Origin of the sequence: Janthinobacterium sp. SUN033, from assembly GCF_030397595.1 — a bacterium.
Classification (GTDB): domain Bacteria; phylum Pseudomonadota; class Gammaproteobacteria; order Burkholderiales; family Burkholderiaceae_D; genus Janthinobacterium; species Janthinobacterium kumbetense.
In genome coordinates, this window is sequence record NZ_JAPQNV010000004.1 from 227,574 (window position 1) to 284,120 (window position 56,547).

At 61.0% G+C, this 56,547-nt stretch carries 58 protein-coding genes and 1 pseudogene (2 of these 59 running past the window's edge); 9 read left to right on the plus strand and 50 right to left on the minus strand.

Features of this window, described 5'->3' with window-relative positions:
* The 3 genes from ispE to OX460_RS18145 all read right to left on the minus strand — a co-directional run.
* Positions 1 to 345, minus strand: partial view of a 4-(cytidine 5'-diphospho)-2-C-methyl-D-erythritol kinase gene (gene ispE, locus OX460_RS18135; RefSeq protein WP_289899510.1) — the 5' portion only. 540 nt of this gene lie to the left of the window's left edge; 345 of the gene's 885 nt are visible here — the first part of the coding sequence; the start codon lies at positions 343 to 345; the stop codon falls past the left edge of the window.
* The gene (locus tag OX460_RS18140; RefSeq protein WP_289899511.1) at positions 342 to 980 is read right to left on the minus strand and encodes an outer membrane lipoprotein LolB; all 639 of its coding nucleotides are present in this window, start codon (positions 978 to 980) and stop codon (positions 342 to 344) included. The genes ispE and OX460_RS18140 overlap by 4 nt, the downstream gene beginning before the upstream one ends.
* A gap of 73 nt (positions 981 to 1,053) precedes the next feature.
* Complete coding sequence (locus OX460_RS18145; RefSeq protein WP_289899512.1) at positions 1,054 to 2,838, minus strand: tetratricopeptide repeat protein; 1,785 nt, start codon at positions 2,836 to 2,838, stop codon at positions 1,054 to 1,056.
* A gap of 167 nt (positions 2,839 to 3,005) precedes the next feature.
* Here OX460_RS18145 and mutM point away from each other — a divergent pair, with 167 nt between their 5' ends.
* From mutM to OX460_RS18170, 5 genes are read left to right on the plus strand one after another with little or no spacing between them, the layout of a single operon-like run.
* The gene (gene mutM, locus OX460_RS18150; RefSeq protein WP_099665715.1) at positions 3,006 to 3,842 is read left to right on the plus strand and encodes a bifunctional DNA-formamidopyrimidine glycosylase/DNA-(apurinic or apyrimidinic site) lyase; all 837 of its coding nucleotides are present in this window, start codon (positions 3,006 to 3,008) and stop codon (positions 3,840 to 3,842) included.
* A 22-nt stretch (positions 3,843 to 3,864) separates the two neighbouring features.
* On the plus strand, positions 3,865 to 5,766 hold the full coding sequence (locus tag OX460_RS18155) for a dynamin family protein (RefSeq protein WP_289899513.1): 1,902 nt from the start codon (positions 3,865 to 3,867) through the stop codon (positions 5,764 to 5,766).
* A 38-nt stretch (positions 5,767 to 5,804) separates the two neighbouring features.
* Positions 5,805 to 6,968, plus strand: a complete 1,164-nt coding sequence (gene mutY / locus OX460_RS18160; protein WP_289899514.1) for an A/G-specific adenine glycosylase — start codon at positions 5,805 to 5,807, stop codon at positions 6,966 to 6,968.
* Positions 6,968 to 8,761 (plus strand): sensor histidine kinase, encoded by a 1,794-nt coding sequence (locus OX460_RS18165; protein ID WP_289899515.1) that lies wholly within the window; start codon positions 6,968 to 6,970, stop codon positions 8,759 to 8,761. The genes mutY and OX460_RS18165 overlap by 1 nt, the downstream gene beginning before the upstream one ends.
* Positions 8,758 to 9,381 (plus strand): response regulator, encoded by a 624-nt coding sequence (locus OX460_RS18170; RefSeq protein WP_099665719.1) that lies wholly within the window; start codon positions 8,758 to 8,760, stop codon positions 9,379 to 9,381. Before OX460_RS18165 ends, OX460_RS18170 begins: the two co-directional genes overlap by 4 nt.
* A gap of 122 nt (positions 9,382 to 9,503) precedes the next feature.
* On the opposite strand, the gene OX460_RS18175 is transcribed toward OX460_RS18170, so the two are convergent.
* From OX460_RS18175 to pilM, 10 genes and pseudogenes are all read right to left on the minus strand, one after another.
* Positions 9,504 to 12,725: a molybdopterin dinucleotide binding domain-containing protein gene (locus OX460_RS18175; protein ID WP_289899516.1), complete on the minus strand. Its 3,222-nt coding sequence runs from the start codon at positions 12,723 to 12,725 to the stop codon at positions 9,504 to 9,506.
* Between the two features lie 10 nt (positions 12,726 to 12,735).
* A complete protein-coding gene (gene nrfD / locus OX460_RS18180; protein ID WP_289899517.1) occupies positions 12,736 to 13,848 on the minus strand; it encodes an NrfD/PsrC family molybdoenzyme membrane anchor subunit in 1,113 nt (370 codons plus the stop codon).
* 3 nt (positions 13,849 to 13,851) lie between these two features.
* A complete protein-coding gene (dsrO, locus tag OX460_RS18185; RefSeq protein WP_077398882.1) occupies positions 13,852 to 14,562 on the minus strand; it encodes a sulfate reduction electron transfer complex DsrMKJOP subunit DsrO in 711 nt (236 codons plus the stop codon).
* Positions 14,563 to 14,707: 145 nt separating this feature from the next.
* Entirely contained in the window at positions 14,708 to 15,844 is a 1,137-nt protein-coding gene (locus tag OX460_RS18190) for a deoxyguanosinetriphosphate triphosphohydrolase (RefSeq protein ID WP_251349381.1), read from the minus strand.
* Position 15,845: 1 nt separating this feature from the next.
* On the minus strand, positions 15,846 to 17,507 hold the full coding sequence (gene aroKB, locus OX460_RS18195) for a bifunctional shikimate kinase/3-dehydroquinate synthase AroKB (protein ID WP_289899518.1): 1,662 nt from the start codon (positions 17,505 to 17,507) through the stop codon (positions 15,846 to 15,848).
* A 60-nt stretch (positions 17,508 to 17,567) separates the two neighbouring features.
* Positions 17,568 to 19,778: a hypothetical protein gene (locus tag OX460_RS18200; RefSeq protein WP_289899519.1), complete on the minus strand. Its 2,211-nt coding sequence runs from the start codon at positions 19,776 to 19,778 to the stop codon at positions 17,568 to 17,570.
* A gap of 112 nt (positions 19,779 to 19,890) precedes the next feature.
* Positions 19,891 to 21,222: pseudogene (locus OX460_RS18205) on the minus strand (type IV pilus secretin PilQ family protein); the annotation flags it as partial.
* An 86-nt stretch (positions 21,223 to 21,308) separates the two neighbouring features.
* Positions 21,309 to 22,340, minus strand: a complete 1,032-nt coding sequence (locus OX460_RS18210) for a pilus assembly protein PilP (protein ID WP_289899520.1) — start codon at positions 22,338 to 22,340, stop codon at positions 21,309 to 21,311.
* Between the two features lie 15 nt (positions 22,341 to 22,355).
* A complete protein-coding gene (locus tag OX460_RS18215) occupies positions 22,356 to 22,904 on the minus strand; it encodes a PilN domain-containing protein (RefSeq protein WP_289899521.1) in 549 nt (182 codons plus the stop codon).
* Positions 22,901 to 23,533, minus strand: coding sequence for a pilus assembly protein PilM (gene pilM, locus OX460_RS18220; protein ID WP_180278642.1), 633 nt, complete (start codon positions 23,531 to 23,533; stop codon positions 22,901 to 22,903). Before pilM ends, OX460_RS18215 begins: the two co-directional genes overlap by 4 nt.
* 302 nt (positions 23,534 to 23,835) lie before the next feature.
* On the opposite strand from pilM, the gene OX460_RS18225 reads away from it, so the two are divergent.
* Positions 23,836 to 26,181, plus strand: coding sequence for a penicillin-binding protein 1A (locus OX460_RS18225; protein ID WP_077398866.1), 2,346 nt, complete (start codon positions 23,836 to 23,838; stop codon positions 26,179 to 26,181).
* Between the two features lie 66 nt (positions 26,182 to 26,247).
* On the opposite strand, the gene cyaY is transcribed toward OX460_RS18225, so the two are convergent.
* Positions 26,248 to 26,577 (minus strand): iron donor protein CyaY, encoded by a 330-nt coding sequence (gene cyaY / locus OX460_RS18230; RefSeq protein ID WP_099665730.1) that lies wholly within the window; start codon positions 26,575 to 26,577, stop codon positions 26,248 to 26,250.
* Positions 26,578 to 26,617: 40 nt separating this feature from the next.
* Between cyaY and OX460_RS18235 the strand changes: the two genes are divergently transcribed.
* Positions 26,618 to 26,800, plus strand: coding sequence for a lipoprotein (locus OX460_RS18235; protein WP_143451401.1), 183 nt, complete (start codon positions 26,618 to 26,620; stop codon positions 26,798 to 26,800).
* Here OX460_RS18235 and OX460_RS18240 read toward each other — a convergent pair.
* From OX460_RS18240 to OX460_RS18260, 5 genes are all read right to left on the minus strand, one after another.
* Positions 26,797 to 27,450, minus strand: coding sequence for a protein-methionine-sulfoxide reductase heme-binding subunit MsrQ (locus tag OX460_RS18240; protein ID WP_099665731.1), 654 nt, complete (start codon positions 27,448 to 27,450; stop codon positions 26,797 to 26,799). The two genes, OX460_RS18235 and OX460_RS18240, sit on opposite strands and share 4 nt — an antisense overlap.
* A 9-nt stretch (positions 27,451 to 27,459) precedes the next feature.
* The gene (gene msrP / locus OX460_RS18245) at positions 27,460 to 28,437 is read right to left on the minus strand and encodes a protein-methionine-sulfoxide reductase catalytic subunit MsrP (RefSeq protein ID WP_289899522.1); all 978 of its coding nucleotides are present in this window, start codon (positions 28,435 to 28,437) and stop codon (positions 27,460 to 27,462) included.
* 190 nt (positions 28,438 to 28,627) lie between these two features.
* Positions 28,628 to 29,779 carry a c-type cytochrome biogenesis protein CcsB gene (gene ccsB, locus OX460_RS18250; RefSeq protein WP_034753239.1) on the minus strand — a complete coding sequence of 384 codons (1,152 nt, stop codon included), beginning with the start codon at positions 29,777 to 29,779 and terminating at the stop codon, positions 28,628 to 28,630.
* A gap of 49 nt (positions 29,780 to 29,828) precedes the next feature.
* Entirely contained in the window at positions 29,829 to 31,925 is a 2,097-nt protein-coding gene (locus OX460_RS18255; RefSeq protein ID WP_289899523.1) for a cytochrome c biogenesis protein ResB, read from the minus strand.
* Between the two features lie 184 nt (positions 31,926 to 32,109).
* Positions 32,110 to 32,781 carry a c-type cytochrome gene (locus tag OX460_RS18260; protein WP_077398855.1) on the minus strand — a complete coding sequence of 224 codons (672 nt, stop codon included), beginning with the start codon at positions 32,779 to 32,781 and terminating at the stop codon, positions 32,110 to 32,112.
* Positions 32,782 to 32,967: 186 nt separating this feature from the next.
* Between OX460_RS18260 and yihA the strand changes: the two genes are divergently transcribed.
* Positions 32,968 to 33,705, plus strand: coding sequence for a ribosome biogenesis GTP-binding protein YihA/YsxC (gene yihA / locus OX460_RS18265; protein ID WP_077398853.1), 738 nt, complete (start codon positions 32,968 to 32,970; stop codon positions 33,703 to 33,705).
* Positions 33,706 to 33,783: 78 nt separating this feature from the next.
* Here the strand turns inward: yihA and OX460_RS18270 are convergent, their stop codons facing one another.
* The 5 genes from OX460_RS18270 to OX460_RS18290 all read right to left on the minus strand — a co-directional run bounded on the left by OX460_RS18270 (position 33,784) and on the right by OX460_RS18290 (position 41,394).
* Complete coding sequence (locus OX460_RS18270; protein WP_253192768.1) at positions 33,784 to 34,671, minus strand: hypothetical protein; 888 nt, start codon at positions 34,669 to 34,671, stop codon at positions 33,784 to 33,786.
* A 271-nt stretch (positions 34,672 to 34,942) separates the two neighbouring features.
* Positions 34,943 to 38,053, minus strand: coding sequence for an efflux RND transporter permease subunit (locus OX460_RS18275; RefSeq protein ID WP_099665734.1), 3,111 nt, complete (start codon positions 38,051 to 38,053; stop codon positions 34,943 to 34,945).
* Positions 38,050 to 39,222, minus strand: coding sequence for an efflux RND transporter periplasmic adaptor subunit (locus OX460_RS18280; protein WP_289899524.1), 1,173 nt, complete (start codon positions 39,220 to 39,222; stop codon positions 38,050 to 38,052). The genes OX460_RS18275 and OX460_RS18280 overlap by 4 nt, the downstream gene beginning before the upstream one ends.
* Before the next feature lie 88 nt (positions 39,223 to 39,310).
* Complete coding sequence (locus tag OX460_RS18285) at positions 39,311 to 40,669, minus strand: ATP-binding protein (RefSeq protein WP_099665736.1); 1,359 nt, start codon at positions 40,667 to 40,669, stop codon at positions 39,311 to 39,313.
* Complete coding sequence (locus OX460_RS18290; protein WP_034753223.1) at positions 40,666 to 41,394, minus strand: response regulator; 729 nt, start codon at positions 41,392 to 41,394, stop codon at positions 40,666 to 40,668. The genes OX460_RS18285 and OX460_RS18290 overlap by 4 nt, the downstream gene beginning before the upstream one ends.
* A gap of 186 nt (positions 41,395 to 41,580) precedes the next feature.
* On the opposite strand from OX460_RS18290, the gene OX460_RS18295 reads away from it, so the two are divergent.
* On the plus strand, positions 41,581 to 42,114 hold the full coding sequence (locus OX460_RS18295) for a Spy/CpxP family protein refolding chaperone (RefSeq protein ID WP_289899525.1): 534 nt from the start codon (positions 41,581 to 41,583) through the stop codon (positions 42,112 to 42,114).
* A 71-nt stretch (positions 42,115 to 42,185) separates the two neighbouring features.
* On the opposite strand, the gene dsbD is transcribed toward OX460_RS18295, so the two are convergent.
* The 26 genes from dsbD to rplB all read right to left on the minus strand — a co-directional run.
* Positions 42,186 to 44,060, minus strand: a complete 1,875-nt coding sequence (gene dsbD / locus OX460_RS18300) for a protein-disulfide reductase DsbD (RefSeq protein ID WP_289899770.1) — start codon at positions 44,058 to 44,060, stop codon at positions 42,186 to 42,188.
* Positions 44,061 to 44,308: 248 nt separating this feature from the next.
* Complete coding sequence (rplQ, locus tag OX460_RS18305) at positions 44,309 to 44,701, minus strand: 50S ribosomal protein L17 (RefSeq protein WP_034753219.1); 393 nt, start codon at positions 44,699 to 44,701, stop codon at positions 44,309 to 44,311.
* A gap of 133 nt (positions 44,702 to 44,834) precedes the next feature.
* A complete protein-coding gene (gene rpoA / locus OX460_RS18310) occupies positions 44,835 to 45,812 on the minus strand; it encodes a DNA-directed RNA polymerase subunit alpha (RefSeq protein ID WP_008444343.1) in 978 nt (325 codons plus the stop codon).
* Between the two features lie 106 nt (positions 45,813 to 45,918).
* The gene (rpsD, locus tag OX460_RS18315) at positions 45,919 to 46,542 is read right to left on the minus strand and encodes a 30S ribosomal protein S4 (RefSeq protein WP_010394478.1); all 624 of its coding nucleotides are present in this window, start codon (positions 46,540 to 46,542) and stop codon (positions 45,919 to 45,921) included.
* 258 nt (positions 46,543 to 46,800) lie between these two features.
* Positions 46,801 to 47,205: a 30S ribosomal protein S11 gene (gene rpsK, locus OX460_RS18320; protein WP_010394475.1), complete on the minus strand. Its 405-nt coding sequence runs from the start codon at positions 47,203 to 47,205 to the stop codon at positions 46,801 to 46,803.
* Between the two features lie 17 nt (positions 47,206 to 47,222).
* Positions 47,223 to 47,588, minus strand: a complete 366-nt coding sequence (rpsM, locus tag OX460_RS18325; protein WP_046681666.1) for a 30S ribosomal protein S13 — start codon at positions 47,586 to 47,588, stop codon at positions 47,223 to 47,225.
* A gap of 14 nt (positions 47,589 to 47,602) precedes the next feature.
* Positions 47,603 to 47,716 carry a 50S ribosomal protein L36 gene (gene rpmJ, locus OX460_RS18330; protein ID WP_010394471.1) on the minus strand — a complete coding sequence of 38 codons (114 nt, stop codon included), beginning with the start codon at positions 47,714 to 47,716 and terminating at the stop codon, positions 47,603 to 47,605.
* Positions 47,717 to 47,758: 42 nt separating this feature from the next.
* The gene (infA, locus tag OX460_RS18335; protein ID WP_005663428.1) at positions 47,759 to 47,977 is read right to left on the minus strand and encodes a translation initiation factor IF-1; all 219 of its coding nucleotides are present in this window, start codon (positions 47,975 to 47,977) and stop codon (positions 47,759 to 47,761) included.
* An 18-nt stretch (positions 47,978 to 47,995) separates the two neighbouring features.
* On the minus strand, positions 47,996 to 49,330 hold the full coding sequence (gene secY, locus OX460_RS18340; protein WP_010394438.1) for a preprotein translocase subunit SecY: 1,335 nt from the start codon (positions 49,328 to 49,330) through the stop codon (positions 47,996 to 47,998).
* Between the two features lie 32 nt (positions 49,331 to 49,362).
* Positions 49,363 to 49,794, minus strand: a complete 432-nt coding sequence (rplO, locus tag OX460_RS18345) for a 50S ribosomal protein L15 (RefSeq protein WP_034753211.1) — start codon at positions 49,792 to 49,794, stop codon at positions 49,363 to 49,365.
* A 30-nt stretch (positions 49,795 to 49,824) separates the two neighbouring features.
* A complete protein-coding gene (gene rpmD / locus OX460_RS18350; RefSeq protein ID WP_010394435.1) occupies positions 49,825 to 50,004 on the minus strand; it encodes a 50S ribosomal protein L30 in 180 nt (59 codons plus the stop codon).
* A gap of 10 nt (positions 50,005 to 50,014) precedes the next feature.
* A complete protein-coding gene (gene rpsE, locus OX460_RS18355; RefSeq protein WP_010394433.1) occupies positions 50,015 to 50,533 on the minus strand; it encodes a 30S ribosomal protein S5 in 519 nt (172 codons plus the stop codon).
* 9 nt (positions 50,534 to 50,542) lie between these two features.
* Entirely contained in the window at positions 50,543 to 50,905 is a 363-nt protein-coding gene (rplR, locus tag OX460_RS18360; protein WP_010394431.1) for a 50S ribosomal protein L18, read from the minus strand.
* A 13-nt stretch (positions 50,906 to 50,918) separates the two neighbouring features.
* Positions 50,919 to 51,452, minus strand: coding sequence for a 50S ribosomal protein L6 (gene rplF / locus OX460_RS18365; protein ID WP_034778281.1), 534 nt, complete (start codon positions 51,450 to 51,452; stop codon positions 50,919 to 50,921).
* Between the two features lie 10 nt (positions 51,453 to 51,462).
* Positions 51,463 to 51,858: a 30S ribosomal protein S8 gene (rpsH, locus tag OX460_RS18370; RefSeq protein WP_034753208.1), complete on the minus strand. Its 396-nt coding sequence runs from the start codon at positions 51,856 to 51,858 to the stop codon at positions 51,463 to 51,465.
* Positions 51,859 to 51,872: 14 nt separating this feature from the next.
* Positions 51,873 to 52,178, minus strand: coding sequence for a 30S ribosomal protein S14 (gene rpsN, locus OX460_RS18375; RefSeq protein WP_010394423.1), 306 nt, complete (start codon positions 52,176 to 52,178; stop codon positions 51,873 to 51,875).
* Between the two features lie 2 nt (positions 52,179 to 52,180).
* Positions 52,181 to 52,720, minus strand: coding sequence for a 50S ribosomal protein L5 (rplE, locus tag OX460_RS18380; RefSeq protein ID WP_010394421.1), 540 nt, complete (start codon positions 52,718 to 52,720; stop codon positions 52,181 to 52,183).
* A 6-nt stretch (positions 52,721 to 52,726) separates the two neighbouring features.
* Positions 52,727 to 53,041: a 50S ribosomal protein L24 gene (rplX, locus tag OX460_RS18385; protein WP_034753204.1), complete on the minus strand. Its 315-nt coding sequence runs from the start codon at positions 53,039 to 53,041 to the stop codon at positions 52,727 to 52,729.
* A gap of 9 nt (positions 53,042 to 53,050) precedes the next feature.
* Positions 53,051 to 53,419 carry a 50S ribosomal protein L14 gene (rplN, locus tag OX460_RS18390; protein ID WP_008444317.1) on the minus strand — a complete coding sequence of 123 codons (369 nt, stop codon included), beginning with the start codon at positions 53,417 to 53,419 and terminating at the stop codon, positions 53,051 to 53,053.
* A 253-nt stretch (positions 53,420 to 53,672) separates the two neighbouring features.
* Complete coding sequence (gene rpsQ / locus OX460_RS18395) at positions 53,673 to 53,945, minus strand: 30S ribosomal protein S17 (RefSeq protein WP_010394415.1); 273 nt, start codon at positions 53,943 to 53,945, stop codon at positions 53,673 to 53,675.
* Complete coding sequence (gene rpmC, locus OX460_RS18400; protein WP_010394412.1) at positions 53,942 to 54,133, minus strand: 50S ribosomal protein L29; 192 nt, start codon at positions 54,131 to 54,133, stop codon at positions 53,942 to 53,944. The genes rpsQ and rpmC overlap by 4 nt, the downstream gene beginning before the upstream one ends.
* 12 nt (positions 54,134 to 54,145) lie before the next feature.
* A complete protein-coding gene (gene rplP, locus OX460_RS18405; RefSeq protein ID WP_034753201.1) occupies positions 54,146 to 54,565 on the minus strand; it encodes a 50S ribosomal protein L16 in 420 nt (139 codons plus the stop codon).
* Positions 54,566 to 54,567: 2 nt separating this feature from the next.
* Positions 54,568 to 55,392 carry a 30S ribosomal protein S3 gene (rpsC, locus tag OX460_RS18410; protein ID WP_034753199.1) on the minus strand — a complete coding sequence of 275 codons (825 nt, stop codon included), beginning with the start codon at positions 55,390 to 55,392 and terminating at the stop codon, positions 54,568 to 54,570.
* 9 nt (positions 55,393 to 55,401) lie between these two features.
* Positions 55,402 to 55,734, minus strand: a complete 333-nt coding sequence (rplV, locus tag OX460_RS18415; RefSeq protein WP_170840583.1) for a 50S ribosomal protein L22 — start codon at positions 55,732 to 55,734, stop codon at positions 55,402 to 55,404.
* Entirely contained in the window at positions 55,731 to 56,006 is a 276-nt protein-coding gene (gene rpsS / locus OX460_RS18420) for a 30S ribosomal protein S19 (protein WP_008444295.1), read from the minus strand. The genes rplV and rpsS overlap by 4 nt, the downstream gene beginning before the upstream one ends.
* 10 nt (positions 56,007 to 56,016) lie before the next feature.
* A protein-coding gene (rplB, locus tag OX460_RS18425) for a 50S ribosomal protein L2 (RefSeq protein ID WP_034753198.1) crosses the window boundary here: on the minus strand, positions 56,017 to 56,547 show its 3' portion. Its footprint extends 297 nt past the window's final position; only the last 531 of its 828 coding nucleotides appear in the window; the start codon falls outside the window, past its right edge; its stop codon occupies positions 56,017 to 56,019.

Below are 56,547 nucleotides of genomic sequence, written 5' to 3' on the forward strand. Positions count from 1 at the left end.
GGCCGCGTCGGACGAACCGCCCCCCAGGCCGCCGCCCATGGGCAGCACCTTGTCGATGGCGATATCGACGCCGCGCGGCAAGGCGCCCGTGCGGCGCAGCACTTCCGCCTGCAGCAGTTTCGCGGCGCGGATGATCAGGTCCTGCTCTTCCGGCACGCCGGCCAGCGCCGTCACGCGGCGGATCAGCGTGTCGTCGCGCAGCGCGAAGTGCAAGGTGTCGCCATGGTCGAGCAACTGGAACACCGTCTGCAGCAGATGGTAGCCATCGGCGCGGCGGCCGTTAACGTGCAGAAATAAGTTCAGTTTGGCGGGAGCCGGGCAATGATTCAGGGTCGTCAATGTCATGGTGCAGGTGTGGATGGGGCGGCATCGAGCACGATGCGCAGCGAGACGGCATCGGCCTGCGCGCTGGTGGTGCGTTCGGCATCGATACGCCGCGGTTGGGGCAAGGCGCCCGGTGTATTCTCAGCAGCATCTTGCCACGACACGTAGCGCAAGCGCCAGCCGTCTTTGGTTGTCACGCTGTCATTGGCCGGTGACGCGACGAAGCGCTTGCCATCGGCGCCCACGGCATAACCTTGCAGCCAGTCGCGCAAGCCCGACACGGGCAGGGACCAGCCCAGCATCTGCGCGCTCAGGGTATCGACATCGGGCGCGCTGCGCGGCGCCTTGCCGCTTTGCGTCAACACGGCCTGCTGCGGCGTGACGGCGATCGTCGCCAGGGTGCTGCCGACGGGCGTATACAGGGTCACATCCGTGCGCGCGGCCGTCTGCAGCCAGTTGAAATTGACGGTGGCCGATTCGGGCTTGTCATCTTTCTGGTACACGACGTTCAGACGGCCCGTCAGCTCCACCTGTTCGCGGTAGGGCGCGACGGCTTCGCCCGATGGCGCGGCGCCGGATGAAAAGGGAGAAGTCAGGGTCGAGCAGGCCGAGAGGGCCAGGCACAGGACCGTCAGGGGCAGGAAATGTTTGGACATGGGTTTGGACATGGGCACAAGGAAAAACCAGCGCCATGGCGCTGGTTTCTCATAGTTGAGTTAATCGATTCAATCACAAACTGACATTCAAGCGCGCCAGGGTGCTTTTCAGCGCGTCGTTTTTCGGATCCTTGCCTTGCGCCTCGCGCCACAGCTTTTGCGCTTCGGCCTTGTCGCCCTTCTGCCACAGCACTTCGCCCAGGTGGACGGCGATTTCCGGGTCGCTGCGCACGGCATAGGCGCGGCGCAGCGCGCTTTCCGCGGCCGCCAGGTTGCCCATGCGGAACTGCACCCAGCCCATGCTGTCCATGATGAACGGGTCGCCCGGCGCCATCTGCAAGGCTTTTTCGATCAATGCATGGGCTTCCGGCAGGCGGATGCCCCGTTCGGCCAGCGAGTAACCGAGGGCGTTATACGCGTGCTGGTTGTCGGGCGCCAGCGCCATCACACGGCGCAGGCTCGCTTCCATCAGCTCGAGTTTATCCAGGCGCTCGGCCAGCAAGGCATAGTCGTACAGCAGTTCCGGATTATCGGGGAAGCGCAGCAAGGCATTTTCCAGCACCGTATAGGCGCTTTGCACGTAGCCGGCATCGCGCAGGAATTGCGCATCGACCAGCAGCACCTGCGCCTGGCTTGCCGGATCGTCCGTTTCGATTTCCGTCAGCGCCTTGCGCGCCGCATCGAGATTGCCGCCACGGGCGATCAGCTGGGCGCGGCGCAAACGCGCCTCGACATAACCGGCGGACGCGCTATTGTCGATCTTGTCCAGCCAGGCGATGGCGCCGGCCGTGTCGCCGCGCGTTTCGGCGATCTGCGACAGTATCATCAGGGCCTTGAACGGATCGCGCGCGTCGCCAGGGGATTTGTCGAGCACGGCCAGGAAGCGCTTGAAGTACTGCTCCGCGCCCTTGGTATCTTCCAGCTGCAACGCCACGATGCCGAGCGCATACAGGCCGCCCAGGTTGTCGGGCTGACTTTTCAGCAGCAGCAGGAATTGGTCGCGCGCCGGCTCCAGCTGTTTTTGCTCGACCAGCAGGCGCGCATACGCGCCGCGCACCTCGACAGCGTCCGGATTCTTTTGCAGGAAGGCGGCCAGCACCTTGCCTGCCGCCTCGGGCTCGCCCGTCACCTGCGCCAGGGTCAGCGCGGCCAGCTCGGAGTTCGGCTTGATCGCCAACGCCTTGTTCGCTTCGCCGATGGCGCGTTCACGCTCGCCGATCGACAAGGCGCCCTGCGCCAGCACCAAGTGGGCTTCGAACATGTCCAGGTAGGGCTGCACCAGGCGCGTCACCATCGAATAGGCATACAGCTTGTCATTCGAACGCGACAGGATCTGCTGCATCTGAAACAGGGCCACGCCGCGCGCGCCCGGCGGTGCATTGGCCAGGCGCTCGGCAAAAATCGGTTCCGCTTCTTCGATCTTGTCCGTCAAGACGACGAAGCCGAGGAAGAACTGGGTCGCCTCATCCGATTCGGGCGCCAGCTCGCGCCACAGGCGGATGGCCGCCAGCGCTTCGCCGCCCTGCTTGGCGGCCAGTGCCATTTCGGAGGCGCGGCGCGCCAGGCGCGGATCACGCGTCTGCTGCGCCGCCACCATCATCGTCACGTACGGCCCTTGCCACTGGCCGCTCTTGAATTCCATTTCAGCCTTGGTCAGCTTGTACAGCAAATCGCTGCTCAACTCGACCTTGGGCAGCTTCTCGCCCTTGGCGTCATCGTCGGACTCGGTACCGGCCGCTTGCGGCGCGGCGGCCGCAGCGGGGCTGGCCGCCCCATCGGCAGGGGCAACAGGCGTCTGTGCCATGGCATGCGTGGCCATCAGGGCGGACAAGGTTACAATGGCGAAAGCGTTTTTCAAAGGCTGATCCTGGCTAAACGGCAAAGTTTGATTCTACGCCCAACGCGGCTATCGCGTACTTCACGTATGTAACGAAATATATACGTCGTGGCGGCGTAGCGTGCCCGGGCCAGCCATCGGCCGGCGACCCGCCTGTTTTTTACCCGGTTTTCCACCATTCGAGTCCTATGCCAGAATTGCCAGAAGTCGAAGTCACACGGCGCGGTGTCGCGCCCCACATCGAAGGGCGCGCCGTGCGTGCCGTCGTGCTGCGCCGCGACGGCCTGCGCTGGCCCTTCCCCCCGGCCCTGGGCGAACAATTGTCGGGGCAAACCATCGGCCTGACGGGGCGGCGCGGCAAATACCTGCTGATCCACTTCCGCCACGGCACCCTGATCATCCACCTGGGCATGTCGGGCCATTTGCGCGTGCTGCCCACTGGGACGGAGGCGCAAAAGCACGATCATTTCGACCTCGTCGTGGAAGACGCGGACGGCAGCAGCCAGGTGCTGCGCATGACGGATCCGCGCCGCTTCGGCGCCGTGTTGTGGCACGACGAGGCCGACGGCCCGCTGGATGGCCACGCGCTGCTGCGCGGCCTGGGCACGGAACCGCTGGAAGGCGGCTTCACGGGCCAGCTGCTGTTCGAGAAAACGCGCAACAAGGGCACCAACATCAAGCAGGTGCTGATGGCGGGCGACATCGTCGTCGGCGTGGGCAATATCTATTGTTCCGAAAGCCTGTTCCGCGCGGGGATCAACCCGAAGACGCCAGCCCGGCGCATCGGCCTGGCCCGCTATGAGAAACTGGCGCAATCGATCCGCGACGTGCTGGCCGAAGCCATCGTGCAGGGCGGCAGCACCCTGCGCGACTTCATCGGCGTCAACGGCCAGTCCGGCTACTTCCAGCAGACGTATTTCACGTACAACCGCGCGGGCAAGCCATGCCGCGTGTGCGGCGCGCCGATACGGCAAATCGTGCAGGGACAGCGTTCCACGTTTTACTGCGTGAATTGCCAGAAATAGCCACACTCACAGAGGGAGCCAGATGGTCAGAGACTTGGAACAATACAGCGCATGGCGGCAGGACGTGCAGGCCGCCTTGCAGGCATACCGGCAAGCCGCCAGCGCGGCGGGCCTGGTCGACGGCGCCTCCGCGCTGCGCCTGGCGCGCTGTGGCTCCCGTCTGACTGACGACCGCCTGTCCGTCGCCTTCGTGGCGGAATTCTCGCGCGGAAAATCCGAGCTGATCAACGCCATCTTCTTTGCCGGCTATGGCCAGCGCATCCTGCCCTCGGGCGCGGGCCGCACCACCATGTGCCCCACCGAGCTGCTGTACGACGCGGCCTGGCCGCCATCGATCCGGCTGCTGCCCATCGAGACGCGCGCCCAGAACCTGTCGACCAGCGACTACCGCGACCTGCCCGCCGCCTGGACCGTCTTGCCCCTGAATATCGAGGCGGGCGGCGACATGCAGGAAGCCATCCGCCAGGTCAGCCTGACGAAAAAAGTCAGCGTGGAAGAAGCGGCGCGCTACGGCCTGTACGACGCCGACGATGCGGACGCGCCCTCGATGCTGGACGAGGACGGCCAGGTGGAAATCTCCATGTGGCGCCACGCCATCATCAACTTCCCCCATCCGCTGCTGAAACAGGGTCTGGTGATTCTCGACACGCCCGGCCTGAACGCCATCGGCACGGAACCGGAACTGACCCTGAACCTGATCCCGAATGCGCACGCGGTGCTGTTCATCCTGGCGGCCGACACGGGCGTCACGCGCAGCGATATCGAAGTTTGGCGCAACCATATCGGCGCCGGTGCGGGGCGCCTGGTAGTGCTCAACAAGATCGACAGCATGTGGGACGAATTGCGCGGCGATGCCGAGGTGGCGCAAGCCATCGAACGCCAGCAGGCCAGCGTGGCGCATCTGCTGACGCTGGATGCGGGCCAGGTGTTTCCCGTCTCGGCGCAAAAGGCCCTGGTAGGCAAGATCAACCACGATGCGGCGCTGCTGGAAAAGAGCCGCTTGCTGCCGCTGGAGACGGCCCTGTTCGAGGAGCTGATCCCCGCGCGCAAGGACATCATCCGGCGCCAGCTGGCGTTCGACCTGGACGCCATCGAGGCGGCGCAGCAGGTGCAGGCGGCGGCCCGCGCGCGCGGCATCGCCGAGCAGCTGCACGAGCTGCACAGCCTGCGCGGCAAGAACCAGAGCGTGATCGCACACATGATGCGGCGTATCGATATCGAGAAGAAGGAATTCGACAGCAGCCTGTTCAAGCTGCAAGCGACGCGCGCCGTGTTTACCCGCCTGTCGACGGAGCTGTACACGAGCCTGGGCATGGACATCGTGCGCGACGATATCGACGGCGTGCGCACGGCCATGCAGCGCAGCCGCTTTTTCACGGGCTTGCGCGAAGCCGTGCGCCAGTATTTCGAGCGCATCACCCAGAACCTGGACCGTTCGGAAGGCAAGACGGCCGAGATCACGGAAATGATGAACGTGATGTACCGAAAATTCGCCACCGAACATGGCCTGGCGCTGGCCTTGCCGATGCCGTTTTCGCTGGCCCGCTACCGCCAGGAGATCGCCGATATCGAAGCCGTGTATCACAAGCAGTTCGGCACGGCCACCTTGCTCACCACCAGCCGGGTCGTGCTGATGGAGAAATTCTTCGACACCATCGCCTCGCGCGTGCGCCGCAGTTTCACCAACGCCAACGACGACGCCAGCGCCTGGCTGAAAGTCATCATGGCGCCCCTCGAAGCGCAGATCGTCGAATACAAGGAGCAGCTGAAACTGCGCTTTGCCTCGATCCAGCGCATCCACGACGCCACGGGCAGCCTGGAACAGAAAATCGCCGGCTTCGAAGCCAGCCTGGCGGCGCTCGAACGCGACAAGGCGCAGCTGGCGCAATTGCTCGCTGCCTTGCGCACGGCCAGCGCCACATAAAACACGCAACAACACGCCACAAGATACTGGAACCCTGCATGAAACGTCTGCTGCATCCGCTCTCGCCCGCCACGGGCGTGGTCCCCATTGAAGATTATATCGACCCGACTTTTTCCGCCACCGTCATCGCCTGGCAAAAGCAGCATGGCCGCCATGCGCTGCCGTGGCAAAACACGCGCGACGCCTACCTGATCTGGCTGTCCGAAATCATGCTGCAGCAAACGCAGGTCACCGCGGTACTCGGCTACTATGCGCGCTTCCTCGAACGCTTCCCTACCCTGCGCGATCTGGCCAGCGCCCCGGTGGAAGACGTGATGGCGCAGTGGAGCGGCCTCGGTTACTACACGCGGGCGCGCAACCTGCACAAGTGCGCGCAGCGCGTGGTGGCCGAATACGACGGCGTCTTCCCCAGCGACCCGGCCTTGCTGGCCGACCTGCCCGGCATCGGCCGCTCGACGGCGGCCGCCATCTCCGCGTTCTCCAGCGGCACGCGCGCAGCCATCATGGACGGCAACGTCAAACGCGTCTTCGCGCGCACCTTCGGCATCGATGCCTATCCCGGCGAAAAACGGGTCGAGGAAGCCATGTGGTGCCGTGCCGAAGCGCTGCTGCCGGAGACAGGTATCGAAGCCTACACGCAGGGCCTGATGGACTTCGGCGCCACCCTGTGCACGCGCAGCAGCCCCGATTGCGGCCGCTGCCCGCTGCAGCCGCGCTGCGTGGCCTACGCTACGGGCCGCACCAAGGATCTGCCGGTGCGCAAACCGAAGAAAACCAGCCCGGAAAAACACGCCGTCATGCTGGTCATCATCGACGATGGCCGGGTGCTGCTGGAACAGCGTCCCGGTTCCGGCATCTGGGGCGGCTTGCTGTCGCTGCCGGAACTCGATGGCCACGTGCTGGCCGGCGAAGACTGTCCGCGCGACATCGATCAGGATGCGCTGACGCGCGCCGTGGCGCCGTTTGGCGCAATCGAAACGCAGGAACGGCTGCTGCCCATCGTACACGTGTTTACCCACTACAAACTGCACATCGTTCCCTGCCGCATCACCCTGGCGCGCCGCCTGGCGCTGGCCGGGGAAGCGACGCACGTCTGGTATGACGGCGCAAAAATTGCAGACGCGCCGCTGCCCGCGCCCATCAAGAAACTGCTGCTGGACCTGTTCGGCGATGCGCGTTCGGCGCAGCGCAGCATGTTCTAGTGCGGCGGTTTGTACTGCTCGCGCTGGCGGCGCTGTGTCTGCACGGCGCCCACGCGGCGAACGACCTGCCCGAGGTAAGAATTGGCGTACTGGCCTACAAGGGCGGCGACGCCGTGCAGCAGGACTGGTCGTACGTGACGCGCCACCTGCAAGCGAGCATTCCCGGCATCCGTTTCATCCTGGCCGACTACGACCAGGCGGGCCTGACGCGCGCCGTGCAGTCGCAATCGATCGCCTTTGCCATCACCAGCAGCGGCCATTACGTGGCACTCGAGCACAGCGATGGCGCCAGCCGTATCGCCACCCTGGAATCGCCATGGACGGAGTCGCCGCGCCAGGCCATCGGCTCGGCCATCGTCGTGCGCAGCGCGTCGCCACTGCATGACCTGGCCGACCTGGCGGGCAAGAACGTGATGGCCGTGGCGCCCGACGCCTTTGGCGGCTACCAGATCGCCGCGCGCGAACTACGCGAAGCGGGCATCGATCCCGCGCATGATTTTGCCAGCCTGCGCTATAGCGGTTTCCCGTCGCAGCAGATCATCGACGCCGTGCGTGCGGGGCGCATGGATGCGGGCATCGTGCGCACCTGCCTGCTCGAACAGATGGTCGCGCGCGGCGAAGTGCGCGCCGAGGAACTGCGCGTGATCACCACGCGCCCGATTCCCGGTTTTCGCTGTGCCAGCTCGTCGCGGCTGTATCCGGACTGGCCCTTCGTGGCCCTGCGCCAGACGCCGCCCGCGCTGGCAAAAAAAGTGGCGCAAGCCCTGCTGGCCATGCCGCGCACCGACGAAGGCTACAGCTGGACGGTACCCAGCGATTACCAAATCGTCGATGAGCTGTTCCGCGACCTGCGCATCGGTCCCTACGCCTACCTGGACAAGCTGACGTTCGAGACGGCGCTGCGCCGCTACTGGGGCTGGATGCTGCTGGTGCTGGCCCTGCTGGTGGCCTGGGCCGTGCACACGGTGCGCGTGGAATACCTGGTCAGCCGGCGCACGGAGCAACTACGCGCCGCCCAGCACCAGCAGCGCGCGCTGGAAGAGCAGGCGCGCCAGCGCCAGGCCACGCTAGACCACACGGCGCGCCTGGCGATTCTGGGCGAAATGGCCAGCGCCATCGCGCATGAATTGAACCAGCCGCTGGCCGCCATCGGCAATTTCGCGCGCGGCATGGCGCGCCGCATCACAGCGGGTCGGCTCGATGCGGCGCCCCTGCTCGACGGCGCGCAGGAAATCGCCACGCAAAGCGAACGCGCGGGCGCCATCATCCGTCACATTCGCGCGATGGCGCAAAAGCGTCCCGCGCACAGCACCGCCTTCGCCCTGGCCGACGCCGTGGAGCAAGCCGTGGCCCTGTTCCGCGCAGCCCATCCGCAAGCCAATATCAGCTGGTGCCACGAGGCGGTCAGCGCGGCACCGCGCGTGCTGGCCGACCCGCAGCAAGTGCAGCAGGTGCTGCTCAATTTACTGAAAAATGCGCTCGATGCGCAGCTGGAAAACGGCAATCCGCAGCACCCCATCGGCGTGCTGCTGCATCGTGAAAACGGCGCCTGCACGGTGGCCGTGCGCGACGCCGGCTGCGGCCTGGAAGCGGCGCAGATGGCGCGCCTGTTCGAACCCTTCTTTACCACCAAGGCCGAAGGCCTGGGTCTGGGCATGTCGCTCAGCAAAAGCATCATCGAATCGTTCGGCGGCAGCCTGTCGGCGCACGCCAACGCCGATGCACCGGGCTTGACGGTCTGGTTCCGCCTGCCCGAAGATACCGGCCTGGGAGCCAACAAGGAAACACCATGAATGAAAGCGATGCGATCATCTTTGTCGTCGACGACGACGCCGCCATGCGCCGCTCGCTGGCCTATCTGTTCGATTCGGCCGGCTGGAAGGTCGAGACGTTCGAGTCGGCGCGCGACTTCCTGCAGCGCTACGCTGGCCATGTGCCGGGCTGCCTGCTGCTCGACGTGCGCATGCCTTTGATGAGCGGACTGGAACTGCAACAGGAGTTGAACAACAGGACCGGGCACGCCATCTCCCTGCCCGTGATTTTCCTCAGCGGTCACGGCGACCTGGCCATGGCCGTGCAGACGATGAAGGCAGGCGCCTGCGATTTTTTGGAAAAGCCGTGCAAGGACCAGGTATTACTGGACGCCGTGTCGCGCGCCGTGGCCCGCAGTGTGGAAGAAAGCCGCAGCGCCGCCAGCGCGAATACGGCGCAATCGGCGCTGGCCAGGCTCACCGCGCGCGAGCGCGAAGTGGCGTTGCTGATGGCCGAAGGCAAAGCCTCGAAAGTCATCGCCCGCGAGCTGGGCATCAGCGACAAGACAGTGCAGGTGCACCGCCATAACACGATGGAAAAACTGGGCCTGCATTCAGCAGCCGAGGTAGCCCGGCTGCTAATGGCCGGCGGCGAAATCTAGAACACCCAACCCAACCTACTGCGCGTCGTGATTTGCGGCCTGCGATGCTCACTGTGCATTCGCACAGCTACGCTTCTCGACCGCACCTCCCTTCCGCTCGCTACGGTTTTGTTGAGCGTTCGTTAAGCCCGCACGATGCGCGCCGGCAGCCCCTGCCGCACCGACGTGCCCGAGACGGGATCGACAAACACGTTCTTGTCGCCGCGGCTCGGGTCCGTCAATCCCAGGTCATTCAGGTTGATGCCGGCGCCGATGGCCGGTTCATCTGGCTGGCGCAGCTTGCCGATACGGTGGGCGCGCGCACCGTGCTCCTTGTGGCCGAAACCGTGTTCGACGGCGATCACGCCCCGCTGCACGCCATGGCGCAGCATCACCGTGGCCATGGCCCTGCCTCCCGGCGTTTCCAGGTAAATGGCATCGCCATTTTCCAGCTTCAAGCGCGCCGCATCGTCGGGATGCACTGCGACCGGGTTGTCCGGATGGATGCCGCGCAAGCGCCGCGCACCGATGCTGTAGGAGTTCTGCAGCGCCGATTTAAAGCTGATCAACTCGAACGGCCACTCGCTGGCCGGATAGGTCTTGCGCACGGGCGTGCCATCGGCAAACGCCGCCACTCTCCAGGCGGGCGTGCCGGGGAAACGCTTGCCGCTCAAGCTGTTCTTGCTCACGCCCAGACCTTCGTTGTACAGCATCATCGGTTTCAGATAGCGGTGCGTGGACCAGTCCTGCGGATACGGCGTCTCGTCGATCACGGGTGCAGGCGCTGCCGGCGCCTTGGGATTCACCGGCGGCGGCAAACGCAGGCCGAACATCTCGCCATAGCTCTGATAGCGCCCTCCCCGCGCCAGCATGAAGGCCACCTTGCGCCACTCTTCCGGCTTCAAGGTGCGCTCCAGTTCGGGGCGGATGCGCGCCACGCCGGACAGTTCGATATCGTCGTCACTCGCGTCAAGCACTGCCGTCTTGCCCTGCCAGGCGATGTTGGCGCCGCCGCGCAGATACCAGTCTTCCGCGCGCTGCAAGGGGAAGCGCTGGCCATCCATGTCCTGCAAGGCTTCCGGGCCGAAGCCGGGCAAGGCCATCGTCTTTGCCAGCGCGATGAAGAACGATTCCATGCAGATGGTCTGGCCGTCCGGCGTCTTTTGCACGCGCGGCTCGACCACGGGCCAGCGCGCCGTGCTCATTTTGACAGGCATGCCGCCCCAGGCGCCGGCCCAGCCCCAGCTTTCATACAGCAAGGTGTCGGGCAGCAGGTAGTCGGCAAAGGCCGAGCTTTCATTGATGAAGGGGTCGATGGCGACGATCAGGGGAATCTTCTTCGGATCGGCCAGTTCTTTGCCGATCTGCGCGCGCAAGCCCGTGATGCCGTAGACGGGATTACAGCTCCACAGAATCAGCGCCTTCAGGGTGTACGGGTAGCCGTTCATGGCGCTGGTCAGCCACTCGGTGGCCAGCGCAGGCGCGTTCGGATACCACGGCGCCTTCGCCGGATACGCCTTGCCCGCTTCCTTCTTCAGCTTGAATTCCGAGGTTTTTTCATACGGCACATTGCGCCCGATCGGCATGCCGGCCGCCTTGATCTCGCCGTCGAAACTCTCGAGGTTGTAGCGCGGCCCAGGCCCCGCATCCTTGAAGCTGCCGCCGTTGACCAGGGTGCCGCCCTTGCGGTTCAAATTGCCGATCAGGGTATTGAGCATGACCAGCGCATACGCGTTATAGAAGCCCGCACCCGACATCATGCCGCCGTGCGCATTGACGGCGGCGCGCTTGCCATGGCTGGTGAGTTCCTGCGCCAGCCCTTCGATGATGTGGCGCCCTATGCCGCAGGCGGCCGCGTAATCATCCATGCTGTGGCGCTGCGCTTCCTCGTTGAGCATCGTCATGGCCGTCTTCAGGTGCAGCGGTGCGCCCGCCACATCCAGCGGGCCGTCGAAGAACAGGCGCGCCTCGCCCTTGGCGGCATTGTGCGGCACGATCGCTTGCGTGGCGGAGTCGATCACGCAAAAGGCGTCGCCATCCTTGTAGCGCTCTTCTTCCGACAACTCCACCGCGCCCATATCCGACGCGCGCAGGTAGCGGCCATCGCGCGGATGGCCCTTCTCGTTAATGATCAAATGCGTGGCATTGCACCAGGCGGCTTCGCCCGCCGCTTCCGCCACCTTCAGGTTCGGCTGCACGAGGAAGTTGCGGTCATAGCGTTCGTGCTCGATGATCCAGCGGATCATGCCCATGGCCAGCGCGCCATCCGTGCCCGGCTTGATCGGCACCCAGCGGCTGCGGTCGCCCGCGGCCAGGCTGTCCGCGTTCGTCAGCACGGGGTCGACGACGACGTAGCTGAATTCGCGCTTGCCCGACCTTGCTTTCGCGATCAGGGTGCCCTGGCGCTTGAACGGGTTGCCCGCATTGCCCGGCGCCGTGCCAACGAATATGCAAAATTCCGTATTTTCCAGGTCCACTTTCGCGTGCGGCATCTTCTTCATGTCGCCGAACATGGCACCCGAGCCGCTGCGGTAGGCGCCGCCGCAATACGAACCGTGGTTGACCAGGTTCAAACTGCCGTATGACTGCTTGAAAAAGCGCGTGCCGAACGCCAGACGGCCATCGTCGGTACTGCACATCAGGCCCACCTGGTTCACTTGCGGGCCCAGTTCCGGCTGCGTCGGATCGATCGGCTTTTCCAGCTCGCGCAAGGCGCGCAGCCCCTGCACGTGGCCTTCGCCAAACAGGTCGCCGCCTTCCGTCACTTCCTTCACCAACTGGTCGAAGGCGATCGGTTCCCACTGGCCGCCGCCGCGCGGTCCCACGCGCTTCATGGGCGCCAGCACGCGGAACGGCGACTCCATCTGTTCCAGCACGCCGTTGCCGCGGCCGCAAGCCGTCGAACGGCCCTTCAGCCCCTTTTCCTGGAAGCGCGACAGCGACACAAAGCTGTCGCGGATCGAGGTTTGATACGGCAGCGCCGGGTCGGCCGACAGGGGGCTGTAGGGATTGCCCGCCACGCGCAGCACCTTGCCGCTTTTTTTATCCAGGCGCACGCGCACGCCGCAAAACGTGGTGCAGCCCATGCACATGGTGTAGCTCACTTGCTGGTCGGGATTGACCGTCAGCTTGCCCGTGGCCGTATCGACGGAAAACTCGGGCGGCAGGGAATTGCCATGCAGTTTCTGCACGGGTTTATCCTTGCCCAGCGCATGGTCGACCATGCGGCCGGCCGTGGTGGAAAAGCTGGCGGCAAACGCGGCCAGGCCGCCGCCGATGGCGCCGTAGCGCAACAGCTTGCGGCGTTTTTCGTTTTCGTCGTCAGGGACGTCGTTGTCTGCGTTGTTGTGTATTTGATCGTTCATTTTTGACTCCTCAGTGCGTGGCCATGACGGGACGGCTGCGACCAGCGACGACGCGTCCCGCCCATGGCAAAAATTCCAGCATCAGCAACAGTAGCGCGATCCACAGGCCGGCCGTGCCAATAATGCCCAGCAAGCCATCGTTCCCCATCGGCAGGTGGTAGTCGTACAGGCCTGCGCCCGTCTTCGGAATCGTCTGGCCGCCGATAAAAATCGTCCAGCGCATCATCCAGGCGCTATGCAGCGCGATCAGGCCATTGGCCAGGCCACTCGTGGCCGGACGCCAGATGGCCAGCGCCATCGGCACGATGGCCGACAGCACGGCCCAAACGGCCGTGAACTGCCATTGCGGCATGCCCGCCACCTGCGTAAAGGCCATGCTGTGGCTGGCGCTTACGCCGGAAAGACTGACGAACAGCCAGCCGCCGCCCAGTGCCAGCACCAGCGCCAGCGACAGGGCCAGCGCGCGGTTCAGCGATACTTCCAGCGCCTGGTCGCGGCCCGGCAGGAAGCGGTTGAACAGCAGCGCCAGGCCCACGGCCCCAACAAAGGCCGTGGCGGCAAATTGCGCCGGCAGGAAAGGCGTGAACCACAGAGGACGGGCACGCACCACCATCACTTCCATGCCCGTGTACAGACCCACGACGAAGGCGGCGAGCAAGGTGAAGGCGGCGGCGACGCGAATGGCCCGCAAGGAAGCGGCGCCGCCGCGCCCCAGCAAGCGGTAGGCGAAGGCCAGGCGGTCCTGGCCCTGTCCCCGTGTGGCGAAGTCCACGCGCAGCGCCAGCCACGCGTACAGCATCAAACAGCCCAGATACAGGGGGATGAAGAACGAGCCCCACGACATCCACGACTGCGGCTGGAAGTAAATATAGAAATGGTAGAAGCGGCCCGGCCCGTGCAAATCGGCCAGCAGCGCCACGGGCGCCGTCATGCCGCAGACGAGGGATGCCAGCAGCGCGATGCGTCCCAGGCGTTCATACGCCTTGCGGCCAAAGACGAAGTACGGCAGCGTCAGCATGAAACTGCCATAACTGAGGCCGATGAGGAAAAAATACTGCACCGCCCACGGCAGCCATGCCGCTTCGCGCGTGACGTTGAGAATTTCGGTGATGTGGCTGTCCATGGTTTATTTCCCGTGTTTGCTCGGTTGCCAAAGAGTCGCTTCGCCCTCGACGTGGCCGGCGAAGCGCGTGTCCAGTCCCAGGTAAAACACGTGGGGCTGGGTGCCCTGCTCGGGTTTCAGCACCTTCACCTTGTTCTCGGTCAGCAGCTGGTGCACCACGCTGTCCGGGTCATTCAGGTCGCCGAAGATACGCGCGCCGCCCACGCAGGTTTCCACGCAGGCAGGCAGCAAGCCTTCATCGACCCGGTGCGCGCAGAACGTGCATTTGTCGGCCTTGCCCGTTTCGTGGTTAATGAAGCGCGCGTCATACGGGCAGGCTTGCACGCAGTAGGCGCAGCCCACGCAGCGGTCGCCATCGACGACGACGACGCCATCCTTGCGCTGGAACGTGGCGCCGACGGGACAGACGGGAATGCAGGGGGGATTGGCGCAGTGGTTGCACAGGCGCGGCAGCATGTAGGTGCCGCAGCGGTTCTCTTCCTTGACTTCATAGGTCGAGACGACGGTGCGGAAGCTGTTTTCCGGCACGGCGTTTTCCATGATGCAGGAGACCGTGCAAGCCTGGCAGCCGATGCATTTCTGCACATCGACCACCATCGCCCAACGCTGGCCGCCTTCGCCCTTGGTGGCCGCCTTGCCTGGCAGCGGCGCGATGGCCGCCCCGATGGTTACGGCTGGCAAGGCGCGCAAGAAACTGCGGCGCGATTCAATCATGACACTCTCCTTGACTATGGGCGGCAAGCCCTTGTTGACTTGCTGCCATGATAGAAAAGAAGGCGCTACGGGGGTATTGGGATGATCGGGTGGGGACCTAGATGATCATGCCAATTGACAGAGGAGAGGAATGGGGGTAATGCGCTTACAACTCGTCGAGCGAATACAGCCTGCGGTGCTCACGAATCGCGTAGCGGTCCGTCATGCCGGCGATGTAGTCGGCGATCTTGCGCGCCTGCTGCGTGACGTCGCCATCCCTGAGTTGATAGTCGGGCGGCAGCAGGGCCGGTTCGGCCATGAAGCTGTCGTACAGTTCGCGCACGATGCGGCTCGCCTTCACGCGCATGCGGTTGACCTGGTAGTGGCGGTACAGGTTCGCGCGCAGGAACCGCTTGAGCTCCGTCGCATCCTTGCGCATGGCGTCCGAAAAACGGATCAGCGGGGGACTGGCGCGCACTTCGCTGACGTCGCGCGGAGCGGCGTCCGCAATCAGGGAAGTCGACGTGACGATCAGATCGTCGGCCAGGGCCGTGATCAGGCGGCGCAGGGTTTCGTAGATGGCGCGCCGGCCCGACAGGCCGGGAAACGCCTGCTGCACGTCGCGCCACAGGCGGCCGAAGAATTCCACCTCTTCCAGCTGGGCGATGGTAATCAGGCCGGAACGCAGGCCGTCGTCGATATCGTGGCTGTTGTAGGCGATTTCATCGGCCAGGTTGGTCAGCTGCGCTTCCAGGGTCGGTTGCGTGCGATCGATGAAGCGCTGGGCCACAGGGCCCAGTTCGCGCGCATGCGCCAGCGAGCAGTGTTTCAGGATGCCTTCTCGCGTCTCGAACATCAGGTTCAAGCCATCGAAGGCGCCGTAGTGCTCTTCCAACGTGTCGACCACGCGCAGGCTTTGCAGGTTGTGCTCGAAGCCGCCGTGCGCCTGCATGCATTCGTTGAGCACGTCCTGGCCCACGTGGCCGAACGGCGTGTGGCCCAGGTCATGCGCGAGCGCAATGGCTTCCACCAGGTCTTCGTTCAGGCGCAGGTTGCGCGCGATGGAGCGGCCCACCTGCGCCACTTCCAGGCTGTGCGTCAGGCGGGTGCGGAACAAATCTCCCTCGTGATTGAGGAACACCTGGGTCTTGTACTCGAGGCGGCGGAAGGCAGAGGAATGGATGATGCGGTCGCGGTCGCGCTGGAACTGGCTGCGCGAGGCGTGCGGCGCCTCGGCAAAGCGACGTCCCTGCCCCTGTGCCGAATGGGCCGCGTACGGAGCAAGGAAGTCTTCGGGCAGCATGTTATTGCACTCCGGCGGCCAGGGTAGCCAGCACCAGTTCGTGCGGCGCGGACGTGATGTTCGGGCTGCCCAAGGGTTGCAACAGGATGAACTTGATGGCGCCGCCCTCGTTCTTCTTGTCCACTTCCATCAGTTCCAGCCAGCGCTCGACACCGAGGTCCGGCGCCTTCACCGGCAGGCCGGCGGCGGCCACCAGCGCGCGCACGCGCTCCACGGCCGCCTGGTCGATATAGCCCATGCGGCACGACAGGTCGGCCGCCATCACCATGCCGCAGCCGACGGCTTCGCCGTGCAGCCAGTGGCCGTAGCCGAGGCCCGCCTCGATGGCGTGGCCGAAGGTGTGGCCGAAATTCAGGATGGCGCGCAAGCCGCCTTCGCGCTCGTCCTGGCGCACCACGTCGGCCTTGATCTCGCACGAGCGGGCAATCGCGTAAGCCAGCGCACCCTTGTCGCGCGCCATCAGCTTGGCCATGTTCGCCTCGATCCAGTCGAAGAATGCCGCATCGATGATGGCGCCATGCTTGATCACTTCGGCCAAGCCGGCCGACAGCTCGCGCGCCGGCAGGGTTTCCAGGGTCGAGGTGTCGGCGATCACGGCGCGCGGCTGGTAGAAGGCGCCGATCATGTTCTTGCCCAGCGGGTGGTTGATGCCCGTCTTGCCGCCGACGGAGGAATCGACCTGCGCCAGCAGGGTGGTGGGCACCTGCACGAAGCCGATGCCGCGCATGTAGCTGGCGGCCGCATAGCCGGTCAGGTCGCCGATCACGCCGCCGCCCAGCGCCACCAGGGTGGTCTTGCGGTCGCACTTGTTGGCCAGCAGCGCGTCGAAGATCTGCATCAGGCTGGCCCAGTTTTTATATTCTTCGCCGTCCGGCAGGACGATGCTGATCACCTCGCGGCCATCGCTGGCCAGCGCCGCCTGCAGGCGGCCCAGGTACAGGGGGGCGACGGTGGTATTGGTGACGATGGCCACCTTGTGGCCGCTGATATGGCGCAGCAGCGCGTCGGCGTCGGCCAGCAGGCCGGGACCGATGGCGATCGGATAACTGCGTTCGTCGAGGTCTACGCTCAACAACATTTTAGATTGCTCGTTCATCGAAGGCTCTGCATGAATGACGCAGTTGGGCGAGGCCTCGCATTCGAGGCTGGCCAGCTGCATCAGGATGGTCTGAACCATCGATTGTACGTTAGGACGGCCCGTGTCGATCACAATGTCGGCCACTTCCATGTAATGGGGCTCGCGCTGGGACGTCAATTCTTCCAGCTTGCGGCGCGGGTCGGCCGTCTGCAGCAGCGGGCGGTTCTTGTCATGGCTGGTGCGCGCGAGGATGTTGCTGACGCTGGCGCGCAGGTACACGACCGTGCCCCGTTCCTTCAGGTAGGCGCGGCTGTCGGCGTTGAGGATGGCCCCGCCGCCGGTGGCCATGACGATGCCTTCCTGGGCGCTCAGGTCACGGATCACCTCGGCCTCGCGCCGGCGAAAGCTGGCCTCGCCCTCGATTTCAAAGATCCACGGGATGGTCGCTCCCGTGCGTGCCTCGATTTCGTGGTCGGAATCGACAAAGCGCAAGCCCAGCTTGCGGGCCAAAATGCGCCCGATCGTGGTTTTGCCTGCGCCCATGAGGCCGACAAGAAAGATATTACTGTTGGAAATTTCGGACACTTTTTATATCAATCAGAAAATAAGCAGGCACCGCCTCTACGGCGCCCGTTTCCCCTTACGTCAAGGACAGGAGAATGTCAGTCTAAACGGGTAACTGGTGGCGTTACCCAGCGGCGTCGTCACTGTTACATTAAACGTGCTGACCACATTCGCTACACAATTTGTCGGCGTCAGGCTGTTAATTGTAACGGCATGCCGGCCTCCCTGGTTACCTTGAATGTTGCCTCCGGTACGGTCATCCACGCCAAGCGTGTTGTGCGGATAGATATTTTGTATGCTGTCCGGAGTGATGGATCCAACGCCATTGATCATATTCGTGATCGCGACCGTGGTCCCGGAAGGCATGGGGTTTTGATGCAAATCGCTGAATCTCAAGCTGAATTGACGCACTGCAGCGGCTGAAACGCTCCCAAGATCATAGGTGCTGCGATCCAGGCTGACCTGGGCCGACTGATCGAACAGCGTGACATTTTCGGGACGGCTGCCGCTCAGGAAGATGGCGATCTTCGCGAACAACGTCTTGCTGCCGTCCGAAGTGCTGGCGCAGATGGTGGCAAGACCAGGCCACAGGCTGTCGGCCGTGCCGCCATTGCTGACATCATTGCAGGGCGTGACAGGTGGATTGGTGGCCACACGCGGGTTCTGGCTGCGGAAGTCGACCGAGCAGCCGCCGTTCATGGTGGTGCAGCCGCCCATGCTGGACGAGCCGATGGCGCCCAAATTGCTCTGAAATGCCACCGGCGTGCCGTCAGGAACAGGGTTGCCCGCTTGGTCTGCCAGCAAGATAGTGACGGTCGTGGCAGGGGTGCCTACGGGGCTGTCATACGACCAGCCTTCCACGCTGGACTTGACGGAGCTGAGCGAAAACGCCGTTTGCACAGGCAAACCCGTCGTTACCAGGATGGAATCGGACAAGGTGGAAATGCCAGAGGCCAGGCTGGCCTTGACGCGGAAGGTGGTCGGGGTGGTGCCGGAACTCACGGTGGTGATGACGTCACCATTGGCATCCGTGGTGTCTTTCACTTTATTGAGCGTCATGCCAGGGCCGTTCAACAACGAAAACGTCACTTCCTGGCCGACCAGCGGTTTGTTGAAAGTATCGAATACGCGGAAAGTGAGCGTAGCCATTTCCGTGCGCGCTATGCCGCCCTGCCCTTGAATCACGATCGATTTGCCTACCGGGCTGACGCTGGAAAATTGTACCGATGCCGGCGCGACGCGGCCGATCGGCAGCGTCGCGTGATACATGGAAGCGCTGCCCGCCACTGTGGCATTGACCATATCGTAGTCATTGCAACCCAGGTCGCGGAAAACAGCTGTGGCCTTGCCATTGACGACAGGCACGCCACTGGTCACGCTAGCCTTGCCGGCCTGCACGCAAGTCGAACTGAAATTTACCGTCTGGCCTGATCCCGTGTACAGGCTGCTGCCAGCCATGACATCAACAGTGACGTTGGTGGTGCCATAGGCCGGGATGCTGGCGGGCGAAAACCGCATGTTCTCCGCACTCAGGTCGGTGGCTCCCAGCACATAATTGATCTGGCTGCTGGCAACGGCACCATTGGCCGTCGTGGTCGCCCGCAACGTGGCGGCGCCGCTGGCCGACAGACTGAAAGGACGCAGCGTTACGCTGGCCGTACCTGTCGCATCGGTCAGTGCCGTCCCTACCGATGGTGACATCACTGCCATGGTATTGTCAGTCGAGAATGCCACCAACACGTCGCTGATCGGTTTTCCGTTCAAATCGGTCACCAACGCCTTGGCCGTCAGCGGCGCGGCGCTCGACAGCGCGTTACTGGCGCTGCCGCCGTTAAGCAGCGATAGCGTCATTTTGGCGCCCGATGCCTGGGCCGCCTTGATGTCATAGCTCGCCTCGCCGCTTACCGTGGCGGTGCCTGCCGCGACAGTGGCCGTCAGCTTGCCCGCACCGGTAACCGTCGCATTCAAGGCCGAGACGGTGATGCTGGCATAGCCCTTGGCGTCGGTCAACGCCGTGCCGTTGGTTGACGACAACGATACCAGCGTGGCATCGGCTGAAAACGTGACCACGGCATTGCTGACAGGAACGCCATTTTTATCGTTGACGAGCGCCTTGGCTGTCAGCGGCGCCGTGCTGCTCAATGCATTGCTGGGCTGGCCAGCGGCGTTCAACAGGCTTACCGTGACCGTCGCGGCCACGCCGCCCGTCGTGCCGCCACTGCTGCCGCCATCGATGGTCGGATCGCCGCCACCGCCGCCACAGGCGGCCAGCAAGGCGCCCAGCGCCAGCAAGACCAGCCAATTCGATACCCGACTCCAATAAGTGTTGCTCCAAGATACATTCCGCATAGTCGCCATCAGTCCGCTTTCGTTTGCATTGTTACTTAAACGTAAAGATGTGACATTAACGTGTTGCTGGCCGATCTGCCACTATTTTCGGCGTAATAAACACCATCAGTTCGGTTTTTTCTTGACTGCGGCCCGTGCTGCGGAAAAAAACACCAAGTACGGGGATGTCGCCCAGCAGCGGCACCTTGCTGTCCGTGCCCCGCTCGGATTGCTGATAAATGCCGCCCAGCACCACCGTGCCGCCATCTTCCACCATCACTTGCGTGCGCACGTGCTTGGTGTCGATGGCGAAGCCGGAGCGGGTTTCCTGGCCCACGCTATCCTTGTTGACGTCCACTTCCAGCACCACGTTGCCGTCCGGCGTGATCTGCGGCGTCACTTCCAGGCGCAGATTCGCCTTGCGGAAGGTGATCGACGTGGCGCCGCTGCTGGTGGCCACCTGGTACGGCAACTCGATGCCCTGCTCGATCAGCGCCAGCACCTTGTCGGCCGTCACCACGCGGGGGCTGGAAATGATCTTGCCCCGGCCGTCCGCTTCCAGTGCGGACAATTCCAGATTCAGAAAACGGTTGGCAGCCGCCGAAAACAGGCTCAGGGCGAAACTGGCCGGCTGCAAGCCATTGATGCTGGCGGCCGGCAAGTTGACAAATTGCGTGTTCGGCACGAAGGCGCCGGCGCCGGCCACCGTTTGCCCCGTCGCCTCGCCCACGCCCTGGTAACTGCCGCCGATGGCCGCGCGGCGCCCGCTGCCGCCCAGGGAAAAACCGGGCACCTGGCCTGCCGCCAGGCGCTGGTCCGTAAAACCCAGGCGCGCGCCCAGGTTGCGGCTGAAACTGTCATTCGCCTCGACGATGCGCGCCTCAATCATCACCTGCCGCGTGGCAATATCTGTCTTGGCGATCAGTTGACGGATCTGCTCCAGGCGCGCCGGCACGTCGGTGACGAACAGCTGATTCGTGCGCGGCTCGATCAGCACGCTGCCACGGCGCGACAGCAGGCGGCTGCGCCCTTCTCCCGCGTCCAGGGCGAACACCGTGCGGAACGCTTCGGCCTTCTGGTAATTGAGCTGGAAGATGGCTGACTGCAAGGGTTCCAGTTCCGCGATCTGCGCGCGCGTTTCGAGCTCCAGCTTTTCGCGCGCCAGCATTTCCTCACGCGGCGCGATCCACAGCACGTTGCCATTGCGCCGCATGTCCAGCCCTTTCGCCTGCAGCAGCACGTCGAGCGCCTGGTCCCACGGCAAGTTGCGCAGGCGCAGGGTCACGTTGCCCGCCACGCTATCGCTGGCGACGATATTTTGCCCCGACGCATCGGCCAGGATGTGCAGGGCCGCGCGCACGCCCACGTTCTGGAAGTCGACGGAGATTTTCTCGCCGACATATAAACGCGGCGCCGACACGTGCACCACGGCTTCCTGGGCGAGGCTGCTGGCATGCAGACACAGCATGGCGGCCAGCAGCACGCGGCGCGGCCTCATGGCGCCGCCTCGGGCAGGCTGGCCTTCGCAGCCGCCCCCGCCGCCTGCAAGGCCAGGCTGCCGCGCCGCTCGCGCCAGGGGCCATCCGCCTCGCGCAGCAGTTCACGGTACTGCAGCGCCTGTTCACTGATATCCGTCACCACGCCGTGGTCTTGCCCCAGATACTGGCCCACCGTCACCCGGTACACGCGCTGGCCCGCCAGCAGCAGCGCGCTCAGGCGCCCGTCCTGTTGCACGCTGCCGACCATGCTGATGGCCGGCAAGGCCACGCTTTCCAGCGGTTCGCGCACGCGCCGCGGGTCCGGCCCCGCCACGGCGCCCCGCTGCCCCGACGCGCCGGCCGGCGGCAAGGCGCCAAAAGGATCGGCCAGGGCGGCGGCCGCGTACGGCTGTGGCGCGACAGCGGCAAGCGGACGCCATGCGGCAACGGATGCGCCCGCCTTGGGCGCCAAGGCGGCTTGTGCTGCCCGCTCCGCCGCTGCGGGCAAGCGATACGCGTGCAGCACGGCATCGAGGGTCAGCAAGCGATCCTTGCCGAGGGTCAAGGCCAGCCCATGCACCGTGACGATGCGCGGCAAGCGTGCCAGGTCCGCCAGCAGCGCGCCCATGGCGTGGTAGCCGCCGCGCAACTGTATGGCGATCGGCAAGGCGACATACGGCGCTTGCGGCTGGGCCGCACCGGGCTTGAACAGGGAAAATTGCAACCCGCGCGACTGCCCTGCGGCATTGATCTGCGTCAACAGCAGCGCCATCGCCTGCTGGTCGGGTAGTTGCTGTTCCAGCAAGGCCAGCTCGGCGCCGGCCTGGCGTTGCTGTGCGCGCCAATGCGGCAACTGCTGCGCCCTGGCTTGCGCCGACTGATAAGCGGCGCGCAAGCGGACCTCCTCGCCTTGCCCCGCCTGCATGGCCGTAAACAGTCCATCCAGCCACGCAAGGTGCAGCAGGGCCGCCGCCAGCGTCGCGGCCAGGGCGGCGCAAGCGAGGCGCGCGGATAGCGGCCACAGCGACGCGATCTTCAAGCTCAGCATGATCAACCTCCAGGACTAGGGTGCCAAAGCCAGCCGTACCGTCCATTCCACGGCGCCATCGGCCGCGCCGCGCACTTCCACCAATTCCGGCCGGGACCAGGGCGCCGCCTGTTCTAGCCCCAGCAGCAATGCCGCGACCTTGTCCTGCGATGCAGCCTGCCCCTGCAAGCGCACCATCGCTGTTTCCTGGCGCACACTGTGCAAGGCCACGCCAGCCGGCATCGCCCGCGCCAGCGCGTCCAGCATGCGCACCCAGGCATTGCGTTGCTGTTGCAAACTGCCCATGGCTTGCTGGCGCAGCAGCAGCGCCGCCGTCTCGCCCTGCACCCGCTGACCCGCGACAAGCACGGCATCGACTTGCTGCATAGCACTGCGCCAACCCTCCTGGCGGCGCAGTTGCGCGTCGAGCTGGTACCGCAGCCAGGCGCCCGTCGCCAGGGCCAACAACAGTCCCAGCAGCGCCCCGCCCGCCAGTTGCCACAGCAGCAACTGAATACGCCTGCGCCGTGCCGCGGGGCGATACGGCAACAGGTTGATGCGCTGCACTTGCGCCCGGACCGTCATCGGGCGTACCTGTGCAGGGCCAGGCCCCAGGCCAGCTGGTAGGCCACGCCACCGTCGGGCAGGGCTTGCCAACCACCCTGCGCGAGCGCCGCCTGCATGGCCATTGCCTCGCTATCCATGACGACGGCCTGCAAGCCCGCCGCCGTGGCCGCATCGAGACGGCGCTGTACGCTGGCGCGCCGCGCCGCCACCAGCAGCACGTCGACCTCCTTGCCTGTTGCGCCAGCCAGCGGCGGCGCGGGGCCGAGTATGAAAAAATCCAGGCTGGCGTCTTCCAGCGCAAACGGCATGTATTGGGCCGCTTCCAGTTCCACGAGGATTTCCAGCTGTTCCTCCGGCAATCCGGCGGGCAGGCGGATCGCATGCGTGATCAGGGCCGTGGCCGGCATGGCCAGCGCCACCCGCGTGCAGGCGCTGCCACTGTCGCGGTGGGCCTGGCGCAAGGCATCGGCCAGGCCCTCCGTGTCCTCGACATTGCCTTCCAGTATCACGCCGGGCGTGAGCGCGGCGGCGCCGCAATGCCGGCACGACAGTCTTCCCCGCCGGCGCCTCAACTCGACCACGCGCACGGCATCGTCCGCGATGTCGACGCCCAGCAAGCCGATGCCAAGAAAATTGCTGATGGACATGTTTTTCATAGAGAAACGTCAGCGTGGAAGAGGTTCCTGCCATCCGACAGCCTAGTCCCGGCGGCGCCGGCTTGTAAATGGATTTCAGGCCGGAGTCTGCGGCGCGCGACGCCTATCTGGCCAAGCCGTGATCTGGCGCAGAATAATTGTTACCAAATCCTGGTTGCCAGCGGGCCAATACACGCTTATATAGAGTATCGGCAAGTTTCAACACTCTCCCCCGGCAAGCGCCACGGCGCGCTGCCACCCCGGCAAGCTCGCTTATAATTGGCCGGCATAATTAACCGAAAGACATACGACGCATGACATCTTCAAAATCCGCTGGCCCCGCTGGCTCGAAGCCGCCCACCAAGGGCAGCAAACCCAAACGTTTCCTGCTGATGGCCCTGGTATCGCTGCTGGGCCTGGGCATCGTCGGCGTCTTGCTGGTGGTCTTTGGCCTGGCCATGGCGTATCCGAACCTGCCGGCGCTCGATACCTTGACCGATTACAAGCCAAAGATGCCGCTGCGCGTGTTCACGTCCGACAGTGTGCTGATCGGCGAGTTCGGCGAGGAACGGCGCAACATGGTGCACATCAAGGATATTCCCGATGTCATGAAGAAAGCCGTGCTGGCCATCGAGGATGACCGCTTCTATGAGCATGGCGGCGTCGATTACCTGGGCATCACGCGTGCGGCCCTGCACAACCTGACGGGCGGCGCCAAGCAAGGCGCCTCGACCATCACGCAGCAGGTGGCGCGCAATTTCTTCCTGTCCAGCGAACAGACCCTGAAACGCAAGGCGTATGAAGTCTTGCTGGCCTGGAAGATCGAGAAAAACCTCAGCAAGGACCAGATCCTCGAAGTGTATATGAACCAGATTTATCTGGGACAGCGTGCCTACGGCTTCGCCTCGGCCGCGCAAATCTATTTCGGCAAGAATATCCAGGATCTCACCGTGGCGGAAGCGGCCATGCTGGCCGGCTTGCCGAAGGCGCCGTCGGCCTACAACCCCGTCGTCAATCCGAAACGCGCGCGCATGCGCCAGCAATACATCCTGCAACGCATGGCCCAGCTGGGCTACATCACGCCGGCGCAGTACGAAGAAGCGAAAAATGAAGAGCTGAAAGTGAAAACCGACAGCAGCGCCTTCGGCGTGCATGCGGAATACGTGTCGGAAATGGCGCGCCAGCTGGTCTACGAGCAATTCAAGGAAGATACCTATACGCGCGGCCTGAACGTCTACACCACCATCACCAAGGCCGACCAGGACGCCGCCTACATCGCCTTGCGCAAGGGCGTGATGGATTACGAGAAACGCCACGGCTACCGTGGCCCGGAAGCGTATATCGAGATTCCAAAAACCAAGGCCGAAGCCGATGACGCGATCGAGACGGAACTGGCCGACCATCCGGACAGCGACGACATCATCGCCGCCATGGTGCTGCAAGCGTCGCCCAAATCCTTGCAGGCCGTCACCTCGGCCGGCGAGGAAATCACGATTACCGGCCCCGGCCTGACCTTCGGCGCGGCCTGGCTGTCGGAAAAAGCGGCGCCGAACCGCCGCATCAAGCGCGGCGCCGTGATCCGCGTCATGCAGGAAGGCAATACCTGGGTCTTGACGCAGATGCCGGAAGTGCAATCGGCGTTCGTCTCGGCCAGCACCACGGACGGCGCCATCCGCGCCATGGTGGGCGGCTTCGATTACAACCGCAACAAGTTCAACCACGTCACGCAGGCGTGGCGCCAGCCCGGTTCGGCCTTCAAGCCCTTCATCTACTCCGCGTCGCTGGAACGGGGCCTGTCGCCGGCGACCATCATCAACGATGCGCCGATTTCATTCGACGCGGGCCAGACGGGCGGCCAGGCGTGGGAACCGAAGAACTACGACAGCAAATACGATGGTCCGATGACCATGCGCAAGGGTCTGATGAAATCGAAGAACATGATTTCCATCCGCATCCTGCACAAGATCGGCGCCAAGTATGGCCAGGAATACGCGACGCGCTTCGGCTTTGACGCGGACAAGAACCCGCCCTACCTGACCCTGGCCCTGGGCGCCGGCAACGTGACGCCGCTGCAGATGGCGGGCGCGTATGCCGTGTTCGCCAATGGCGGCTACAAGATCAACCCGTACCTGATCGCCAAGGTGACCGATAGCGACGGCAATGTCTTGTCGCAAGCCAAGCCGGACCTGGCGGGCGAGGAAGCCAACCGCGTCATTGACGAGCGCAATGCCTTCATGATGAACAGCATGCTCAACGACGTCGTGCGCTTCGGCACAGCAAACAAGGCCATGGCCTTGAAGCGCCCCGATCTGGCCGGCAAGACGGGCACGACCAACGATTCCATCGACGCCTGGTTCGCCGGCTACCAGGCCAAGCTGGTGGGCATCGCCTGGATCGGCTACGACCAGCCGCGCAACCTGGGCAACCGGGAAACGGGCGGCGGTCTGGCCTTGCCGATCTGGATCAGCTACATGGCGAAAGCCCTGAAAAGCATTCCCGTCGAGGAACGCGCCGTGCCGGAAGGCCTGATCCACGTGGGCGACGAATATTACTATGCGGAAAATCCACCGGGTACGGGCGTAGGCAGCCTGGAAGGCGCGGCGCGCGGCACGCCGGAGGAAGAAAAGGCGAAAGAAGCCGTCAAGAACGAACTGTTTTAAGATCGTTTGATGCAAAAAGGGCAGCCTGAAGAGGCTGCCCTTTTTTATTACGCACGGCTAAGACAATTACTTCAATACGACTGCCGTGCCTGCCTGCTCACTGGCCATGGCCGACAGGGCCGCAAACAGTTCCGAGCCATCGCGCGTGTTGCGCCATTCGTCGTCCACGCGCTTGTAGTGGAAACCGCCGGAACGGGCCGCCACCCACATCTCGCGCATGGGGGCCTGGCTGTTGACGATGATTTTCGTGCCGTTATCGATGAATTCGATTTCCAGCACATTGCCGCTGCGGCTGCATTCGACGTCGAGCACGTCTTCATCGTTCAGCCGGTCCAGCGCCGCCTCGATCTGGGTCAGGGTGGCTTCGGCCAGGGCCAGGAATTCCGATTCGCTCATGCTACACTCCAAAGATCTTAATCAAACCGTGATTCTAATCGTGAAGTCATCCTCAGCGTTTTATATCGGCACCGCCATTGTGGTTTCTAGCGTCCTGGCCGGCTGCGGCCAGCCCGGCCCCCTGTACCTGCCCAAGCCGCCAGCGGCCAAGGGTGCGCCGGCAAAAGGTCCGGTCGAACCGGCGCCCGTGCCGCCGCCACCGGTCATCGTGCCAGCCGCCTAAACGGCACGCACCGGGGTGGCTGCCTTGGCCGCCCTGGCGCTCTTTTCTCGCTTGCTCCAGGCGAAATACACGCGAATTAGCAGCAGTAGCGCGACGATGGAGCCGAACAGTATCGGTTGCGCGAAATTGTGCTTGCCCGCCTTCATCCACCAGAAGTGCAGGATGCCCAGCGGCGCGATGATGTAGATCAAGCGGTGCAGCCACTGCCAGCGCTTGCCCCCCAGGCGTTTCACCATGCCGTTCGTGCTCGTCACGGCCAGCGGAATCAGCAGTACGAAAGCGATGAAACCCACGGTGATGAACGGCCGCTTGAGTACATCCTTCCACATTTCCTGCACATCAAAAAAGTGATCGAACCATAAAAAGGTGGTGAAGTGCAATGCCGCGTAGAAAAACGCGAACAAGCCCAGCATGCGCCGCAGCTTGATCAGCCAATTCCATTGCGTGAAGCGCCGCAAGGGCGTGACCGCCAGGCTGATGCACAAGAAATACAGGGTCCAGTCGCCCGTGCCGCGCGTGATGAATTCCAGCGGCTCCACCAGTTGCCCCGTGTACGTCAGCCAGACCATGCGGGCAAACGGCAGCAGCGCCAGCAAGAAGATCAGGCTTTTGAATAGCGACAATTGTCTCGGCGTGGGGTTGAGGGCCATGGTCTTTCCTTAAAAGAACTTCTTCAGGTCCATGCCCGCGTACAACGAAGCGACATCGTTGTAGCCATTGAACATCAGGGTCTTGCGCTTGCGCGTGAGAAAACCGTCTTCGCCGATGCGCCGCTCGGAAGCCTGCGACCAGCGCGGATGATCGACGTTCGGGTTCACATTCGAGTAAAAACCATATTCGGACGGCGCCGACAGGTTCCAGGACGTGCGCGGCTGTTCCTTGACGAAACGGATCTTGACGATGGATTTGGCTGACTTGAAACCATATTTCCACGGCAACACCATACGCACGGGCGCGCCATTCTGGTTCGGCAAGGTTTCCCCGTACATGCCCAGGGTCAGCAGTGCCAGCGGATGGTTCGCCTCGTCGATGCGCAAACCTTCCGTATACGGCCATTGCAGCACGCGGCTGCCCACGCCCGGCATCTGTTTCTTGTCGGCCAGGGTGATGAATTCCACATACTTGGCATTGCCCGTCGGTTCGACCTTCTTGATGATTTCCGAGAAGGAATAACCGACCCACGGAATGACCATCGACCAGCCTTCCACGCAGCGCAGCCGGTAGACGCGCTCTTCCAGCGGCGCCAGCTTCAGCAGCGCGTCCAGGTCCAGGGTCATGGGTTTCTTGACTTCGCCTTCGATGCTGACCGTCCACGGACGCGGGCGCAGGGTGCCCGCGTTTTGCGCCGGATCGCTCTTGTCCGTGCCGAATTCGTAGAAATTGTTGTAGCTGGTGGCGTCTTTATAGGCCGTCTGTTTTTCCAGCGCCGAATAGGCGGGATTCAGTTTGGCAGCCAGCTTGGGATTGGTGCCTTGCGCGAAGGCTTCGCGGCTGGCCATTTCCAGCAAGGCCGCGCTGGAAATCGTGCCCAGCGCCACTTGCTTGATGAAACTGCGGCGCGATTCAAACACGGCGCGCGGCGTGATTTCGGAAGAATACGGCAACTCAATGCCGTTGGGACTGCGCTTGATCAACATGGCGGCTCCGGGAAAAGGTGATTATTTGTACCTTACACCAGTTTTCCCGGGCCGTTCATGACGCTTCTGTCATGAAAAAATCGTTACTAAAGTGTCCGAAAAAAGTTCAGGGCAAGGCGCCTTGCCGCAGGCAGTACGCATAGTACGACCAGGCAAGGCAACGCCGCCATGGGCTTTTTCTCGGGCACTTTTACAATTTCCCGTAAGAATGGAGGCCGGAAAGGAACATGTTCACGCCCAAAAACGCAAACGTCGTCACCAGCAAGCCCACCAGCGCCCACCACGAGGCGACGCGGCCGCGCAAGCCTGTCATCAGGCGCATGTGCAGCCAGGCTGCATAGTTGAGCCAGACGATCAGCGCCCACGTTTCTTTCGGGTCCCACGACCAGTAGCCGCCCCACGCTTCGGCCGCCCACAGGGCGCCCAGGATGGTCGCTACCGTGAAGAAAGCGAAGCCCACGGAAATGGCCTTGTACATCACGTCGTCGAGCACTTCCAGCGACGGCAGGCGGTCGACCAGGTAGCCGCTCGATTTGAGCAGGTAAGCCGCCGCCACCATGGCCGACAGGGCGAAGGTACCGTAGCCGATGAAGTTGGCCGGCACGTGGATCTTCATCCACCAGCTTTGCAGGGCCGGCACCAGCGGCTGGATTTCGGCCGCGTCGCGCGTGACCGTGTACCACATCAGGAACACGACGGCCGCCGAAATGACCAGCATGACGAAGGCGCCCAACTGGCGCGTCGCGTAATGCTGCTCGTAATACAGGTAGAACATGGCCGTGATCAAGGAAAACAGGATGAACACTTCATACAGGTTCGACACGGGAATATGGCCCACGTCGGCGCCGATCAGGTAAGACTCGTACCAGCGCACCAGCATGCCCGTCAGGCCCAGCACCACGCCGGCCCAGCACAGCAGGGAGCCGACGGACGAGCCGAATTCCGAGCGCGCCACCAGGCCGATCCAGTAGAACAGGGTCGACAGCACGAACAGGGTGCCCATCCACAGGATGGCGGACTGGCTCGACAAAATGTATTTCAGGAAGAATTTCTGATTCGCCATCTCCAGGTGGCCGGCGTACAGCTCGATGGCGAACAGCGACAGCACGGCTGCCACGGGGATCAGCCAGCGCACGGGCTTCCAGTACCAGCCCAGCCACGCGAACGTGGGCGCCGCGGCCAGCAAGATGGCTTTTTCATAGATATCCATGAAGGCGCCAAAGCGCATCAGGCCGAACAGGGAGGCTGCCAGCAAGCCGGCGCCGTACAACCAATCGATCAGGCTCAGGCGCTTGAAAAATCCCGGTTCCTGCGTATATATTTGCTTGTTTGCCAATTCCATCATTTTCTCCATTCCCGGCGACGCGCAAGCGTCCCGGACACAGCGCAGCTTACGCCGATTGCGGCAGCTTTGCCTTCAAGTTCTCAAATTCTTTTTCAAAATCCAGGGTCTTGCGTTGCGTGCTCATGGCCATCAAGGCCTCGCTGCCGCCCTCGCCATCCTTGATCCACACCCACAGGCGACGCTCGCGGATATAAAACATGGAAAATACGCCGATCACGAGGAACAGGCAACCGAGGTAGACGACGCTCTTGCCTGGCGAACGCGTCACTTGCAGCACAGACGCCTTGATTTCCGTAAAGTCGTCGAGTTGCAGATACACGGGCGCGCCATAGAAGAAGCTGTCGGACAGCGCATTCGTGGCCAGCTGCAGGAAGCGGCCGTGCTTGTCATCGGCCTCGATGGCCTTCAAGCCATCCTGGGCGCGCGCCGCCTGCCACAAGTCCCACAGGCTGCCATTCAAGATCTTCATGAAGATGTCGGCCGCTTTTTCTTGCTCGGCGGCAGGAATTTTCTCCAGGAAACGTGAAATGGCGAGGAAACCGCCCTCTTGCCCATTGCCGGCAAAGATGCCCAGGCTCTTCGCCGCCGATTCCTGCAACTGGCTGCGCAAGGCTTCCGCGCCCGCCTGCGGCATGGCGCGCGCCGCATAGCGCGTGGCGGCTTGCTGGCGCAGCGCGGGATCCTGCAGCGCGGCACGCAAGCGCATCCATTCGTTCACGCTGTAATTGTCATCGGCGGGAATGCGCAGATAGCTGAACGGATCGCTGGGGTTGACGCGCATGCCGGCCAGGAACACCGTCGTGCCATCCACGGCGACCGGCTGCATATAGTTCTGGTACTCGCGCGCCTGGCCCGTCTTGTCGCGCAATTTGTATTGCACCGAGGGGCCCACGTTCTTGAGATCCTTGTTGTTCGCGTTCTTCGCGGCGGAACCGAGGCGCTTGTCCAGGCCGACGGCGAATTTATCGTTAAAACTTTCCGCCTTGTTGACGGCGCGCACATCCTGGCCCGCGCTGAGGTTTTCCACGTTGAAGGGACGGAAACCCGACCATTCCACCGTGTAGGAATTGCCATCGCTGCGCTCGAGCGGCGTGCTGCCGCCCACTTCGCCGCCGATATCGAAGCGTTTCGTCGTCTTGCCCGTCATCGGATAACCCGTCAACTTGAGCTTGCTGCCACCATCCTCAAAGCTGGACTGGTACAGGGCCAGGCCCTTGTAAAGCAGAGGCTGGTTGACTTTGATGGTTGCTGGGAAACTTTCCCCCGTCGCATGGTCGGTGACGACCACGTCGCTGGCAAACAGCTTCGGCATGCCCGTGCTGTAAAAATCGATGTGGAATTTCTTCAACAAGATCGTGATGGGCAAATCCTGGATCAGCACGCCATCGGCCTGGGGAATGATGGCCGTGTTGCTCGACGAGCCTTCCGGGATCATGGTATTGCCGCGGAAAGTGGGGTTCGACAGGCTCAGGCGGTGCTGGGCGGGGATGTCGGCGATCACGCCGCTGCCGGCAAACGGCGTCTTGCCAAAGAACCATTGCTGTACGCGGATCGGCATTTCCGAGTCGAGCAAGCCGCCCACACAGATGATGACGATGGCGCCGTGGGCAAAGATATAGCCCCATTTATTGGCGGCACCCCGCTTGGCGGCCACCAGGGTGGCGTTGTCCTTCTCGACCACCTTGGCACCGTAGCCGGCGTCTTTCAGGCGCATCACCATCTGCTGCGCCAGCACGGCGCGCGGCAGCGGCGCCTGCCATTCCAGCTTGTGGTGGAAATTGCGCAGCGATTGCTCGCGCACATTGTCGCGCCAGCTGCGCATGTCCTTGAGCATCTTCGGCGCATTGCGCACGATGCACAGCGAGGTCGAGGCGACGAGGAAACCCATGATCACGAGGAACCACCAGGCCGAATACACGGAATACAGGCTCAGCTTGTCGAAAACGGTGAACCAGAACGGCCCGAACTGGTTGACATAGTTGGGCATGGGCTCGTTTTGCTTGAGCACGGTGCCGATGATGGAGGCGACGGCGATCAGGGTCAGCAGGCTGATGGCAAAGCGCATCGACGAGACCAGCTCGACGAATTCAGCCAGGCTGCGGCGTTGGGTCTTTAACTCGATTCCGGTCGTGCCTGTGCTCATACGTGGATACTCATACGGGATATGCAATCTTCAAGAAAATGTGGCATGGAGCTGATAGTTTCTCCGCGCAAGGCGGCAGCATACTCCTGTTTGGCCCCTGCCATAAAAAAGGGCAGCCTGTTGAGACGGCCGCCCTCGTTCATGCGCGCTGGTGCGCCTGGCAATCTCTTGCCACTATGAAAACTTACTTCAGGCCGGCGATGTAATCGGCAACGGCGGCGATCTCGTCATCCGACATGCGGGCGGCGATGGTATGCATTTGCGCGCTGTTCTTGCGGGCATCAGCCTTGGTGCTGCGGAACATGGTCAGCTGGGCCACCGTGTAATCCTGGTGCTGACCGGCGATGCGCGGATACTGGACGGGAATGCCATTGCCCGTCGCGCCATGACAGCTGGCGCAGGCGGCAACTTGCTTGGAAGCAATGCCACCACGGTAGATTTTCTTGCCCAGGTCGATCGTATCCTTGTTTTTCGCGGCACCCGGTTTGGACAGTTGCGCGCCCAGGTAGGCGGCGATATTTTTCTTGTCGGCGTCGCTGAGCATCTTCGCGTACGTCGTCATGACGGGCTGGCTGCGTTCCGGCGTGGTGAAGTCGACCAATTGCTTGTAGATATAGCTTTCGTGCTGACCGGCCAGTTTCGGATTGACCGTGATGGTCGAATTGCCGGCCGCGCCATGGCAGGAGACGCAGGCAGGCAAGCCGCGCGCCGCATCGCCATCGGCGTACAGGGTGGCGCCCTTGGCGGCGTCGGCCTTGACGGCCGGTTTCGCTGCTTCGACCGCGGAGGCAGTTGCCGATACAGCCAGCAATGCGAGCAGCATGGATTTGATAAACGGTGAAAACGCACGATTCATTCAGGCACCCTGAGACAGTGAGAAATTAGTGGTGGACATTGCCGAGCCCTGTGGATTTTTGCTTTATTTTCAGGGCCGCAAGCCGCATCGCTGCTACGCCGGCAACAATAAACAACCCCTTATTGTACAATAGCTTCTTGGCGTTATCGCTCCCTTATCGCTCCCTTTTGTTGCTTTACTACTCCCATGTCAAAACTCTGGCAAGCCCGCTTCTTTACGACCGTCAACCAATTGCGTGACCTGCCCGATACCACGGTGCCGGAAATCGCCTTTGCCGGCCGCTCCAATGCCGGTAAATCGACCGCCATCAACATCTTGTGTAATCAGAAAGGCTTGGCGTTCGCCTCCAAGACACCTGGCCGTACCCAGCATATCAACTACTTCTCCATCGGCGGCGCCCACGTGGCGCAGCACCGCAAGGATGCCACCATCGTCGAAGAGATCGAATGCCTGCTGGTCGACTTGCCGGGCTACGGCTACGCGGAAGTATCGGGCTCGGCCAAATTGCACTGGCAGCGCCTGCTGGGCGACTATGTGCAGCGCCGCGAGCAATTGGCGGGTTTGATCCTGATCATGGATTCGCGCCGCCCGTTCACCGACCTGGACATTCAAATGCTGGAATGGTTCGCCCCGACCGGTAAACCGATCCACTGCATCCTGACCAAGGTCGATAAGCTGAACCGGAATGAATCCGTGAATGCCTTGCGCCAGGCGAAAGCCAAGCTCGACAGCTATGTGGATGAAGACGGCGTCGGCTTCCCGTTCACCGTGCAACTGTTCTCGGCCCTGAAAAGAGTCGGCATCGACGAAGCCAATGACAAGATCATGGAACTGGCCGGCATCAGCGAAGACGGCGCGGCCCAGATGGTTGAATTGATCGACATGGAAGACGACGTCGAGCCGGAATCGGATAAACCGGCTTGATCGAGATCAACGCTGCGTAAAAAAAGCTGCCCGTTCACACGGTGCAGCCTTTTTTATTGCCGTCAGTTTGACGGGCGCCTAGCGCCGTCCCGGCCCTGGCCGTTTCTCGGAAAAGAATTCCTGGCGCAGGAAAGCCATCAGCTCGGCCGTGTCTTCTACGCGGGCGCTGAGGTTGACGTTACGCCCCAGGCGGCGCGATTCCCACACGAAGTCGCCCGGTTTTTCGGCACGGATCAGCTGGATCATCTTCTTCAGGATGGCCGTTTCGATATCGGGCTCATTGCCCAGCTCCACTTTTTCCTGCTTCAGCCAGTTGCGCTTGAAGTTGCCGTTCCAGCCCTTGAACTTGACTTCCGCGCTGAACGAGGTCTGGTTGACGATGGAAAACACGCCGCCCGAATCCTCGCGGTCGCTGCCGGAATTGCGTCCCTGGGCGCCGGCGATATTCGCCTTGGCCACGCGCATGGCGCGGTCGTTTTCGCTTTCCTCGGCCGGCGGCGCGGGATTTTGCGCCTGACGCTGCTTGCGGCGCTGCTCGATCATCGAACTCATGTCTTCAGCGGGCGGCGGCGGCAACGGCACTTTCGACACCAGCGGCGGCGTGAAGGTTTCCAGTTTCGGCTTGTCGCGCGGCACGTCTTTCGTGACCACGCGCTTGCTCGGCGCCGGTGGCGGTTTGACCTTGGCCACTTTCGTGTCCTTCGGTTTCGGCGTGGGTTTCGGTTGCGGCTTCGGCTGCGGCTTGTCTTTCAGCGGCGCAATGTAGACCATCGCGCTTTCCTTCTTCGGCGGCGGGATCTTTTCGATCTTGTCGCTACGCAACAAGACATACGCCGCCAGCAGCACGTGCAGCAAGACGGACACGCCGAGCGCCACCTTGCGCATGGTGCTGGTCCTGGACCCGTAGGCCGGTGGTGGCTGGATGACTTGCCCGCAGGTGGGGCAAACATCGGAATCGGCAGCCATCAAATGGGTCGTGTCATGCAAAATGAATCGTGCTTTCTGTGTAGCGACAAAAGTAATCTTACAGGGCAGCCATAGTGCCAGAGTCCCTTGCTTTTGGGAACACTTCCTCGGCATTTCCAACCCAAAGCGTACAGGATAGCGACTTTCCTTGCAGCGGTATCAGCGTACCCTAGCCGTCTCTTGACGGTTGTTACCGTATGTATCACGGCCCATACAAAACCGGCGCCGCATTCACTCAGGAACGGGGCGCCGGTGCTGGCCGTATGGCGGATCAGGCCTTGTTGTCGAGCGCCACCAATTGCTCGTCCGTCAACGGTCCCGTGCCGCTGTACTTGTCCAGGAACAGATAAATCACGGGGGTGATGAACAGGGTAATCACTTGCGAAAAGAGCAATCCCCCGACCACGGCCAGGCCCAGCGGCTGGCGCAGCTCGGCGCCGGCGCCCAGGCCCAGGGCGATCGGCAAGGCGCCCATCAAGGCCGCCGCCGACGTCATCATGATGGGACGGAAACGCAGGATGCAAGCCTGGCGGATGGCCTCCGCTGGCGCCAGACCGTCGTTGCGCTGCGCATGCAGGGCGAAGTCGATCATCATGATGGCGTTTTTCTTGACAATGCCGATCAGCATCAAAATGCCGATGATGGCGATCATGGTCAGGTCCATGCCGAACAGGCGCAAGGTCAGCAGCGCCCCCACTGCCGCCGATGGCAAGCCGGCCAGGATGGTCAGCGGGTGGATATAGCTTTCATACAACACGCCGAGCAGCACGTAGATCACGGCCAGCGCGGCAATGATGAGGATGATCTGGCTGGACTGCGAGCTCTGGAACACGGCCGCGTCGCCGCCGTAGCGCGTGATGATGGAGGCCGGCAGGCTCATGTCCTTGGCCATCGCGTCGATCTTGCCCGTGGCGATGCCCAGCGGCACGTCCGGCGCCAGGTTGAAGGCGATGGTAACAGCCTGCAACTGCCCCTGGTGATTCACGGACGTGGGCCCGATCGTTCGTTCCACGTAGGCAATACTCGACAGTTTCACCAGTTCGCCCGTCTTGCTGCGCACGGACACGCGCGTGAGCGCATCGTCGTACTGGCGGTCTGCCGTGGCCGCCTCCAGGATCACGTAATAGCTGGCTGCCGACGAGTAGATGGTCGACACTTGCCGCTCGCCAAAGGCGCTGTACAGGGCCGTGCGGATATCGGACATTTGCACGCCCAGCAAATTGGCCTTGTCGCGGTCGATCCTGAGCGACGCCTGCAAGCCCTTGATCTGCGAATCGCTGGTGACGTCGCGGAAGGCCGGATCCGTGCGCATTCCGGCAATAAACTTTTCCGCCCAGTCATTCAAGGCGTCGGGACTGACGCTTTGCAAGGTGTACTGGTAGCGGCTCTTGCTCTGGCGTCCGCCCAGCTGCAAGTTTTGCACGGGGCGGAAATACACGGCCATGCCGGGCACGGTGCTCGTCGCGCGGCGCAGGTTTTCCAGCACCACGGGCATTTTCGGCCGCTCGTTGCGCGGTTTCAAGACCATGAACATGCGGCCCGTGTTGCCGCCGCCGACGAACGAGGTCACATCCTGCACGCTGGGGTCCGCCTTGAGCACGGCCGCCACGCGCGCCTGCAAATCCTGCAATGCCGCCGAGGAGATGTCTTCCGACGCTTCCGTATTCACCTGAATCTGGCCCAGGTCTTCTTCCGGGAAGAAACCTTTCGGTATCGTGGCGTACAACAGCACCGTCAGCGCAAAGGTACACACGGCAACGAACAGCACCACATTGCGGTGCGCCAGGGCCTTGTCGAGCAGGTGCACATAACCATTGCGCAATTTCGTGAAACCCGCTTCGAAATGGCGGCCGATGAAGGTTTTTTCGCCATGGCTGGGGTCGCTGTCATTATGCTCGCGCGAATCGGCCGGCAGGAAGCGGCTGGCCAGCATCGGCACCAGGGTCAGCGAGACGATGGCGGACACCAGCACGGCCAGCGAGACGACAACGGCGAACTCATGGAACAACAAGCCGATCACGCCCGGCATGAAGAAGATGGGGATGAACACGGCCACCAGCGAGACGGAAATCGAGATGATGGTAAATCCCATCTCTTTCGCCCCTTCCAGGGCCGCGCGTATCGGTTTCTTGCCCATTTCGATATGGCGCACGATGTTTTCCAGCACCACGATGGCATCGTCGACGACGAGGCCGACGGCCAGGGTAATGCCCAGCAGCGAGACGTTGTCGAGGCTGTAGCCGAGCCAGTACAGCAGGGCCAGGGCGCCCAGCAGGGAAATCGGCATGGTGACGGCAGGAATGAAGGTGGCGGCCGCGCGGTGCAGGAACAGGAAGATCACCAGCACCACCAGTACCACCGTCAGGGCCAAGGTCAAATTGACGTCGTGGATGGCTTCGCGTATCGACAGCGAACGGTCGTTAACCAGGCTGATCTGTATCGATTGCGGCAATTGTTCCTTAAACCCAGGCAACAAACGGCGTACGCCATCAACCACTTGCACGGTGTTGGCATCCGGTTGGCGCTGCACCATCAGGCTGATCGAGCGCTCACCGTTGAAACTGCCGACGGCCTTGATCGACTGAAAGCTGTCTTCCACCTCGGCCACGTCTTTCAGGCGCACGGGCTGGCCGTTGCGGCTGGCGACGATCAGTTCAGCAAAATCGGCCGCTTTCATCATTTGCGGATTGCCCTGGATGGTCAGGGTCTGGCTCGGGCCGTCAAGGATGCCCAGCGGGGAATTCGTGTTCGAGGTGCGCAAGGCGGTGGCCAGCTCGTCCATCGTCAGGTTGCGCGCATTCATCAGGTCGGCACGGGCGCGCACGCGCACGGCAAAGCGCTTCTGGCCATTCACGATCACCTGGGCGACGCCAGGCAGGGTCGACAAGCTCGGGGCGATCAGGTTTTCCGCATAATCGTTGAGATCCGACAAGTTCAGCGATGGCGATGTCATCTGGATGAACAGCACCGGCGCATCGGCGGGATTGACCTTGCGGTAGGATGGCAAGTCCGTCATTTCCGTCGGCAACTGGCGCTGCGCGCGCAGCAGCGCGGCTTGCACGTCGACGGCCGCCTCGTTGACATTGATGCTGGCGTCAAATTCCAGGGTCAGCGAGGTATTGCCCAGCGTGCTCGTGGACGTGATCAGGCTGAGGCCGGAAATGGTGGAAAATTGTTTTTCCAGTGGCAAGGCCACCGACGAGGCCATGGTTTCCGGGCTGGCGCCGGCCAGGTCGGCACTGACGTTGATGACGGGCGTGTTGTAGCTCGGCAAGGCCGCCACGGGAATTTGCAGGTAGGCCAGCACGCCGGCCAGGATGATGGAGAGGGACAGCAGCACCACCATGACGGGGCGGCGGATGCTCAGTTCGGACAGGTTCATGCTGGCTTGCCCTGCGGTGCGGCGGCGCCATCGGCGGCCTTGTGTTTTTCCGCCAGGCGCACCTTGCTGCCTGGACGCAAGTTCTGCTTGCCATCGACGATGACTTTTTCATCGCCTGCCAGGCCCGTGACGACGGCGCTCGGCCCGAATGCGTACACGCGGGTAATCTTGCGCATCTTGGCCGTGCTGTCCGCCTCCATCGAGTACACAAAGGTGCCGGAAGTACTCGTGATGATGGCGTTTTGCGGGATCACCAGCGCATCCTTGAGGGTGCGCACGGTCAGCTGCGTATTCACGTACTGGCCTGGCCACAAATCGGTGCCGCCATTATTGAAACGCGCCTTGATCCGGATCACGCCGGTGGCGGAATCGACGGCATTGTCGATAAAGTTCAGTTTGCCGTCGAGCTGCTTGCCGCCCGCATCGGACAACAGCGCCGTGACAGGCACCTCACCCGCCTTTTGCGCCGCCAGCAAGCCCGACAGGCTGCTTTCCGGCAAGGTGAACGACACGTCGATCGGGTCGAGCTGGGTGATGCTGGTGAGCGACGTGGTCGGCTGCACCAGGCTGCCCGCATAGACATTGATGGCCCCTACCCTGCCCGCCTGCGGCGCGCGCAGGACGGTGTAGCTGGAGTCGACCTGGGCGGCGCGCAAGGCGGCCTGGTCGGCAGCCAGCAAGGCGCGTGCCGCGTCGAGCTGGCTTTGCAGGGTATCGACGGCGCCCTGAGCGATAAAGTTCTTGCTCAGCAAATCCTGGCTGCGCTTGAGCTGGTGCTCGAAGTCCTGCACCGAGGCGCGGTCGCGCAAGACCTGCGCCTGCGCCTTGTCGACATTCGCGTGTTCGCTGCGCGCATCGAGAGTGAACATCAGCTCGCCCTGCTTGACGAACTGGCCTTCGCGGATATGCACCTTGGTAATCGTGCTGGTCGTCTGCGGGTGCAAGTCGACGCTGCTGATCGGCATCACGCTGCCATTGGCCTGCAGCACCATCGGCACATCCTGGCGCACCGGAACGACCACGCTCACCGTCGTCGGCGCCTGTCCGCCCTTGCCCCCTTTGCCATCCTGCCCACCGCTCGCCGCGCCGGGCTGATGATTGAAATACCAGATGCCGCCGCCGATACACAGGGCCGCACCCACGAGGATTGCCAGACTAGTCTTTTTCATTGTTCTGTCACGCTGTCGCAGCGCAGGGCTGCAGGTTGAAGGTAGTTGCCAGGGGGGCATAAAGCACAATATTGTCGCACGGAAATGCTCACTTTCCTGCGTAATACTCAGGCACGATCAGGGTGACTTCCAGTCCACCGTCGACATGATTGAGCAGTGAAACCGTGGCGCCATGCTGTTCGGCGATATTGCGCGCGATGGTCAGGCCCAGGCCCGTGCCGCCCGATTCGCGCGAACGCGAAGTCTCGATGCGGTAAAACGGTTCGAACACTTTAGCCAATTGATCTGGCGCAATACCTGGCCCCCCGTCGCGGATGCGGATGCGCGCGGCACCCGGGATGCGCTCGACGGCAACCTGCGCGTACAGGCCATATTTGACGGCATTGTCGATCAAGTTCACCAGGCAGCGCCGCATGGCGATCGGACGCGCCATCAAGGCCATGCCTGCCTGCCCATTCAGGGTGACTTTCTGGCCGGCATCAGCCGCGTCGGAACAGACGCTATCCAACAGGGAATCGAGATCCAGCGCCTGCATCGCTTCCGTGCTATCCATCGAGCGGGCCAGATCCAGCCCTTCCTTGACCATGCTTTGCATGGCTGACAGGTCGCCCACGAGGCGATCATACAATTCCGTATCGGCCACTTTTTCCAGGCGCAGGCGCAAGCGCGTCAGCGGCGTCTGCAAGTCGTGCGTGATGGCTGCCAGCATTTGTGTCCGCTGGGAAATATGCTGGCGGATGCGCGCCTGCATGGCATTGAAGGCGGCGCTGGCCTGGCGGATCTCGCTGGCGCCCGACAGGGTCAGCGGCGGATGGTTGATGTCGTTGCCCAGGTCTTTCGCCGCCTGCGCCAGCTGCTTGAGCGGGCGCATGGTCATGCGCGTGACCAGGTAGGCGAGGATGGCGATGCTGATCAGGAAAGGCAGCAAGGTCATCCAGTCGTTGTGTTCATTGAACGGCGGCTGCTGGCGCGGCGGCAAGACCATCAGGCGCAGCACGTGGCCATCCTGCATGCGCACATCGAGGTTTTCGCACGTGCCGCCCCATGGCTTGGCGGCAAACATGCCCGGCGTCTGGCGCGGTTTGACGCAGGCGGCCGGGCGTTCGGCCAGCGCGCTGACCTTGAAACCTTCGCCCAGCTTGGCTTGCAGGGCGGTGGAAAATTCCGTCGGCGCGCCGGGCGTATGTTCCGTTTCGGGACGCAGTTCCAGGCGCACGCTGCCCTTGTTGGCCACTTTCAGGTAGGCGGCGCGCGAGGCCAGCGGCACCACGTCGGCCGCCATCACCAGCTGCTCGGCCCGCTCAACGGCGTGGTAGTCGCGGTATTGCTCGATGGCGCGCTGGCGTTCGCCCACTGCCAGCCACTGCGTCAGCGCGGCCGACGCGACGATGCCGATCAGCAGAAACATGAAGACACGGCCCGTCATCGAGCCCAGGAAGGCCTTCACGCGTGCGGCTCCACATTGACCTGGCCGGCCAGCACGTAGCCGCCGTTGCGCACGGTTTTGATGATTTGCGGCAAGCGGGCATCTTCACCGAGCTTTTGCCGCAGGCGGCTGATCTGGATATCGATCGAGCGGTCGAACGGGTCGGCGTCGCGGCCCTGCGTCAGGTTCAGCAACTGATCGCGGTTGAGCACGCGGTTCGGGTGCTCCAGGAAGACGCGCAGCAAGCGGAACTCCGCGCCCGACAGCATGATCACCAGGCCGCTGGGATTGAGCAGGTGGCGCGCCGTCAAGTCCAGGGTCCAGCCGGAAAAGCGGATTTGCTGCGCCTTGTCCGATGGCACGTTCGACGGCATGGCATGGCTGCGGCGCAGCACGCTGCGTATGCGCGCCAGCAATTCACGCGGTTCGAACGGTTTCGGCAAGTAATCATCGGCGCCCATTTCCAGGCCCAGGATGCGGTCCAGCGGTTCATTGCGCGCCGTCAACATGATCACCGGCACCGTCGATTGGGCGCGCAGCTTGCGGCACAGGGTCAGGCCATCGTCGCCGGGCAAATTCAAGTCCAGCACGATCAAGTCGGGCCGCGTTTCGTCGAGGATTTTCCACATGGCCGTGCCATCTGCCGCGCCCAGGGTGCGGTAGGCGTTCGTTTCCAGGTAGTCCGCCAGCAAGCTGCGGATATCGCGGTCATCGTCGACGATGAGAATTGTAGAAGTGGGTTCCATGGTACGAATTATCCCCACTTCCCCCGGCCTTGCACAGCGCATTTGTATCGTCTTGTATATAGGAGACCCGAAGAAACATATAGATACAAACTGTCTGGCAGCGGACACTTCGGGGAAACATGGCGCGTCCAACATGGATTCATGTGCAGCAACATGTACATCCCTCACTTTTACAAAGGAATCCAGATGAACGCCTCAATGACAACCTTGCGCAAGAATTTGATCATCGCCATGAGCGTACTCGGCATGGGTGCGGCATCGCTGACCGTCCACGCCCAGGAAGCGGCCGCCAGCGCGCCTGCCGCCAGCACCAAGATGCAACATGAAGGCCACCGCGGCGGCAACCCGGCCGAGCGCATGGCCAAGTACCAGGCCCGCTTGCACGACAAACTGAAGCTGACAGCCGCGCAGGAACCGGCCTGGGCCACTTTCACGGCCGCCAATGCGCCGAAAAAACCGATGGGCGACTGGAAAGCCAAGCGCGAAGCGATGGCCAAGCTGTCGGCGCCGGAACGCATGGAGCAATGGATCGCCATGTCGAAGGAACGCATCGCGAACCAGGAAAGCCGCCTGGCCTCGCTGAAAACCTTTTATGCCGTGCTGACGCCGGAGCAAAAGAAAGTGTTTGACGACAGCGTGCCTGGCGGCAAGCACGGCGGCCACCGCGGTGGGCACCGTGGCGCTCACGACGGCATGCAGCAGCATCCCAAAGCCGGCTAAGTTGTAGCGGGTGTAAACACAGAAAAAGCCTGCAATGCAGGCTTTTTCTTATTGACGAGACAAGTGACCGCTTACTGCCCGTCGAGCTTGCGCAAGGAGGTCAGGAAGGTGGCGGCGTTCTGGAAACCGATCACGCGTGACTGGGCGATTTCCTGCCCTTGCGGGTTGAACATGATGATGCCCGGCGGGCCGAACAGCTGAAAACGTTTCAGCATGGCCTTGTCGTCCGCATCATTGGCCGTCACGTCCACTTGCAGCAGCACGGCTTGCCCCATCTTCTCGCGCACGGCGGGATCGACGAAGGTCAGCTTTTCCATTTCGATGCAGGACACGCACCAGTCCGCATAAAAGTCCAGCAGGGCCGGCTTGCCGTTCAACTGCGCCAGCGCCGCATCGAGCTGCGCCACGGTCTTTACGCGCATAAACGGCTGCGCGTGCACTTGCCCGCCGCCGAGGTGGGCCAGCGGCGCCAGCGGATCGCGGCCACCGCTGGCCACGCCCACCAGTTGCATCGCGCCCAGCACGGCAAACACGAGGCCGAAGGCTTTGGCGATCCAGGCATTCTTCGCGCCGCTCTTGCCCACCAGCAAATACATGCCGTAGCCGACAAACAGCACCGTCCAGCCCAGCATCTGCACGGCGCCCGGCAGCACGGGCGAGACCAGCCACCAGGCCACGCCCAGCTGCAGTACGCCAAAGAAGCGCTTGACGGCGTCCATCCAGGCGCCAGCGCGGGGCAGCAAGGTACCGGCCGACACGCCAACCAGCAGCAGAGGTACGCTCATGCCCACCGCCATGGCAAACAAGGCGCTGCCGCCGATGACGACGTCGCGCGTCTGGCTGATGTACAGCAAGGCGCCGGCCAGCGGCGCGGCCACGCAGGGCCCCACGATCAGGGCGGAAATGGCGCCCATGACGAACACGCCCGCCAGGCGGCCCGACGATTGCTGATTCGACACGGACGTCAGCTTGCCTTGCAGGAAAGCCGGCACTTGCAGCTCATACAAGCCGAACATCGACAGCGCCAGGCCTGCCATCAGCAGGGCAAAGAAGCCCAGCACCCACGGATTTTGCAGCTGGGCCGCCAGGCCTTCGCCTGCCAGGCCGGCCGCCACGCCCAGCGCCGTGTAGACGATGGCCATGCCTAGCGCGTACGTCAGCGACAGCAGCAAGCCGCGCGAACGACTGACCTTGGCGCCATCGCCGATGATGATCGACGACAAAATCGGCACCATCGGCAACACGCACGGCGTAAATGCCAGGCCCAGGCCCAGCAGCATGAACAGGGGCACGATGACGAGCAGCTTGCCGCCCTTCAGGGCCGCTTCGATCTTGCCCGTCTCGCTTTGCGCGGGCGCAGGGCTGGCCGCCACGGGCGCTGCCGCTACCGGCTCGGGCGTGCTGGTGATATTGGCCTGGGGAATGCTCATGACGGACACGCCGGGCGACGCCTGCGCCTGCGGGCCGTTGACGGCGGCCGTGTCGACTGCCGGCGCGGCCGGCAAGGCGAACTTCGACGGCAAGCCGCCCGGCGCCATGCTCTGGCCGCCGCCACCGCCTACCAGCTGGGCCGTGGCATCCTGCGGCGCATAGCACAGGCCCTTGTCCGAGCAGCCCTGGCCCGTCGCCTTCAGGGTGAACGCGCCACCCGCTTCCACGGGAATGGTGATGGTGAGGGTCTGGCGGAAGGTTTCCACGTTCTTCTGGAAAGTGTCGTCGAACTTGACCTTGCCCTTCGGATACACGGGCGTACCCAGCTTGGCGCCCACGGCTTCGAACTTGAAGCGCTCGTGGTACATATAGTAGCCATCGGCAATCACATAGGTAACGGCGATGGTGGACGGATCCTGCATGCGCGCGGAAAATTTAAACGCCAGCTCGGGGTCGAGGAATTCATCGTCGGCGCGGGCCTGGCTGGCGCCAAAGACGGCCATGACCAGCAGCATACAGGTGGCAAGCCAGATCAGCAGTTGATGTAGGGGAGCGGCGCGCGCGGTGGCGCTGGAAGGGAAACTGGACATGAACAACCTTTTTCTGCGGCATCAGCTGTGCCATTCGACAAGAGTCGCGCGGAGCAGGCAGCGCTTGTGCCGGGCCGGCGCGAAAGAAGAATAGTACACCGCAGCAAGGATAGCTGCAGCAGAAAACAAAAAAGCCAGGCTAGGCCTGGCTTTCTCAGATGCAATTACTGGGATTACTCGCCAGCAACTTCAACTGCTTCGGTCGTATCTGGACGATCCATCAGTTCAACGAACGCCATAGGAGCGTTATCGCCGACGCGGAAACCCATTTTCAGGATACGCACATAACCACCGTTACGGTTGGCGAAACGTGGGCCCAGTTCAGCGAACAGTTTGACGACCATTTCACGGTCGCGCAGGCGGTTGAAGGCCAGACGCTTGTTTGCCAGGGAGTCGGTTTTGCCCAGGGTCAGAATTGGCTCGACAACGCGGCGCAGTTCTTTTGCTTTTGGCAGGGTGGTTTTGATCGCTTCGTGACGCAGCAGCGATACTGTCATGTTGCGCAGCATTGCCAGACGGTGGGACGAGGTACGATTCAGTTTACGGAGGCCGTGACCGTGACGCATGATAAATCCTTTCGGTGAGTGTTTAAATTCCAGCTCTTCGATCAATGAGGCGGAAGCTTCATCGCGGGCCGGTTTGGTGCTACAAAATAAAAGCCTGGGACACCTGTCCCAGGCAGTTTGCTACAACTACGTATTACTTTTCCAGGCCGGCAGGCGGCCAGTTTTCCAGCTTCATGCCCAAGGTCAAGCCGCGCGATGCCAGCACTTCCTTGATTTCATTCAGGGACTTGCGGCCCAGGTTTGGCGTTTTCAGCAGTTCGTTTTCCGAACGTTGGATCAGGTCGCCGATGTAGTAGATGTTTTCCGCTTTCAGGCAGTTCGCCGAACGCACGGTCAACTCCAGGTCGTCGACTGGACGCAACAGGATAGGATCGACCAGCGGAGCGCGCGATGGCGCTTCGGCGGCGGCTTCCGTGCCTTCCAGGGCAGCGAACACATTCAACTGGTCCACCAGGACGCGGGCCGACTGGCGGATCGCTTCTTCCGGCGAGATCACGCCGTTGGTTTCGATGTTGATGATCAGCTTATCCAGGTCGGTACGCTGTTCAACGCGGGCCGATTCAACGAAGTACGATACACGGCGCACTGGCGAGAACGACGCATCCAGGATGATGCGGCCGATGGTCTTGTTCGTGTCTTCCGACAGGCGACGCACGTTACCAGGAACGTAGCCGCGGCCTTTTTCAACCTTGATCTGCATGTCCAGCTTGCCACCAGCGGTCAGGTGGGCGATCACGTGGTCAGGGTTGATCAGTTCGACGTCATGCGGCAGGTCGATGTCGGAGGCCAGGATGGCGCCTTCGCCTTCTTTTTTCAGGGTCAGGGTTACCGAATCGCGGTTGTGGACTTTGAAAACCACACCCTTCAAGTTCAGCAACAGATCGACGACGTCTTCTTGCACGCCATCGAGGGAGGAATATTCGTGGACGACGCCGGCGATCGTCACTTCGGTCGGCGCGTAGCCTACCATCGACGACAGCAGAACGCGGCGCAACGCGTTACCCAATGTGTGGCCATAGCCGCGCTCGAACGGTTCCATCACGACCTTGGCGTGACCTGCACCGAGAGCTTCAACATCGATAATACGTGGCTTCAACAAACTGTTTTGCATGAAATGTCCTTTTCAATACCCTCGGCTCATTACACCGATAAGGCTGATGGCATTAGTAAAACGCCCACTCAAGAAAGTGAGTGGGCGGGAGTCTTGCTAACTACTATTAACGCGAGTACAGCTCGACGATCAGCGATTCGTTGACGTCGTTAGCGATTTCGTTACGCTCTGGCAGGGACTTGAAGGTACCTTCCATTTTCTTGGCATCAACCGAAACCCAGCTAGGCATACCAACTTGTTCAGCCAGCGACAGTGCTTCAACGATACGCACTTGCTTTTTCGATTTTTCACGAACAGCAACGATGTCGCCAACTTTGACTGCGTACGAAGCGATGTTCACAACGATACCGTTCACGGTGAACGCTTTGTGGCTGACCAGTTGACGCGCTTCAGCGCGGGTCGAGCCAAAGCCCATGCGGTAGCAAACGTTGTCCAGACGCGTTTCCAGCAACTTCAACAGCGTTTCGCCGGTGTTGCCTTTACGACGGTCTGCTTCAGCGAAGTAGCGGCGGAATTGACGTTCCAGCACGCCGTACATGCGCTTGACTTTTTGCTTTTCGCGCAGTTGGTTACCGTAGTCCGAGGTGCGGGCGCCGGATTTGACACCGTGCTGGCCTGGCTTGACGTCCAGTTTGCACTTGCTGTCCAGCGAGCGACGTGCGCTCTTCAGGAACAGGTCTGTACCTTCACGGCGGGAAAGTTTTGCTTTAGGTCCGATATAACGTGCCACGATACTTCCTTTTTTTAAATGATAACGCCCCAGCCACATGCATGATCAAACACACTGATGCGGTTAGGCGCTAGTCTGATTTGGTTTCAATCAGACGGTGGCTGAAAACGAAAAACCCGTCAAACAGAATTTGACAGGCAAGAACAGCCGGGCAGTATAACCGTTTCCGGCTCCCTGCTCCAGCGTTTTCACACAACTGTACTGAGTTACAACAGACAGCAAAGCAGCTGGCGCCGAAGCGCCCTCTGCAACACTATCTTAGATACGACGACGTTTCGGTGGACGGCAACCGTTGTGCGGTACCGGCGTCACGTCCTGGATCTCGGTGATCTTGATGCCCAGGTTGTTCAGCGCGCGAACGGCGGATTCACGACCAGGACCTGGGCCCTTGATACGTACTTCCAGGTTCTTCACGCCACACTCAACAGCCACTTTACCAGCGGCTTCCGCGGCGACCTGCGCTGCGAATGGGGTCGATTTACGCGAACCCTTGAAGCCTGCACCGCCGGAGGTAGCCCACGACAAGGCATTGCCTTGACGATCGGTGATGGTAATGATGGTGTTATTGAACGAAGCGTGGACATGCGCGATGCCTTCAGCGACGTTCTTTTTAACTTTTTTACGCACGCGTGCTGATGCGGCGTTATTTTGCGACTTAGCCATAATTATTCCCTAGCGGATTATTTTTTCAGCGATTGAGCGGCTTTACGCGGTCCCTTGCGGGTACGTGCGTTCGTACGCGTACGCTGGCCACGGCAAGGCAGACCCTTACGATGACGCATGCCGCGGTAGCAACCCAGATCCATCAAACGCTTGATGTTCATGGACAGTTCACGACGCAGATCGCCTTCGACGATGAATTTACCTACTTCATCGCGCAGCTTTTCCAGTTCGCTGTCATCCAGATCTTTGATCTTTTTGTTGGTTGCTACACCGGTCGATGCACAGATTTTCTCTGCGCGTGGACGGCCCACACCGTAGATGGCCGTCAGGCCGATAACGGTATGCTGATGATTTGGGATATTAACCCCTGCAATACGTGCCATTTGTTATTCCTCGATTAACCTTGACGCTGCTTGTGACGTGGTTCCACGCAGATAACGCGGACTACGCCTTTGCGCTTGATGATCTTGCAGTTGCGGCAGATCCGCTTGACTGATGCGAGAACTTTCATTTTTGGGCTCTTTCTTTCGCTTCTTTGGTTTGATTCAGTGTGTTACTTGGTACGGAACACAATGCGGGCTCGGCTCAGGTCGTACGGCGTTAACTCCACCGTCACCTTGTCTCCAGGGAGAATGCGAATATAGTTCATCCGCATTTTACCTGAAATATGCCCGAGCACCACGTGTCCGTTCTCCAGCTTCACTCGAAATGTTGCATTTGGGAGATTCTCAAGAATCTCGCCCTGCATCTGTATGACGTCGTCTTTTGCCATTCGGTATGTTTACCGCGCTTAACGCGTCGGAATTCCGCCCTTGAAATTTGCTTTGCGCAGCAGTGAATCATATTGCTGCGACATCACGTAGTTCTGTACTTGCGCCATGAAATCCATGGTGACAACTACAATAATCAATAAAGAAGTACCGCCGAAATAGAATGGTACTTTCCACTGGGCTTGCATAAATTCCGGCAATAAACACACCAGGGTGATGTAGACTGCGCCGGCAAGTGTCAAGCGTGTCAGGATCTTGTCGATGTAACGGGCTGTCTGTTCGCCTGGACGGATCCCGGGAATGAACGCACCGCTTTTCTTCAAGTTATCCGCTGTTTCCTTGCTGTTAAAGACCAGCGCTGTATAGAAGAAACAGAAAAACACGATCGCCACTGCGTACAACAGCGCATGGATAGGCTCACCAGGCCCCATCGATGCTGCCAAATCTTTCAAGAACCGCACCGCAGGGTTAGCGTTGTCGGCGCCCTTTGAAAACCAGTCCACGATAGTGGCCGGGAACAAGATGATCGAAGAAGCAAAGATCGGCGGGATCACGCCGGCCATGTTCAGCTTCAACGGCAAATGGCTGGTTTGACCGCCATAAATCTTGTTGCCTACCTGGCGCTTCGCGTAATTGACCAATATTTTGCGCTGACCACGTTCGACGAATACAACGAAGTACGTTACCAGTGCTACCAGGATCACGATGAAAATCGCGCTGAAGCTGCCGATCGAACCATTCGACACCTGAGTGAACAAGCCACCCAACGCCGACGGCAGACCTGCTGCAATCCCGGCAAAAATGATGATCGAGATGCCATTACCCAAACCACGCTCGGTAATTTGCTCACCCAACCACATCAAAAACATTGTTCCGGTCAACAAAGTGACGACCGTCACGAAGCGGAATGCAAGACCAGGCTCCAACACCAGACCAGCTTGCGACTCCAGTGCGACTGCAATGCCTAACGCTTGGAACAGTGCCAGGGCAACCGTGAAATACCGGGTGTACTGGGTGATCTTGCGACGACCTGCTTCGCCTTCTTTTTTCAACGCTTCCATCTGCGGTGACACGATCGACAGCAATTGCATGATGATCGAGGCCGAGATATAAGGCATGATACCCAGCGCAAACACTGTAAAACGAGACAAGGCACCGCCCGAGAACATGTTGAACATGCCCAGGACGCCGCCTTCATGCTCCTTGAACAGCGAGGCTAATTGTGTCGGGTCAATCCCGGGAACCGGGACGTGAGCACCGATACGATAAACCACCAATGCGCCAAGCAAAAACCAGAGCCGTCCCCAAGGGAAACCGGCCGCTGCACTTTTAGCAAGTTGTGGATTAGTCGCCAATTTTCGCTCCGATCAAGCTGTTAGCGGTCAACTCAGGCTACCGAGCCGCCGGCTGCTTCGATGGCTGCTTTCGCGCCAGCGGACACTTTCAAGCCCTTCAAATTCACCGCTTTGGTGATTTCGCCGGACAAGATCACGCGCACGTCACGGGCCAACACGCCCAGAACGCCAGCTTGCTTCAAGACCAGAATGTCGACATCGCCAACAGCCAGGTTGTTCAGATCGGACAGGCGCACTTCAGCTTTGAAGGTTGCGTGCATCGATTTGAAACCGCGCTTAGGCAGACGGCGTTGCAGAGGCATCTGACCGCCTTCGAAACCGACTTTATGAAAGCCGCCCGAACGCGATTTCTGACCTTTGTGACCACGACCCGAGGTTTTACCCAGGCCGGAGCCGATACCGCGACCGACGCGACGCTTGTAGTGCTTAGCGCCTTCGGCTGGTGCAATAGTATTCAATTCCATGATTTGCTCCGTTCGTGTAAGCCCGAAGGCTTACCCGACAACTTTAACGAGATACGATACTTTATTGATCATGCCGCGTACGGATGGGGTGTCTTGCAATTCGGAAACCGAATTTACACGACGCAGACCCAGACCGCGCACGGTAGCGCGATGCGATTCGCGCGTACCGATCAAGCCCTTGACCAATTGCACTTTGACTGTGTTTGTCATTTTGTCCACCTTAAGCCAGAATGTCTTCGACCGACTTGCCGCGTTTGGCAGCGATATCGGAAGCAGTGCTCATTTTCGACAGGCCGTCCAGCGTAGCGCGTACCAGGTTGTATGGGTTGTTCGAACCGGTGGATTTCGCCACCACGTCCGTCACGCCCATCACTTCGAAGATAGCGCGCATTGCGCCACCAGCGATAACGCCAGTACCAGGCTTAGCTGGGTTCATCAGGACCTTGGAGGCGCCGTGACGACCAACAACCGTGTGATGCAAAGTACCGTTTTTGAGCGGTACTTTGATCAGGTTGCGACGGGCTTCTTCCATTGCCTTCTGCACGCCAACTGGCACTTCTTTCGATTTGCCCTTGCCCATGCCGACGCGGCCATCGCCATCACCAACTACGGTCAGCGCGGCGAAACCCATGATACGACCACCCTTGACCACTTTGGTCACGCGGTTGATCGCGATCATTTTTTCGCGCATGCCATCATCCGGCTTGTCGCTTTGCATTTTTGCTTGCATTTTTGCCATGATTGATCCTTAGAACTTCAGACCGGCTTCGCGTGCGGCTTCTGCCAACGCTTTCACACGGCCGTGGTAACGGAAACCGGAGCGGTCAAACGCAACTTCGGTAATCCCTGCTTTCAACGCTTTTTCAGCGACGCGCTTGCCGATCAAGGCTGCAGCAGCGGCATTGCCGCCTTTGCCGGATTGGCCTGCCAGTTCAGCGCGAACTTCCGCTTCAGCCGTCGAGGCCGAAACCAGGACTTTAGCGTCCGGGCTGATCAGGTTGGCGTAAATGTGCAGGTTGGTGCGATGCACCGACAAGCGATTTACTTTCAATTCCGCAATCTTGATGCGGGTTTGGCGTCCGCGGCGAAGCCGTGATTCTTTCTTATCCATCGTCAGCCCCTAATTACTTCTTCTTGGTTTCTTTAAGCTTAACCACTTCGTCCGCATAGCGAACGCCCTTGCCTTTATAAGGCTCAGGAGCGCGGTAAGCACGAACTTCAGCGGCTACCTGGCCAACCTGTTGACGGTCGATACCTTTAATCAGGATCTCGGTCGGGGTTGGTGTTGCGCAGGTAACGCCAGCTGGCATGTCATGCACTACAGGGTGCGAGAAACCCAGGGACAGATTCAGCTTGTCGCCTTGGGCTTGCGCCTTGTAACCCACGCCTACCAGGTTCAGCTTTTTCTCGAAACCCTTGGTGACGCCAACAACCATGTTGTTGACCAGTGCGCGCAGCGTGCCGGACATGGCATTGGCTTCGCGGCTGTCGTTCGCCACGTCGAAACTCAGGGTTCCTGCATTGTTTTCCACTTTGACCTGGCCGGTGAGGGCCTGGGAAAGTACGCCCAGCGGGCCTTTTACGGTGATCGCTTGTGCGGAGATGGCGACTTCGGCGCCAGCTGGCACTACGATAGGCATTTTAGCTACTCGAGACATGTGTAACTCCTTAAGCCACGTAGCAAATAACTTCGCCGCCGACACCGGTAGCGCGTGCTTTGCGGTCAGTCATGACGCCTTGCGGAGTCGACACGATCGCCACACCCAAGCCATTCATCACAACAGGGATCTCGTCTTTACCCTTGTAGACGCGCAGACCCGGACGGGACACGCGCTCCAAGCGCTCAATGACGGGACGGCCAACATAATACTTCAAACCGATTTTCAGTTCCGCTTTGCCACCAGCTTCGGCAACAGCGAAATCTTCAATGTAACCCTCGTCCTTCAGGACGCTGGCAATCGCAATTTTGACTTTCGACGATGGCATGGCCACGGTCGTCTTTTGCACGCCTTGTGCATTGCGAATGCGGGTCAGCATATCGGCGATAGGATCGCTCATACTCATTGCATATTCTCCTATTACCAGCTTGCTTTTGTCATACCCGGAATTTCACCACGCATGGCGAATTCACGGAGCTTGATACGACCCAGACCGAATTTACGGAATGTGCCGCGCGGACGACCAGTGATGGCGCAACGGTTACGTTGACGCGTCGGGTTCGAGTTACGTGGCAGCGCCTGCAATTTCAGGCGAGCTTCGTAGCGCTCTTCTTCCGATTTCGATTGGTCATCGACGATGGCCTTGAGAGCTTCGCGCTTAGGGGCGAATTTCGCCACCAGGTCAGCACGCTTGATCTCACGATTAATCAGTGACAGTTTGGCCATGATCAGTTCCTGAAAGGGAATTTAAAGGCGGCGAGCAAAGCTTTGGCTTCGTCATCGGTCTTAGCGGTTGTCGTGATGCTGATATTCATACCGCGCAACGCGTCAATCTTGTCGTATTCGATTTCAGGGAAAATGATCTGTTCCTTGACACCGATGTTGTAGTTGCCACGACCATCAAATGCACGGCCGTTCACACCACGGAAATCGCGTACGCGCGGCAGAGCCACGGTAATGAAGCGATCCAGGAACTCGTACATGCGAGCGCCGCGCAGGGTGACCATCGTACCGATCGGGTAACCTTCACGGATTTTGAAGCCTGCGATCGCTTTGCGGGACTTGGTGGTCACTGGCTTCTGGCCGGCGATCTTGGTCAAGTCAGCAACTGCGTGCTCGAGAACTTTTTTATCCGCGATAGCCTCACCAACACCCATGTTCAGGGTGATCTTGGTCAGACGTGGAACTTCCATTACCGACTTGTAACCAAACTTGCTGGTCAGGTCGGCAACGACTTTTTCTTTATAGAATTCTTGGAGACGTGCCATGATTTCTTAAGCCTTCACTACTTCGCCGGAGGATTTAAAGATGCGAACTTTCTTGCCGTCCACTTCTTTGAAACCCACGCGATCTGCCTTGCCAGTCGCTGCATTAAACAATGCAACGTTGGACACGTGAATTGGCATGGTCTTATCGACGATACCACCAGTTACGCCAGTCATCGGGTTTGGCTTAGTCGCTTTTTTAGCGATGTTAATGCCGTCAACCACGATATGTTCAGCATCGATACGCTGCTGTACCACACCACGTTTGCCCTTGTCTTTCCCGGTCAGAACGATGACTTCGTCGTTTTTACGAATCTTATCCATTACGACTCCTTACAGGACTTCCGGTGCCAGGGACACGATTTTCATGAACTTCTCAGTGCGCAGTTCGCGCGTGACAGGTCCAAAAATACGGGTACCGATCGGTTCCAGCTTGGCGTTCAACAGAACGGCGGCGTTGCCGTCGAACTTCACCAGGGAACCGTCTTGGCGGCGAACACCTTTAGCGGTGCGCACAACCACGGCGTTATAAATTTCACCTTTTTTGACACGGCCACGTGGCGCAGCAACCTTAACGGTTACCTTGATCACATCGCCAATGCCAGCATAACGGCGCTTGGAGCCGCCCAATACCTTGATGCACATTACTTCTTTGGCACCGGTATTGTCAGCCACTTCGAGCCGGCTTTCAGTTTGAATCATAGTATTCTCTTTCCCAACTTAAGCCGAAGAATCCACACAATGTAGACCCACGGTCAGTCTTGGTCCCGCCAGAGCCGCCCTGCTGGGCTTCACTGTTTGGGTGCATGACCTTCATACATCAACTGACCGCGAATGCTACTGTCTGTGGCCAGACACTTTGCGGCGTTACATGAACGAAGCCCGCAAGTATTACATACAATTTGCGGGCCTGCAAGTACTAATTAAAAGCCACCGCCGAAACGGTGGTTTTTATTTAAACGGTTGGTGCGGCTTGAACCACACGTGTCACCGTCCATGCCTTCGTTTTGGAGATCGGGCGACCTTCCTGGATCTCGACCGTGTCACCGGCCTTGACTTGGTTGGTCTCGTCATGCGCGTGATACTTGTTCGAACGCATGATGATCTTGCCATACAAAGGATGTTTTACGTGGCGCTCGATCAGAACGGTAACGGTCTTGTCCATCTTGTCCGAAACCACTTTACCGATCAGCGTGCGCTTGAGCGACTGTTTCACTGGTTCGTTCATTTGGCTTCCTTCAGATTCATTACCGTCTTCACACGCGCGATATCGCGGCGTACCTTCTTGAGCTGCGAAGTGTTGCTCAGCTGCTGCGTAGCGATTTGCATGCGCAGGCCGAACTGTGCCTTCAACAGGTCATTCAGCTCTTTTTGCAGAGCTGGCTGGTCCTTGCCGCGGAGTTCAGATGCTTTCATATACAACTCCAATTATTGGCCGACTTGGCGGATGACAAACGTCGTCGCCAGTGGCAGTTTAGCGGCGGCAAGACGGAATGCTTCCCGTGCCAGCGCTTCATCAACGCCATCCATTTCGTACAGTACTTTACCTGGCTGAATTTCAGCGACGTAGTACTCAGGATTACCTTTACCGTTACCCATACGGACTTCAGCCGGTTTGTTCGAAATCGGTTTGTCCGGGAAAATACGGATCCAGATACGGCCACCGCGCTTGATGTGACGCGTCATTGCACGACGCGCCGCTTCAATTTGACGCGCAGTGATACGACCGCGCGCAACTGCCTTCAGACCGAATTCGCCAAACGACACGGCGGTGCCGCGGCTGTGCGAAATACCGGTATTACGGCCTTTCTGCTCTTTACGATACTTTCTGCGTGCTGGTTGCAGCATGATTATTCTCCTGCTTTCTCAGCTGGTGCTGCTGCGGCGGCCGGTTTAGCGGCGGTACGCACACGTGCACCTGGTGCTGTGGATGGTTTCGCACCGGCACCGGCTGGACGTGGACGGCCAGCTGGCTTGCCATCGTCACGGCGTGGGCCGCGGCTTTTCTTCTCGTCAGCTGGGGTATCGATGACTGGTGCATCGCCGTTAGGCGCGCGGTCACCTTTGTATACCCACACCTTGACACCGATGATGCCGTAGGTGGTCGACGCTTCGCTGGTACCGTAGTCGATATCGGCGCGCAGGGTATGCAGAGGCACGCGGCCTTCGCGGTACCACTCTTTACGTGCGATTTCGATACCGTTCAGACGGCCGGACGACATGATCTTGATACCGAGAGCACCCAGGCGCATTGCATTTTGCATTGCACGCTTCATGGCGCGGCGGAACATGATCCGTTTTTCCAGCTGCTGAGCGATCGAGTCGGCGATCAGTTGCGAGTCGATTTCTGGCTTGCGAATTTCTTCGATGTTCACGTGAACAGGTACGCCCATGATCTTGGTCAGCGCGGACTTCAGTACTTCGATGTCTTCGCCTTTTTTACCAATGACCACGCCTGGACGCGAGCTGTAGATCGTGAAGCGCGCGTTCTTGGCTGGGCGCTCGATAACGATGCGGCCAACGGAAGCGTTCTTCAGTTTCTTTTTCAGGTAAGCACGTGCTTTCAAGTCTTCGTTCAGCATGGCAGCGAAATTACCGTTGCCTGCATACCAGCGCGAAGCCCAGTTACGGGTGACCGCCAGACGGAAACCGGTTGGATGAATTTTCTGACCCATCGTGGCTCCTTAGTTACCGACAGTCACGTAAACGTGACAGGATTGTTTCGAAATACGGTCGCCACGGCCTTTTGCACGCGCGGTGAAGCGCTTCAGGACGGGGCCCTTTTCGACGTAGATCGTTTTCACGAACAATTCGTCGATGTCCGCGCCATCATTGTGCTCGGCATTCGCAATAGCGGATTCCAGAACGCGTTTGATGATCGCAGCACCTTTTTTCGGGCTGAATTGCAAGATGTTGAGTGCAGCGTCAACTTTCTTGCCACGGATCAGGTCAGCAACCAGGCGGCCCTTTTGGTCCGACAGGCGCACACCTTTGAGGATAGCTTTAGTTTCCATTATTTCTTAGCCTTTTTGTCAGCTGCATGGCCCTTGAACGTACGGGTCAGTGCGAATTCGCCGAGCTTGTGACCAACCATGTTTTCGGAAACATAAACCGGCACGTGCAGCTTGCCGTTATGCACCGCGATCGTCAGGCCGATGAAGTCAGGCATGATTGTCGAACGACGCGACCAGGTTTTGATTGGCTTTTTGTCTTTGGCTGCTTGCGCGGCTTCAACTTTTTTCACCAGGTGGGCGTCACAGAACGGCCCTTTTTTCAATGAACGTGTCATGTGCTACCCCTTATTTCTTGCCGCGGCGCGAGACGATCATGGAAGTAGTACGCTTGTTGCTGCGTGTCTTCTTACCCTTAGTCTGTTGGCCCCAAGGCGAAACTGGATGACGACCAGCTGCTGTTTTACCTTCACCACCACCGTGCGGGTGATCGACCGGGTTCATGACCACACCGCGAACGGTAGGACGAACACCGCGCCAGCGCATCGCACCAGCTTTACCGATTTTACGCAGGCTGTGCTCGGCATTGCCGACTTCACCAACCGTTGCACGGCACTCGATGTGCACGCGACGTACTTCACCCGAGCGCAGACGCACTTGAGCGTAGGTACCTTCACGTGCCATCAGCACAACGCCAGCGCCGGCGGTACGTGCCATTTGAGCACCTTTACCTGGCAGCATTTCGACGCAATGCATCACGGTACCGACTGGGATGTTACGGATTGGCAAGCAGTTACCCGATTTGATCGGTGCTTCCGAACCGTTCATCACGCTGTCGCCAACGGCCATGCCTTTGGTTGCGATGATGTAGTGACGTTC

Bases quoted from the DNA above. Each gene is read 5' to 3' on its own strand.
- yihA (WP_077398853.1), top strand. From the start codon at position 32,968: ATGTCAAAACTCTGGCAAGCCCGCTTCTTTACGACCGTCAACCAATTG.
- rplQ (WP_034753219.1), bottom strand. From the start codon at position 44,701: ATGCGTCACGGTCACGGCCTCCGTAAACTGAATCGTACCTCGTCCCAC.
- dsrO (WP_077398882.1), bottom strand. From the start codon at position 14,562: ATGATTGAATCGCGCCGCAGTTTCTTGCGCGCCTTGCCAGCCGTAACC.
- pilM (WP_180278642.1), bottom strand. From the start codon at position 23,533: ATGTCCATCAGCAATTTTCTTGGCATCGGCTTGCTGGGCGTCGACATC.
- OX460_RS18215 (WP_289899521.1), bottom strand. From the start codon at position 22,904: ATGACGGTCCGGGCGCAAGTGCAGCGCATCAACCTGTTGCCGTATCGC.
- rpmJ (WP_010394471.1), bottom strand. From the start codon at position 47,716: ATGAAAGTTCTCGCATCAGTCAAGCGGATCTGCCGCAACTGCAAGATC.
- rpsQ (WP_010394415.1), bottom strand. From the start codon at position 53,945: ATGAACGAACCAGTGAAACAGTCGCTCAAGCGCACGCTGATCGGTAAA.
- rplO (WP_034753211.1), bottom strand. From the start codon at position 49,794: ATGGAATTGAATACTATTGCACCAGCCGAAGGCGCTAAGCACTACAAG.
- OX460_RS18210 (WP_289899520.1), bottom strand. From the start codon at position 22,340: ATGCTGAGCTTGAAGATCGCGTCGCTGTGGCCGCTATCCGCGCGCCTC.
- OX460_RS18240 (WP_099665731.1), bottom strand. From the start codon at position 27,450: ATGGCCCTCAACCCCACGCCGAGACAATTGTCGCTATTCAAAAGCCTG.
- rpsC (WP_034753199.1), bottom strand. From the start codon at position 55,392: ATGGGTCAGAAAATTCATCCAACCGGTTTCCGTCTGGCGGTCACCCGT.
- rpmC (WP_010394412.1), bottom strand. From the start codon at position 54,133: ATGAAAGCATCTGAACTCCGCGGCAAGGACCAGCCAGCTCTGCAAAAA.
- OX460_RS18255 (WP_289899523.1), bottom strand. From the start codon at position 31,925: ATGAGCACAGGCACGACCGGAATCGAGTTAAAGACCCAACGCCGCAGC.
- OX460_RS18225 (WP_077398866.1), top strand. From the start codon at position 23,836: ATGACATCTTCAAAATCCGCTGGCCCCGCTGGCTCGAAGCCGCCCACC.
- msrP (WP_289899522.1), bottom strand. From the start codon at position 28,437: ATGTTGATCAAGCGCAGTCCCAACGGCATTGAGTTGCCGTATTCTTCC.
- OX460_RS18295 (WP_289899525.1), top strand. From the start codon at position 41,581: ATGAACGCCTCAATGACAACCTTGCGCAAGAATTTGATCATCGCCATG.
- OX460_RS18270 (WP_253192768.1), bottom strand. From the start codon at position 34,671: ATGGCTGCCGATTCCGATGTTTGCCCCACCTGCGGGCAAGTCATCCAG.
- rpsE (WP_010394433.1), bottom strand. From the start codon at position 50,533: ATGGCAAAAATGCAAGCAAAAATGCAAAGCGACAAGCCGGATGATGGC.
- OX460_RS18260 (WP_077398855.1), bottom strand. From the start codon at position 32,781: ATGAATCGTGCGTTTTCACCGTTTATCAAATCCATGCTGCTCGCATTG.
- cyaY (WP_099665730.1), bottom strand. From the start codon at position 26,577: ATGAGCGAATCGGAATTCCTGGCCCTGGCCGAAGCCACCCTGACCCAG.
- OX460_RS18275 (WP_099665734.1), bottom strand. From the start codon at position 38,053: ATGAACCTGTCCGAACTGAGCATCCGCCGCCCCGTCATGGTGGTGCTG.
- nrfD (WP_289899517.1), bottom strand. From the start codon at position 13,848: ATGGACAGCCACATCACCGAAATTCTCAACGTCACGCGCGAAGCGGCA.
- rplN (WP_008444317.1), bottom strand. From the start codon at position 53,419: ATGATTCAAACTGAAAGCCGGCTCGAAGTGGCTGACAATACCGGTGCC.
- rplE (WP_010394421.1), bottom strand. From the start codon at position 52,720: ATGGCACGTCTCCAAGAATTCTATAAAGAAAAAGTCGTTGCCGACCTG.
- OX460_RS18155 (WP_289899513.1), top strand. From the start codon at position 3,865: ATGGTCAGAGACTTGGAACAATACAGCGCATGGCGGCAGGACGTGCAG.
- OX460_RS18175 (WP_289899516.1), bottom strand. From the start codon at position 12,725: ATGAACGATCAAATACACAACAACGCAGACAACGACGTCCCTGACGAC.
- mutY (WP_289899514.1), top strand. From the start codon at position 5,805: ATGAAACGTCTGCTGCATCCGCTCTCGCCCGCCACGGGCGTGGTCCCC.
- ccsB (WP_034753239.1), bottom strand. From the start codon at position 29,779: ATGGAATTGGCAAACAAGCAAATATATACGCAGGAACCGGGATTTTTC.
- dsbD (WP_289899770.1), bottom strand. From the start codon at position 44,060: ATGCTGCTGGTCATGGCCGTCTTTGGCGCCAGCCAGGCCCGCGCCGAC.
- OX460_RS18280 (WP_289899524.1), bottom strand. From the start codon at position 39,222: ATGAAAAAGACTAGTCTGGCAATCCTCGTGGGTGCGGCCCTGTGTATC.
- rplX (WP_034753204.1), bottom strand. From the start codon at position 53,041: ATGGATAAGATTCGTAAAAACGACGAAGTCATCGTTCTGACCGGGAAA.
- infA (WP_005663428.1), bottom strand. From the start codon at position 47,977: ATGGCAAAAGACGACGTCATACAGATGCAGGGCGAGATTCTTGAGAAT.
- rplP (WP_034753201.1), bottom strand. From the start codon at position 54,565: ATGCTGCAACCAGCACGCAGAAAGTATCGTAAAGAGCAGAAAGGCCGT.
- OX460_RS18170 (WP_099665719.1), top strand. From the start codon at position 8,758: ATGAATGAAAGCGATGCGATCATCTTTGTCGTCGACGACGACGCCGCC.
- rplR (WP_010394431.1), bottom strand. From the start codon at position 50,905: ATGGATAAGAAAGAATCACGGCTTCGCCGCGGACGCCAAACCCGCATC.
- rpsM (WP_046681666.1), bottom strand. From the start codon at position 47,588: ATGGCACGTATTGCAGGGGTTAATATCCCAAATCATCAGCATACCGTT.
- OX460_RS18190 (WP_251349381.1), bottom strand. From the start codon at position 15,844: ATGCTGCCCGAAGACTTCCTTGCTCCGTACGCGGCCCATTCGGCACAG.
- rpsH (WP_034753208.1), bottom strand. From the start codon at position 51,858: ATGAGTATGAGCGATCCTATCGCCGATATGCTGACCCGCATTCGCAAT.
- rpsS (WP_008444295.1), bottom strand. From the start codon at position 56,006: ATGACACGTTCATTGAAAAAAGGGCCGTTCTGTGACGCCCACCTGGTG.
- OX460_RS18290 (WP_034753223.1), bottom strand. From the start codon at position 41,394: ATGGAACCCACTTCTACAATTCTCATCGTCGACGATGACCGCGATATC.
- rpoA (WP_008444343.1), bottom strand. From the start codon at position 45,812: ATGCAAAACAGTTTGTTGAAGCCACGTATTATCGATGTTGAAGCTCTC.
- rpsN (WP_010394423.1), bottom strand. From the start codon at position 52,178: ATGGCCAAACTGTCACTGATTAATCGTGAGATCAAGCGTGCTGACCTG.
- OX460_RS18140 (WP_289899511.1), bottom strand. From the start codon at position 980: ATGTCCAAACATTTCCTGCCCCTGACGGTCCTGTGCCTGGCCCTCTCG.
- mutM (WP_099665715.1), top strand. From the start codon at position 3,006: ATGCCAGAATTGCCAGAAGTCGAAGTCACACGGCGCGGTGTCGCGCCC.
- rpsK (WP_010394475.1), bottom strand. From the start codon at position 47,205: ATGGCTAAGTCGCAAAATAACGCCGCATCAGCACGCGTGCGTAAAAAA.
- rplF (WP_034778281.1), bottom strand. From the start codon at position 51,452: ATGTCTCGAGTAGCTAAAATGCCTATCGTAGTGCCAGCTGGCGCCGAA.
- rpmD (WP_010394435.1), bottom strand. From the start codon at position 50,004: ATGACAAACACAGTCAAAGTGCAATTGGTCAAGGGCTTGATCGGTACG.